Source organism: Pseudomonas sp. ATCC PTA-122608, from assembly GCF_001952855.1.
Classification (GTDB): Bacteria; Pseudomonadota; Gammaproteobacteria; order Pseudomonadales; family Pseudomonadaceae; genus Aquipseudomonas.
The window spans coordinates 115,344-170,311 of record NZ_LPNO01000004.1 but is presented as its reverse complement, the minus strand read 5'-3'; the positions used below and the strand labels follow the sequence as shown (position 1 = coordinate 170,311).

The 54,968-nt window shown below is 58.3% G+C and carries 61 protein-coding genes, 1 tRNA gene and 1 pseudogene (1 of these 63 only partly in view); 20 read left to right on the top strand and 43 right to left on the bottom strand.

What is annotated here, in order from left to right; genetic code table 11:
- Positions 1-75 precede the first annotated feature (75 nt).
- Complete coding sequence (locus tag AU074_RS06190; protein WP_076013973.1) at positions 76-1,125, top strand: LacI family DNA-binding transcriptional regulator; 1,050 nt, start codon at positions 76-78, stop codon at positions 1,123-1,125.
- On the opposite strand, the gene AU074_RS06185 is transcribed toward AU074_RS06190, so the two are convergent.
- Positions 1,105-3,096: a sigma-54-dependent Fis family transcriptional regulator gene (locus tag AU074_RS06185; protein WP_076013972.1), complete on the bottom strand. Its 1,992-nt coding sequence runs from the start codon at positions 3,094-3,096 to the stop codon at positions 1,105-1,107. The genes AU074_RS06190 and AU074_RS06185 overlap by 21 nt on opposite strands.
- 198 nt (positions 3,097-3,294) lie before the next feature.
- Here AU074_RS06185 and AU074_RS06180 point away from each other — a divergent pair, with 198 nt between their 5' ends.
- Genes AU074_RS06180 through AU074_RS06170 form a run of 3 tightly spaced genes read left to right on the top strand, consistent with a single transcriptional unit; the run spans position 3,295 to position 6,065 of the window.
- Positions 3,295-4,317, top strand: a complete 1,023-nt coding sequence (locus AU074_RS06180) for a Gfo/Idh/MocA family oxidoreductase (RefSeq protein WP_076013971.1) — start codon at positions 3,295-3,297, stop codon at positions 4,315-4,317.
- Positions 4,314-5,102 (top strand): TIM barrel protein, encoded by a 789-nt coding sequence (locus AU074_RS06175; RefSeq protein WP_076013970.1) that lies wholly within the window; start codon positions 4,314-4,316, stop codon positions 5,100-5,102. Before AU074_RS06180 ends, AU074_RS06175 begins: the two co-directional genes overlap by 4 nt.
- Before the next feature lie 36 nt (positions 5,103-5,138).
- A complete protein-coding gene (locus AU074_RS06170) occupies positions 5,139-6,065 on the top strand; it encodes a sugar ABC transporter substrate-binding protein (RefSeq protein ID WP_076013969.1) in 927 nt (308 codons plus the stop codon).
- 39 nt (positions 6,066-6,104) lie between these two features.
- On the opposite strand, the gene AU074_RS06165 is transcribed toward AU074_RS06170, so the two are convergent.
- The 3 genes from AU074_RS06165 to AU074_RS06155 form a co-directional block, all read right to left on the bottom strand.
- Positions 6,105-7,286 carry an MFS transporter gene (locus AU074_RS06165; protein WP_076013998.1) on the bottom strand — a complete coding sequence of 394 codons (1,182 nt, stop codon included), beginning with the start codon at positions 7,284-7,286 and terminating at the stop codon, positions 6,105-6,107.
- Between the two features lie 87 nt (positions 7,287-7,373).
- Complete coding sequence (locus AU074_RS06160) at positions 7,374-7,691, bottom strand: hypothetical protein (RefSeq protein WP_076013968.1); 318 nt, start codon at positions 7,689-7,691, stop codon at positions 7,374-7,376.
- A 304-nt stretch (positions 7,692-7,995) separates the two neighbouring features.
- Entirely contained in the window at positions 7,996-9,018 is a 1,023-nt protein-coding gene (locus AU074_RS06155) for an alpha/beta hydrolase (protein WP_076013967.1), read from the bottom strand.
- 279 nt (positions 9,019-9,297) lie between these two features.
- On the opposite strand from AU074_RS06155, the gene AU074_RS06150 reads away from it, so the two are divergent.
- Positions 9,298-9,729: a hypothetical protein gene (locus AU074_RS06150; protein WP_076013966.1), complete on the top strand. Its 432-nt coding sequence runs from the start codon at positions 9,298-9,300 to the stop codon at positions 9,727-9,729.
- A 118-nt stretch (positions 9,730-9,847) separates the two neighbouring features.
- Positions 9,848-10,243 (top strand): ASCH domain-containing protein, encoded by a 396-nt coding sequence (locus AU074_RS06145; protein ID WP_218191617.1) that lies wholly within the window; start codon positions 9,848-9,850, stop codon positions 10,241-10,243.
- A 139-nt stretch (positions 10,244-10,382) separates the two neighbouring features.
- On the opposite strand, the gene AU074_RS06140 is transcribed toward AU074_RS06145, so the two are convergent.
- The 4 genes from AU074_RS06140 to AU074_RS06125 all read right to left on the bottom strand — a co-directional run bounded on the left by AU074_RS06140 (position 10,383) and on the right by AU074_RS06125 (position 12,936).
- Positions 10,383-11,030 (bottom strand): hypothetical protein, encoded by a 648-nt coding sequence (locus tag AU074_RS06140; RefSeq protein ID WP_076013964.1) that lies wholly within the window; start codon positions 11,028-11,030, stop codon positions 10,383-10,385.
- Between the two features lie 176 nt (positions 11,031-11,206).
- A tRNA-Leu gene (locus tag AU074_RS06135) sits at positions 11,207-11,293 on the bottom strand.
- A gap of 354 nt (positions 11,294-11,647) precedes the next feature.
- The gene (locus AU074_RS06130) at positions 11,648-11,935 is read right to left on the bottom strand and encodes a helix-turn-helix domain-containing protein (protein ID WP_076013963.1); all 288 of its coding nucleotides are present in this window, start codon (positions 11,933-11,935) and stop codon (positions 11,648-11,650) included.
- Positions 11,936-12,327: 392 nt separating this feature from the next.
- Positions 12,328-12,936 (bottom strand): LysE family translocator, encoded by a 609-nt coding sequence (locus tag AU074_RS06125; protein WP_076013962.1) that lies wholly within the window; start codon positions 12,934-12,936, stop codon positions 12,328-12,330.
- 211 nt (positions 12,937-13,147) lie between these two features.
- On the opposite strand from AU074_RS06125, the gene AU074_RS06120 reads away from it, so the two are divergent.
- The 3 genes from AU074_RS06120 to AU074_RS06110 are packed head-to-tail and all read left to right on the top strand — an operon-like array spanning position 13,148 to position 16,855.
- Positions 13,148-14,287: a merozoite surface protein 3b gene (locus tag AU074_RS06120; RefSeq protein WP_076013961.1), complete on the top strand. Its 1,140-nt coding sequence runs from the start codon at positions 13,148-13,150 to the stop codon at positions 14,285-14,287.
- Positions 14,287-15,474 carry a DUF6384 family protein gene (locus AU074_RS06115; RefSeq protein ID WP_076013960.1) on the top strand — a complete coding sequence of 396 codons (1,188 nt, stop codon included), beginning with the start codon at positions 14,287-14,289 and terminating at the stop codon, positions 15,472-15,474. The genes AU074_RS06120 and AU074_RS06115 overlap by 1 nt, the downstream gene beginning before the upstream one ends.
- Before the next feature lie 4 nt (positions 15,475-15,478).
- A complete protein-coding gene (locus AU074_RS06110) occupies positions 15,479-16,855 on the top strand; it encodes a hypothetical protein (protein WP_076013959.1) in 1,377 nt (458 codons plus the stop codon).
- A 34-nt stretch (positions 16,856-16,889) separates the two neighbouring features.
- Here AU074_RS06110 and AU074_RS06105 read toward each other — a convergent pair whose 3' ends face one another.
- Both AU074_RS06105 and AU074_RS06100 read right to left on the bottom strand, forming a co-directional pair.
- Positions 16,890-17,213 (bottom strand): helix-turn-helix domain-containing protein, encoded by a 324-nt coding sequence (locus AU074_RS06105; protein ID WP_076013958.1) that lies wholly within the window; start codon positions 17,211-17,213, stop codon positions 16,890-16,892.
- Between the two features lie 80 nt (positions 17,214-17,293).
- Positions 17,294-17,812 (bottom strand): DUF1993 family protein, encoded by a 519-nt coding sequence (locus tag AU074_RS06100; protein ID WP_076013957.1) that lies wholly within the window; start codon positions 17,810-17,812, stop codon positions 17,294-17,296.
- Positions 17,813-17,957: 145 nt separating this feature from the next.
- Here AU074_RS06100 and AU074_RS06095 point away from each other — a divergent pair, with 145 nt between their 5' ends.
- The 3 genes from AU074_RS06095 to AU074_RS06085 all read left to right on the top strand — a co-directional run bounded on the left by AU074_RS06095 (position 17,958) and on the right by AU074_RS06085 (position 19,855).
- Positions 17,958-18,914: a glycoside hydrolase family 6 protein gene (locus AU074_RS06095; RefSeq protein ID WP_083676643.1), complete on the top strand. Its 957-nt coding sequence runs from the start codon at positions 17,958-17,960 to the stop codon at positions 18,912-18,914.
- A 95-nt stretch (positions 18,915-19,009) separates the two neighbouring features.
- Entirely contained in the window at positions 19,010-19,237 is a 228-nt protein-coding gene (locus tag AU074_RS06090; protein ID WP_076013956.1) for a hypothetical protein, read from the top strand.
- Between the two features lie 225 nt (positions 19,238-19,462).
- Complete coding sequence (locus AU074_RS06085) at positions 19,463-19,855, top strand: DUF1090 family protein (RefSeq protein ID WP_076013955.1); 393 nt, start codon at positions 19,463-19,465, stop codon at positions 19,853-19,855.
- 54 nt (positions 19,856-19,909) lie between these two features.
- Here the strand turns inward: AU074_RS06085 and AU074_RS06080 are convergent, their stop codons facing one another.
- Entirely contained in the window at positions 19,910-20,854 is a 945-nt protein-coding gene (locus AU074_RS06080) for a GlxA family transcriptional regulator (protein WP_076013954.1), read from the bottom strand.
- A gap of 185 nt (positions 20,855-21,039) precedes the next feature.
- Between AU074_RS06080 and AU074_RS06075 the strand changes: the two genes are divergently transcribed.
- The 3 genes from AU074_RS06075 (at position 21,040) to AU074_RS06065 (ending at position 24,430) form a co-directional block, all read left to right on the top strand.
- Entirely contained in the window at positions 21,040-21,972 is a 933-nt protein-coding gene (locus tag AU074_RS06075; RefSeq protein ID WP_256576851.1) for an alpha/beta fold hydrolase, read from the top strand.
- 376 nt (positions 21,973-22,348) lie between these two features.
- A complete protein-coding gene (locus tag AU074_RS06070; protein WP_083676641.1) occupies positions 22,349-22,654 on the top strand; it encodes a DUF6124 family protein in 306 nt (101 codons plus the stop codon).
- A gap of 651 nt (positions 22,655-23,305) precedes the next feature.
- The gene (locus tag AU074_RS06065) at positions 23,306-24,430 is read left to right on the top strand and encodes an HNH endonuclease (RefSeq protein ID WP_076013953.1); all 1,125 of its coding nucleotides are present in this window, start codon (positions 23,306-23,308) and stop codon (positions 24,428-24,430) included.
- Between the two features lie 1,217 nt (positions 24,431-25,647).
- Here the strand turns inward: AU074_RS06065 and AU074_RS06055 are convergent.
- Complete coding sequence (locus AU074_RS06055; RefSeq protein ID WP_076013951.1) at positions 25,648-25,902, bottom strand: DUF1652 domain-containing protein; 255 nt, start codon at positions 25,900-25,902, stop codon at positions 25,648-25,650.
- A gap of 226 nt (positions 25,903-26,128) precedes the next feature.
- On the opposite strand from AU074_RS06055, the gene AU074_RS06050 reads away from it, so the two are divergent.
- The gene (locus AU074_RS06050) at positions 26,129-26,338 is read left to right on the top strand and encodes a hypothetical protein (protein ID WP_076013950.1); all 210 of its coding nucleotides are present in this window, start codon (positions 26,129-26,131) and stop codon (positions 26,336-26,338) included.
- 25 nt (positions 26,339-26,363) lie between these two features.
- Here AU074_RS06050 and umuC read toward each other — a convergent pair whose 3' ends face one another.
- The 3 genes from umuC to AU074_RS06035 all read right to left on the bottom strand — a co-directional run bounded on the left by umuC (position 26,364) and on the right by AU074_RS06035 (position 28,365).
- Positions 26,364-27,641 carry a translesion error-prone DNA polymerase V subunit UmuC gene (umuC, locus tag AU074_RS06045; protein ID WP_076013949.1) on the bottom strand — a complete coding sequence of 426 codons (1,278 nt, stop codon included), beginning with the start codon at positions 27,639-27,641 and terminating at the stop codon, positions 26,364-26,366.
- On the bottom strand, positions 27,634-28,059 hold the full coding sequence (locus AU074_RS06040) for a LexA family transcriptional regulator (RefSeq protein WP_076013948.1): 426 nt from the start codon (positions 28,057-28,059) through the stop codon (positions 27,634-27,636). The genes umuC and AU074_RS06040 overlap by 8 nt, the downstream gene beginning before the upstream one ends.
- Before the next feature lie 96 nt (positions 28,060-28,155).
- Complete coding sequence (locus tag AU074_RS06035) at positions 28,156-28,365, bottom strand: hypothetical protein (protein WP_076013947.1); 210 nt, start codon at positions 28,363-28,365, stop codon at positions 28,156-28,158.
- Positions 28,366-28,448: 83 nt separating this feature from the next.
- Between AU074_RS06035 and AU074_RS06030 the strand changes: the two genes are divergently transcribed.
- Genes AU074_RS06030 through AU074_RS06015 form a run of 4 tightly spaced genes read left to right on the top strand, consistent with a single transcriptional unit; the run spans position 28,449 to position 31,615 of the window.
- The gene (locus tag AU074_RS06030; protein WP_076013946.1) at positions 28,449-29,132 is read left to right on the top strand and encodes an SOS response-associated peptidase; all 684 of its coding nucleotides are present in this window, start codon (positions 28,449-28,451) and stop codon (positions 29,130-29,132) included.
- Positions 29,133-29,187: 55 nt separating this feature from the next.
- Complete coding sequence (locus AU074_RS34250; protein WP_218191616.1) at positions 29,188-29,904, top strand: hypothetical protein; 717 nt, start codon at positions 29,188-29,190, stop codon at positions 29,902-29,904.
- 29 nt (positions 29,905-29,933) lie between these two features.
- Positions 29,934-30,809 carry a hypothetical protein gene (locus tag AU074_RS06020; protein ID WP_143503541.1) on the top strand — a complete coding sequence of 292 codons (876 nt, stop codon included), beginning with the start codon at positions 29,934-29,936 and terminating at the stop codon, positions 30,807-30,809.
- Entirely contained in the window at positions 30,806-31,615 is an 810-nt protein-coding gene (locus tag AU074_RS06015) for a hypothetical protein (protein ID WP_076013944.1), read from the top strand. Before AU074_RS06020 ends, AU074_RS06015 begins: the two co-directional genes overlap by 4 nt.
- 59 nt (positions 31,616-31,674) lie before the next feature.
- On the opposite strand, the gene AU074_RS06010 is transcribed toward AU074_RS06015, so the two are convergent.
- The 28 genes and pseudogenes from AU074_RS06010 to AU074_RS05880 all read right to left on the bottom strand — a co-directional run.
- Complete coding sequence (locus AU074_RS06010; protein ID WP_076013943.1) at positions 31,675-32,469, bottom strand: DNA adenine methylase; 795 nt, start codon at positions 32,467-32,469, stop codon at positions 31,675-31,677.
- A gap of 149 nt (positions 32,470-32,618) precedes the next feature.
- The gene (locus AU074_RS06005; protein ID WP_076013942.1) at positions 32,619-33,158 is read right to left on the bottom strand and encodes a lysis system i-spanin subunit Rz; all 540 of its coding nucleotides are present in this window, start codon (positions 33,156-33,158) and stop codon (positions 32,619-32,621) included.
- A complete protein-coding gene (locus tag AU074_RS06000) occupies positions 33,140-33,703 on the bottom strand; it encodes a glycoside hydrolase family 19 protein (RefSeq protein ID WP_076013941.1) in 564 nt (187 codons plus the stop codon). Before AU074_RS06000 ends, AU074_RS06005 begins: the two co-directional genes overlap by 19 nt.
- Positions 33,704-33,750: 47 nt before the next feature.
- Complete coding sequence (locus AU074_RS05995) at positions 33,751-34,797, bottom strand: phage late control D family protein (RefSeq protein ID WP_076013940.1); 1,047 nt, start codon at positions 34,795-34,797, stop codon at positions 33,751-33,753.
- A gap of 79 nt (positions 34,798-34,876) precedes the next feature.
- Complete coding sequence (locus AU074_RS05990; protein WP_076013939.1) at positions 34,877-35,083, bottom strand: tail protein X; 207 nt, start codon at positions 35,081-35,083, stop codon at positions 34,877-34,879.
- The gene (locus AU074_RS05985; protein ID WP_076013938.1) at positions 35,058-35,903 is read right to left on the bottom strand and encodes a phage tail protein; all 846 of its coding nucleotides are present in this window, start codon (positions 35,901-35,903) and stop codon (positions 35,058-35,060) included. Before AU074_RS05985 ends, AU074_RS05990 begins: the two co-directional genes overlap by 26 nt.
- Positions 35,904-35,913: 10 nt before the next feature.
- Positions 35,914-38,772 (bottom strand): phage tail tape measure protein, encoded by a 2,859-nt coding sequence (locus AU074_RS05980; RefSeq protein ID WP_076013937.1) that lies wholly within the window; start codon positions 38,770-38,772, stop codon positions 35,914-35,916.
- Positions 38,773-38,922: 150 nt separating this feature from the next.
- Complete coding sequence (locus AU074_RS34405; RefSeq protein WP_256576854.1) at positions 38,923-39,207, bottom strand: phage tail assembly protein; 285 nt, start codon at positions 39,205-39,207, stop codon at positions 38,923-38,925.
- Between the two features lie 39 nt (positions 39,208-39,246).
- A pseudogene (locus AU074_RS34400) lies at positions 39,247-39,522 on the bottom strand (phage tail assembly protein); the annotation flags it as partial.
- A gap of 13 nt (positions 39,523-39,535) precedes the next feature.
- Entirely contained in the window at positions 39,536-40,039 is a 504-nt protein-coding gene (locus AU074_RS05970) for a phage major tail tube protein (protein WP_076013935.1), read from the bottom strand.
- Positions 40,040-40,051: 12 nt separating this feature from the next.
- Positions 40,052-41,218: a phage tail sheath family protein gene (locus tag AU074_RS05965; protein WP_076013934.1), complete on the bottom strand. Its 1,167-nt coding sequence runs from the start codon at positions 41,216-41,218 to the stop codon at positions 40,052-40,054.
- Positions 41,219-41,367: 149 nt separating this feature from the next.
- Positions 41,368-41,967, bottom strand: coding sequence for a phage tail assembly chaperone (locus tag AU074_RS05960; protein WP_076013933.1), 600 nt, complete (start codon positions 41,965-41,967; stop codon positions 41,368-41,370).
- Positions 41,968-41,975: 8 nt separating this feature from the next.
- Positions 41,976-43,934: a phage tail protein gene (locus tag AU074_RS05955; protein ID WP_076013932.1), complete on the bottom strand. Its 1,959-nt coding sequence runs from the start codon at positions 43,932-43,934 to the stop codon at positions 41,976-41,978.
- Positions 43,931-44,536 carry a phage tail protein I gene (locus AU074_RS05950; RefSeq protein ID WP_076013931.1) on the bottom strand — a complete coding sequence of 202 codons (606 nt, stop codon included), beginning with the start codon at positions 44,534-44,536 and terminating at the stop codon, positions 43,931-43,933. The genes AU074_RS05955 and AU074_RS05950 overlap by 4 nt, the downstream gene beginning before the upstream one ends.
- A gap of 1 nt (position 44,537) precedes the next feature.
- Positions 44,538-45,419 (bottom strand): baseplate J/gp47 family protein, encoded by an 882-nt coding sequence (locus AU074_RS05945; protein WP_076013930.1) that lies wholly within the window; start codon positions 45,417-45,419, stop codon positions 44,538-44,540.
- Positions 45,416-45,742, bottom strand: coding sequence for a GPW/gp25 family protein (locus AU074_RS05940; protein ID WP_076013929.1), 327 nt, complete (start codon positions 45,740-45,742; stop codon positions 45,416-45,418). The genes AU074_RS05945 and AU074_RS05940 overlap by 4 nt, the downstream gene beginning before the upstream one ends.
- Before the next feature lie 4 nt (positions 45,743-45,746).
- Complete coding sequence (locus tag AU074_RS05935) at positions 45,747-46,022, bottom strand: hypothetical protein (protein WP_076013928.1); 276 nt, start codon at positions 46,020-46,022, stop codon at positions 45,747-45,749.
- A gap of 56 nt (positions 46,023-46,078) precedes the next feature.
- Complete coding sequence (locus AU074_RS05930; RefSeq protein WP_076013993.1) at positions 46,079-46,612, bottom strand: phage baseplate assembly protein V; 534 nt, start codon at positions 46,610-46,612, stop codon at positions 46,079-46,081.
- Between the two features lie 29 nt (positions 46,613-46,641).
- Positions 46,642-47,157 (bottom strand): hypothetical protein, encoded by a 516-nt coding sequence (locus tag AU074_RS05925; RefSeq protein WP_076013927.1) that lies wholly within the window; start codon positions 47,155-47,157, stop codon positions 46,642-46,644.
- A complete protein-coding gene (locus AU074_RS05920) occupies positions 47,157-47,816 on the bottom strand; it encodes a hypothetical protein (protein ID WP_076013926.1) in 660 nt (219 codons plus the stop codon). Before AU074_RS05920 ends, AU074_RS05925 begins: the two co-directional genes overlap by 1 nt.
- The gene (locus AU074_RS05915; protein WP_076013925.1) at positions 47,813-48,133 is read right to left on the bottom strand and encodes a hypothetical protein; all 321 of its coding nucleotides are present in this window, start codon (positions 48,131-48,133) and stop codon (positions 47,813-47,815) included. The genes AU074_RS05920 and AU074_RS05915 overlap by 4 nt, the downstream gene beginning before the upstream one ends.
- Positions 48,134-48,135: 2 nt before the next feature.
- Positions 48,136-49,131, bottom strand: coding sequence for a major capsid protein (locus AU074_RS05910; RefSeq protein ID WP_076013924.1), 996 nt, complete (start codon positions 49,129-49,131; stop codon positions 48,136-48,138).
- A gap of 63 nt (positions 49,132-49,194) precedes the next feature.
- Entirely contained in the window at positions 49,195-49,533 is a 339-nt protein-coding gene (locus AU074_RS05905) for a head decoration protein (RefSeq protein WP_076013923.1), read from the bottom strand.
- The gene (locus AU074_RS05900; protein ID WP_076013922.1) at positions 49,530-50,660 is read right to left on the bottom strand and encodes a head maturation protease, ClpP-related; all 1,131 of its coding nucleotides are present in this window, start codon (positions 50,658-50,660) and stop codon (positions 49,530-49,532) included. The genes AU074_RS05905 and AU074_RS05900 overlap by 4 nt, the downstream gene beginning before the upstream one ends.
- Positions 50,657-52,138 carry a phage portal protein gene (locus AU074_RS05895; protein WP_076013921.1) on the bottom strand — a complete coding sequence of 494 codons (1,482 nt, stop codon included), beginning with the start codon at positions 52,136-52,138 and terminating at the stop codon, positions 50,657-50,659. Before AU074_RS05895 ends, AU074_RS05900 begins: the two co-directional genes overlap by 4 nt.
- Positions 52,138-52,344: a phage head-tail joining protein gene (locus AU074_RS05890; RefSeq protein ID WP_032889620.1), complete on the bottom strand. Its 207-nt coding sequence runs from the start codon at positions 52,342-52,344 to the stop codon at positions 52,138-52,140. The genes AU074_RS05895 and AU074_RS05890 overlap by 1 nt, the downstream gene beginning before the upstream one ends.
- A 1-nt stretch (position 52,345) precedes the next feature.
- Positions 52,346-54,376: a phage terminase large subunit family protein gene (locus AU074_RS05885; RefSeq protein WP_076013920.1), complete on the bottom strand. Its 2,031-nt coding sequence runs from the start codon at positions 54,374-54,376 to the stop codon at positions 52,346-52,348.
- A gap of 3 nt (positions 54,377-54,379) precedes the next feature.
- Positions 54,380-54,968, bottom strand: partial view of a terminase small subunit gene (locus AU074_RS05880; protein WP_076013919.1) — the 3' portion only. It continues 14 nt past the right edge of the window; only the last 589 of its 603 coding nucleotides appear in the window; its start codon lies off the right edge, out of view — the gene reads right to left on this strand; its stop codon occupies positions 54,380-54,382.

Sequence of the window (54,968 nt, the reverse complement as noted above, 5' to 3'; positions counted from 1 at the left end):
ACATTCCCTATCAAGCTATCATCCAGCCCCATTGAAGCTTGATAGTTTTCTATCAAGACGCTCACGGGGCCCGCCATGAACGATAATAAACGCCCAACCATTGCCACCGTTGCCGCGCATGCCGGCTTGAGTGTCGCCACCGTAGACCGGGTGCTTAACGCAAGGGCGCCGGTCAACCCGGCCACCGCCGAGCAGGTATTCCAGGCCGCCGAAGCCGTCGGTTATTTTGCCGCCCGGCTGATCGGCCAGCGGATCCGTGAACGACGTCCCAGCTACCGCTTCGGCATTCTTTTGCTCGGTACCGCGCAGGCGTTCTATGGCAACGTCGCCGCCGCCATCTCCGAGGCGGCGCAGCGCCAGTCGGGCACCAACCTGAGCGTTCAATTCGACTACGTTTTTGACCGCTCCCCCACCGCCATCATTGCCCAGATAGAACAATTGGCGGTGCAGTGCGACGGCCTGGCGGTGGTCAGTTTTGCGCACCCACTGATCAATGCCGCCATTGCCCAGATCAGGGATGCGGGGGTGCCGGTGATCGCCTTGCTCTCGGACATTCATGAAGAGGCCCAAGAACCTTACGTCGGCCAGGACAATCATGAGGTCGGGCGCACGATGGGCTGGCTGGTGGCACACACCGCCAGCGCTCGCAAGGGCAGCATCGGTGTGCTGCTCGGTGGGCACCGTTTCCTGGGGCATCAGGCGCGGGTCGAGGGGTTGCGTAGTTACCTGGCGGAGCACGCCCCAGGGCTGCGATTGCTGGAAGCGGTGATCAACCTGGACAATTGCGACATCACCGAAGAAGCAACCCTGGAACTGTTGGCCCGCCATGAAGACTTACGCGCTTTGTGCGTGGTCGGCGGTGGCGGCGACGGCGTCATCAGCGCCCTGTCACAGCTGCCGAAACGGCCCTCACTGTGTTGCATTCTCCAAGAGTCAACCGAGCTGTCGCGCCAGGCCCTGGCCGAGGGTCTGATCAGCCTGATCATCGATTCCCAGCCGCGACTGCTGGGCACCGCCATCGTCGACTTGCTGATCGAGTTGCAGACATCGCCAGACTTCGATCCAGCCAGGCATCGCCACTACATTCCCTTGCAGATCATGACCTCAGAGAACGCCCGTCCCTGAGCGAAACGTATCGGCACTCAGTCCGAACCGGTTCATCTTGTTGTACAGCCCGCCACGGGACACGTTGAGTTGCTGCGCGGCCAGCCGTATGTTGCCGCGAGTGCCTTTGAGGGCGGCAATGATCGCGTTCATTTCATGGGCACCGAGATCCAGCGACGCACGAGGCTCGGGCACAGGTCCCGAAATAAACGTCTGCTGTCGCGTCTTGATTTCCAACGGCAGGTCACCCGGCAAAAGCTGTTCGCTCATCGCCAGGTTGGTCGCCCGCTCAATGGCGTTTTCCAGTTCGCGAACGTTGCCTGGCCAGTGATACGCCGACAGAATATCCAACGCCTCAGGCGAGATACCCTGCACCGATTTACGTAGCGAGCGGGCGCAACGGCTGAGGAAGTGGCGCGCCAGCAGCGGTATATCCTCGCGTCGCATCCGCAGCGGCGGCACTGTCAGATTCAATACGTTGAGCCGGTAGTAGAGGTCCTCGCGAAACGCGCCATCGGCCACCGCCTGGCTCAGGTTTCGATGGGTCGCGGCAATGATGCGCACATTCACCTGCCGGGACTGCTTCGCGCCGACTCGCGTCACCTCGCCTTCTTGCAAGACCCGCAACAGACTGACCTGAGCGTCGAATGACATGTCGCCGATTTCATCAAGGAAGATCGTGCCGCCATCGGCCAGTTCGAACTTGCCGGCCGACCCGCCGCGGGCCGATCCGGTGAAAGCGCCTTCAACGTGCCCGAACAACTCACTCTGCACCAGGTCGCGCGGAATGGCTCCGCAATTGACCGCCACAAACGGCCCATTGCACCGGTCACTGGCGTTGTGGATCGCCTGGGCAAACAGCTCCTTGCCGGTGCCGCTTTCCCCCAGGACCAACGTCGTCGAATCGCTGCGACTGGCGATCCTCCCCAGGTGCAACGCATCCTGAATCGCTCGGGAGCTGCCCTGAATCGTATCGAAGGTGTAGCTGGCCTGGGTGCCGATGATCCGCCGGGTAATTTCCCGGATGCGCCGGTTCTCGCGCAACGAAACAACCCGCCCCCCCTGCTCCAGCGGGCACACCGACACCAGGCAGGCCAGGTGACTGCGATCGTGCAGCTCGAAGGTGCAATCCAGGTCCCGCAGCCCCTCCCCGCCACGCAGCAGAATCTCATCGGTCAGTTCACTCTGCCCCAGACGCTGGAACGGACTGCCCAGCAGGTCCCGGCCTACTCGAAACAGTTGCCGGGCATAGCGGTTGAGCGCCTTGATGCAGCCGCGTTCATCAAGCACCACAAGGCCTTCGTTGAGCACTTCCAGCACGGTTTGCTGTTCTTCCAGCAACGCCTGGAGCGCCATCTGCCGCGAGACCGCTTCAGCCGCTGCCTGAACGGTGCCCAGGGTATGAAAGTGAAACCAGCCTGGCTCTGCGGTCAGCGTCAGCATCGCCAGGGTGCGGCTCAGGCCATCCCTGATGGGTGCGGCGGCGCAATGCATGCGCCGTTGGCGCAGGCCAAGCCCGAAATTCTCTTCGGCCAGCACGTACACCAACCGGTCTTCGGCCAACGCCAGCCCCGTGCAGTTGGTGCCCTGCACCGATTCCAGCAACCGGCTGCCCACGGGCGTGAGGTCCAGGCCGCAAAAATACAGGGTCGTGCCGTGAGCGTCCGTGAGGTTGATATGACCCCTGGGATTGTAGGCCAGCAATCCACGCATGACCTGCGCCGCCGCCGCGATCAACACACGATTGGCGGCCAGCGTCGCGGTGAGCTCATCAGGGGCGACAAACCGGTAGTCGCCGTCGGCAGGGTCGATGCCGGCGCTGACGCTGCGCTGCCATGAATCCCAGATCACCTGTCTCACCCCGGCAGGTCGATCAACAAGCCCCTTCAGGCACGCATCCCACGCCTGTTCCAGTTGAGCAATCGGTCCCTCGCTCAATTGCGCCGGGCCAAGTGCAGTGATGTAGTCGAGGTCTTGCTCGCTGAAGGCCATAGGCTGTGGGATCACGGGCTGCTCCTGTGTTCATATTTTTGACATGTCAGTATAGACATGTCATCTGAATGAACACTAATTTGAATAAACTCTCATTAATCTCTTACATATCAATGGTTTAAATATTGGCACAACCCTTGCTCCTAGTCTGTACCAGCAGAAGATCCCTGCGGTACAACAATAAAAAGGAGTCATTTCATGAGTACATCCAAGAACATCCGCCTCGGTCTCATCGGCGCCGGCCGCATGGGTAGCTTCCATGGCCTGACAGCCGCCCGGCATATCCCCGGTGCCTGCCTGGCCGCCATTGCCGACCCGACACCCGGCCAAGCTGCGCGCCTGGCGTCAGAGCTGGGCGTACAACGGGTCTACACCGATCCCCAGCAACTGCTCGATGACCCGGACATCGACGGCGTACTGATCGCCGCTCCGGCCCGCAGCCATGCCGAATTGGTGATCAGCGCCGCCCGCGCCGGCAAAGGGGTATTTTGCGAAAAGCCCATGGCCATTACCCTCGAAGAAGCCGACCGCGCCATCGCCGCCGCTGCCGATGCCCAGGTGACGCTTCAAGTGGGCTTCAACCGCCGCTTCGCCAAAAGTTTTCGCACGGCTCACCTGGATGTAGTCGCAGGCCGTATCGGAACGCCACAGTTGCTGCGCTCGCTGACACGGGATCCGGCACTGAACAATCCCGCCGCCTCACCGCAATGGGTGATTTTCCTCGAAACCCTGATCCATGACTTCGACACCCTGCGCTACCTGAACCCCGGCGCCGAAGCCGTCGATGTGTTTGTCATGGCCGATGCGTTGATTGCACCGGACTACAAAAGCAAAGGTTTCCTGGACACCGCGGTGGTCACGATCCGCTTCGACAACGGAGCCATCGCTACAGCTGAAGCGAACTTCCAGGCGGTGTACGGCTACGATGTTCGCGGGGAAGTGTTCGGCAGCGCGGGCATGCTGACCATGGGCGGCGTCCATGACTCTGATCTGGTTCGCTACGTTGCCGGCGGCATCCAGGCTGACACCCAGCGCCTGGACACCGACCTGCTGCGTGACGCCTACGTGGCCGAGCTCAACCACTTCGTGGGCTGCCTGCGCAGCGGCGAGAAGCCTCTCGCCAGCGGCGAAGATGCCCGCGCCGCACTGGCCATCGCCCGCGCGTGCATCGAGTCTTTCCAGCAAGGCAAAATCGTACGTGTGCAAGGCGGTCGCTCATGAGCTTCGTACCCTTCAAGCTGGCGGTCAGTGCCGAAATGGTCTTCCTCGACCTGCCCTTCACCGAGCGCGTCAAACGGATCCATGCGCTGGGGTTCAGCGCCGAAATCTGGGGCTGGACGACCAAGGACATCCCGGCACTGGCCGCCACCGGCGCAGACTTCACCTCAATGACGGGCTACATCTCGGGCAACCTGACCGACCCCGAGGAGATTGCGCAACTGCTCGACAGCGCCCGGGAATCCTTGGCCATCGCCGCCCAGCTCAATTGCCCAAGCCTCAACCTGCATGGCACCGGCCTGGGTGACCGGGGTTTGCCGGTCAAGCCGGTGGCTCGCACCACCGGGCGCATGTGGTTGAGCGCCTGCAAGACCCTGGAAAAAATCGCGCGCCTGGGCGAAGACGCCGGGCGGGTTTTCCTGCTGGAAAACCTCAACACCGAGGTGGACCATCCCGGCACCCCCTTCGCTCGCGCCGACGACACCCTGGCGCTGATCGAAGCAGTGGGCAGCCCCCATCTGAAGATGAACCTCGACCTCTATCACGCGCAGATCGGCGAAGGAAACCTGATCGAACTGATCCAGCGCGCCGGCAGCGCCATCGGTGAAATCCAGGTGGCGGACGTGCCTGGCCGCAAGGAGCCCGGCACGGGTGAGATCCACTATCCCGCCATTGCCAGCGCTTTGTACAACCTGGGATACACCGGTGTCGTGGGTCTTGAGGGCTGGGCCAGTGGCGACAGCGAGGCGGCACTGGCACGCTTCCGGCAAGCCTTCACCTTGTCTTGATGCCTTTCAACTCATAACAATAAAAGGAACACCATCATGCGTCGCAGCACATTGCTTTTCGCCACGCTGTTACTCCTCTTCAGCCAATGGGCCGCCGCCAGCTATCGCGTAGGCGTCAGCATTGCCAGGGTTGACGACAATTTCATGACCTACGTGCGCAGCGGCCTGGAAGATGCGGCCAAACAGGAGAATGTCCAGATCCAGTTCGAAGACGCCCAGGGCGACGTGGTGCGCCAGCTCAATCAGGTCCAGGGGTTTATCAATCAGAAAGTCGATGCGGTCATCGTCTTGCCGGTGGACACCGCCGCCACTGCCAACATGACCCGCGCCGCTGTCGAGGCGAATACGCCGCTGGTCTACGTCAACCGCCACCCGGACGAGCGCGTATTGCCCAAAGGCGTGGTGACGGTGGCGTCCAATGATATTGAGGCCGGGCAATTGCAGATGCGCTACCTCGCCGAGAAGCTCCAGGGCAAAGGGACGCTCGCAATTATCATGGGTGACCTGGCGCAAAACGCCACCCATGACCGTACCGAAGGGGTTAAACAGGTGCTCAAGGATTATCCCGATATCAAGATCGTGGAACAGCAATCGGCTGAATGGCAGCGCAGCAAAAGCATGGACCTGACCAGCAACTGGTTGCTGGCGGGGACTCACTTCGATGCCATCGTGGCCAACAACGACGAGATGGCCATTGGCGCTGCGATGGCGTTGCAGCAAGCGGGAAAAGCCAAAGGCGATATCGCCATCGTCGGCATCGACGGCTTGCCCGACGGGCTGGCCGCGATCAAGCGCGGGATGCTGGTTGCCTCAGTCTTTCAAGACCCCAAGGCCCAAGCCACTGCTGCCGTACAAGCAGCCATCAAAATGATCAAGGGCGAAGCGGTCGAGACGGATGTGTGGGTGCCGTTTCAGTTGATCAAACCGGAGCAGGTTGCCATGTTTGAACAGCACTACAAGTAGCCCCGACCGCCGCTGATCCCGACTGGGGATCAGCGGCGCTCACGAAAAAACCGGCTCTGCGCGGGCACGCAACCCCACGGTAATCATCAGGACAATAGCCGGAACAATCACCACGCTGGCCGACAGCATCGCCCCCTTGAACCCGGCCACGTCCAGCACGCTCCCTCCGACAATCACACCCAGCCCGATTGCACTGTTGAGCACGGCGGTATGGAGGGCGGTCGCCGGTACCATGTGATCTCCGGCGATCCTCAAGACCCACGTCTGCAGGCCGGTAAACAAAGCGGAAATGGCCACGCCCCAGATCACCAGTAACGTCACCACGGGCGCGAGTCCCAGTAGCGGACCGTAGATGCCCAAGGTCACCAATGCCAATGCCATCGCAACCAGCGCCAGCAAAATGAACGCCTTCAAGTAGCGATCAATAAACAGCGCACTCAGCAGGTTGCCCAGAAAACCTGCGGCGCCGAAAGCAAACAGCAATACAGCAATCCAATACGAAGTAATGCCGGGTACCTGGCCTATAAACGGTTCGACAAAGGTGTAGGCGCCAAAATGCGCGGCGGCGGTCAGGCCGGTGATGACGTAGGTGATCAAGAGGTCCTTGCGCCGCAGCACCACCGCAAACCCCAGACCTTTGGCCAGCGAGGGAATATGCATTGAAGGCAGCACCAGGGCGATCGCACCGGCGCAGGCGACACACATCACGGCCAGGCACATAAAGGCCGTGCGCCAACCATCGTATTGGCCTACCAGATTAATCAGCGGTACGCCCATGACCGTGGCGATCGTGATGCCGCCCAGCACAATCGAGGTGGCCAGTCCCACGCGGTGCGACGGCACAATATGCGCGGCGGTGGCTGCCACGATGGCCCAGAACACGCCATGGGCCAATGCGCCGACGGCGCGGGCACCGAGCAGAGAGGAAAATTCAGGGGACAACGCTGCCAGGCCGTTTGATAAGGCCAGTATCAACATCAACGCAATCAGCAGCGCCTTGCGGGGAACCCGGCGGTTCAACCAGTTGGATAACAAGCCGCTGGCCGCCCCGATCCACGCGTATAGGGTTACGGTCAGCCCGACGGTGGACGGGGCTTGATTCAGGTCGGCAGATAGTTGCGACAGCAAACCAATGGGGGCGAACTCGGAAGTCACCATGGTAAACGAGGCGATGCACAGCACACTGACTGCACACCATACCCGCAAGGCTGAGTTGATCACCGGCAATGTCCTTCCCTGTTCATGATCAAATCAAATCCAGCGGCGGTGAACTGGCCCGGCGTTTGATCACCGGGCCAGAGGGCTGAGTTAAAGCAATACAGTGGAAAGCATACCCAAGGCGCCGAGGACGAACCCGATAAGTGCGCCACGTCCTGGTGCTTCATGAAACAGAGACCAGACCACCACGGGCTCAAGCAGCAACAAAGAGGTGACTGAGACCACGGTGACGATCCAGATATCACCGACAGCCAGGTACCCCAGCCAATACGCACCCAGCAGGCAAAGCCCGGCAAAACACATAACCACAACGGGAAGGACGAACGCTTCCCATGAACCATTACCTGTTTGGGCAAGCTTGGCGGTTACCACCTCACTGTAGATTGCACAAAACTCACCGAGCACCATCAGCCCTAGAGCAGAAACTCCGAGTAGTTCTTTGGACATATCAAAAACTCCTTCGTATTCAACGCAATATTTTTCAGCTCCCAGCGAGCGATGCCGCTGCTCAGGAGCGTGTTGCAGTGATACGAAGCAGCCTTGAACAGGCCTGAATTACCGAAGTGCTTTTCCATGCTCATGTCCTTCAACGGGTGTGAGACTCAGCGCCCAAATAAGGGCGCTCGTTCCGATCATACGTTCCGTTAGCCATTGCGAACAACCCGGGCAACATTAGCAGGGGTATAGCGATCTCAAAGACGCTAAAGAAAGATCAACTACGGAGCTCCCGACTTTGTAGCCAGGCACTGATGGCCTCTACGAGTTCTGTCTTGCACTCCACCGGCAGCCAGTGCCCGCCAGACACGCTCGTAACGCTGAGATCTGCGCAGGCCGCACGCATTGGATCGCCCAGTTGATTGCCCTTGATGGTATTCATCTGGTCGTAATCGCCGTTCACAAACAGTACGGGCAATGACAGGCGTCCACCATCGGGCGCTCGGTGGGCGTACTCGATATTGGCATCGTCGTTCAGGTACCACGCGCAGGGTGCGCGGAAGCCCCGCTCTTCGAACGTCCGCACCAGTGCAGCAAAGTCCGCCTCGGGCCAGAGCGCGGGGTCTGGTTGGGAGGGTGGAGCCCGGTGCGCTTCGCCAAACCGCCCGCCTTTCCTGGTTACTTCGGCATTGGATGCAACCTTGCCGATGCTCGCGGGATCGCCTCGCCGATAAATCGACGCCAGCGACGCGGCTTTGTCCGCATCAAGATCAGCGACGGCGGACGCAAAGTGCGTGTTGTAGTAGCGGTAATAGTCCCATTGACCGTCTGGATACTGGTCCGCCGGATAAATCCCTCGGTCAACCAGCGGGACCAGCGTCGGCAACGCGTTCGTGAAAGGGAAATACGGGACCGAAATCAGCACCACGCCGCGGCTGCGCTGAGGTTCATGAGCGACCAATTCACCCGCCACAACGCTGCCCCAATCGTGGCCTACCCAGATTGCGGGCATTCCGCCGAGGTGGTCATGAAGTTCTGCCATGTCTGCCACGATGTTTTCAATCGTGTACGCATCGAGCGCGGCAGGCGCAGAGGAGCCACCATAACCGCGCATGTCGGGTGCGACGCAGTACCAGCCTTTAGCTGCGAACGCTTCCAGCTGCGCACGCCAGATCAAACTGAGCTCAGGCCAACCGTGCAGGAACATCATCAATGGGCCGTCGGCAGGCCCCTGCTCTACATAATGCGTCGTGTGACGGGGCGTGCTGAAAACCCGTGAAGTGAGCTTGGAAGTGGACATAGGATCTCCTCATGCTAGGCCGGCCGACATAAGCGTCATATCGGCAGAATCACCGCTGAATCTGCACCCTAGCGTAACGATCCCTATGATGCTTGCCAGCTTCCCGTCATTGTCAGTCCTGTACCTGCCATCTGCAGCCAGACCCAACACGGCATATCTTGTTACAACCATTCGCCTGCGGGCACTGCCCTTAGAGAACTTCAAACTTTCACTCTAGTCCTAATGCCAGGCGTGCTTTAAACCGTGAGCGCCTGCTGACAACCCATAGAGGTTCAAAAAATGAAAATGACACTACCCGCCCTAGTTCTGGGTGTCCTCATTTCGCAAGGCGCGATGGCAGCCGGAGATGGCACAGCCGCTCTTGGAGGCGGCGTTGGTGGTGCACTTGGCAATATCGTAGGTCAACAGCTCGGCGGCTCGACGGGCGCGGCAGTAGGCGCAGGCGTAGGTGGTGCTGCCGGCAGTGCTGTCGGCGCTCAAAGAGGCAACAGAGCGGAAGCCGCGATAGGTGGCGGTGTCGGATCGGCTGGCGGGTCACTCATTGGTAATCGCCTCGGCGGCGCCACGGGCTCGACGATCGGTGCAGGTCTCGGCGGCGCCGCGGGTGGCGCGCTAGGAAACAACCTGGCGGACGATGAGAGCAATCATCGATCTGATGGCAAGAAGCACAATGGCAAAAACAAGCATAAACACAAGAACAAGCATCGTTAGTTTCTGACGCTATTACATCGAAGCCCGGCCCAGCGCCGGGCTTCTTATTTCTGGCGAGCGCCCTACTCTGCTACGGTGACGCGCTCAGATCGCAATGGAAGCATCAAAGAAAGGGCTCATGGAAGACTCTGGCAATTACTCCCTTTTATGTGTGTTTTCTAAGGATTCGTGCATGCAAACGTTGCGGATTGTGCCTCGACTTTTCCCTGAGTTGCTCAAAGGCAGCAAGAGGTCAACGATCCGCATGGGCGAACTGCATATAGAGCCAGGCTATTTGCGCTACGAATGTGAGGACGACCCGAGCAAGACAACCGTCGTGTGGGTTACTCGTTGCACGTACATGCCTTTAAACGAAGCCGCTGCTTTCTGCGGTATGCAGGACGAATGGCCACCAAGGGTGATGCTCGAGGGGATGCGGGAGCACTATCCCCTCATTCAGCTATCGGACACGGTTCAGGTGGTTGAGCATGAAACACCTGAGCAGACAAAGATTCGGATTGCCTCAGGCTCTTGAGAGCGTGCTTCCAAGCAATAGCGCCAAGATCTTCAATGCCCGCTCGCTCTTGCCGAGATGGATAGCCAAAAACGAAAAAGCCCAGCAATCGCGCTGGGCTTAGATATGGCAACCAAGTAAAAAATATGAGCTGTGCTACTTAGCCCTTGCAAAGCTTCTGGGGCGACTCCGTGCCCGTGAGTTTTTTCGGCCATGCAATCGGTAGATTAGGAATAGACATAAGCTCGACTACGCCAAACACGCACATAATCACCGCATTTCCATCCGCGTTGGGCGCGCTGCCGAGGCCCACCAGAACCTCGTAGTCTTTTCCGGGCTCCAGTTTGAATACTTTCGCCTGGCCTGGGCACACAGCGTAAGTGCTGCCGTAGCTGCCGGCCGACGCACCTAATGTCGCAACCTGAAAGGGTGCATCTGTTTTAACGCGGTACTCAGCCACAATCTCGGTGTACAAGCCTTCGGCCATCCGAACGGCTCCGATGTACTGCTGAAGCTTGGGTGAAACCCTTCCCGGCATTCCAAGATCGGCCGGCTTAAGTGGGTACTGAGGGTAGTTAATGCTCGGCTGTCCATCCTCTGAGAAGCGACCAGCTACAGCCATTTTGTGGCGAGTATCCGGGGCACAGCTGCCAGTGACACTGTCGCCAAACACATTGGAATTGGTGATCACACGAACTCGGGCCGTATTGTCGGCCTGAGGTGGATCGACATAGGGAACAGAGGGGATCCCGCCACAACCAGCAAGGGCGATGGACGAAACAAAGAGCAGCAACCAGGTATTACGCATCTACTACATCCTTGAGTTTACCTAAGATCCATCGTGTACGAACCAGACTAAAAACACTCAGTAAAAAGCCTGACTGGGCATCCGCCAACTAAGTGAGTTGCGGAGCAACAGTTGAAATTGCGGAGCGGAAACAAAAAAGGACCTGCCTGATAAATCACGCAAGTCCTTGAATATTGTGGTGCCCGAAGCCGGAATCGAACCGGCACGCCCTTACGAGCGGGGGATTTTAAGTCCCATGCGTCTACCAGTTTCGCCATTCGGGCGGTAGCGCTATACAGCGAGCCAAGCAGCTTGAACAGCCCTTGAGCGTTGCAGCAGGCTAGGGAATATATAGATCCAGCCCCCTCGATGCAAGGTCGAGCGCGGGCTTTTTCAAACAAACAAGCTGCACCCCGGCAAACAAAAAAGCTCGCCAGATCAGTGATCTACAGATTTCGGCCGCGGTGGTGGGCAATAGCAGCGCAGGCCGCTTCGGCCCCCACCGCACGCGTCCCCAGGTGCATCAGGAAAAATAAGTCATTACCGCAATGACCACTGAAACCCAAACCAGGGTCATCAAAAACGACAGCGCAGCCAACGTTTTGCCCATTTGCCTACTCGCCCCGATGCAAACCGCTTCAGTGAATCAACTCTTTTGCCTTCTCCAGGCACTCCGTGGCGCTGTCCAGTGCTTCGGCCGCTTTGGCTGAATCGGCGTTGCCATTTTCCGCCCGGTTGCCGGTGATGACAAACAACACGTCGACACCGACCTTGGCAATGGCCGCCAGGTAATCTGCCCGTGGAAAACGCACACCGTTTTCATAACGCCCCTGAGCATTGGTCTCAACGCCTCCGACCTTGCCCAGCGCCGCTTGAGAATAGCCAAGCCTGGCACGTTCTGCCTTTAACCTCGCCCCAATGCTCATGAAAAACCTCCTGTGTGGGATGGTGAATACGATACTCCGCACAAAAGGTTAGTTCCTTGACCGAACTGACCCGCTATTTATTGCCTGATCCCCGAAAACCAGCATCCCCCTGTTCTCCGGCACCTGCGACGTTAGGGAGCATCTGATACGCTTTTTTCTTGTGCATCTGACCCTGTATCGAAACCCGTCCTGCCCTGACAATACACCCACTCCCGACACGCCCGTGGAGCCCGGCAGGAACCGTCCTGCCGGCCCGTTCATTTCGGAGGCCTTATGGCTAAGATGGCATTTTTCCTGTTCGGTTTTCTTGCGCTGACCATCGCGATTGGTCTGCTTGCCACCATCTCACCGGTCTAGGATCCACACCCCACCGCCTGCGTTCAGAGGTAGTGTCAGCCGGCAAAAAACATCGGATACAAAGACAGCACCAACAATCCCGCCATCGACCAGTTGAACAGCCGCAACCAGCGCGGCTCGCGCAACACATTGCGCAAGCCGCTACCGCAGCCGGCCCACACACAAACGCTGGGCAGGTTCACCAGGGCAAACACCGCAGCAATCAACAGCACGTTGGTGACATAACCGTCGGCAGGCGTGTAGGTGGTGATCGCGCCCAACGCCATGACCCAGGCCTTGGGGTTGACCCACTGAAACGCCGCAGCGCCGAGAAAGGTCATGGGTTTGCGCTTGTCATCAGTGTCATCAGACATCGCGCTGGAGGTTGCAATCTTCCACGCCAGGTACAGCAAATACGCCGCCCCCACATAGCGCAATACGGTGTAAGCCCACGGCAACGCCTTGAACACTTCCCCCAGGCCCAAGCCCACGGCGATCACCAACAACATGAAGCCAATGCTGATGCCCAATGCATGGGGAATCGAGCGGACAAAACCGAAGTTCACCCCGGACGCCAGCAACATGGTGTTATTCGGGCCAGGGGTGATCGAGGAGACAAAGGCGAACAGCGCAAAGGCTGACAACAGGCTTGAAGACATAAGCATGGCGCGACATCCGAACGAGTACTGTGGCCGTGACAGTAGAACGTTGCGCCAGCCTGCGCCCCGTACAGCTACAGGCAGATACAGGCATACACTTCGTCAGGCCTGCCAACAAGCGCCTTCCCACCAAACTGCCATTGGTTTGCCTTCATTGATCGGTATACTTGTGCACCTGTCTGCACCCTGTGCTGAACACATCCTGAAAGGACACTCGATGAGCAACTACCTCGACCGCGCGCTGACTGGCCTGCGGACCCTGGGCATCAATCTTCTGCAGCCGGTTCCAGATGCACCGGTCCTGGTATTGCTGGACCGCGTGGCCCAGTACGACACCGCCAAAGTCACCGCTATCGCTGCCGTGCTGCAACAGTCGACCACCTTCAACAGCGTGGTTCGCGAACAGATCGCCGGCATGGATATCTCCACACGCTTCATGGACATCACCCAAAGCTTCACCTCGATCCGCGAAGACGCGGCCGCCATGGCCGGCTGGATGGATGACGGACGTCTGGATACGCTGGAGAAACTCAAGCTGAGCTGGATGAACCTGCGTCGTGGCTCGATCCCCAGCCGCTTCAGCGAGATCCGTGAAAAATACCTGCAGGTGTGCAAGTCGGCCAATGACCAGATCGCCCGGGAAACCGTGATCCTGGAGGCCTACCTGGACTTCCGCATGGCCATGAAAGCCGCCGAGGTCGATGCCCAGCAAGTGCTCGCCACGGCCGGCCAGGTGCTGGAGCAGCGGACCCAGGCCTTGAACGAGGCCAACGCCCAAGTCACGGCTGCCGAAACCCTGGCGCCGGCCGAGCGCGCGGCCCTGGAGCTGCGCCGCGACGAAGCTGTACGCGCCCTGCAGGACGAAGACAAGCGCTATCAGATCGTCAAGGACATCGCCGATGACCTCAAGGTCGGCTACAACACGGCCGAAATGGTCTTCGCCCGGATCAACCAGGTGCATGTGATCAAGGAGCGCCAGTACCAGCGCATGGTCTCGTTTTTCTCCACCAACGAAGTGGTGTTAACCGGCCTCGCCGTGTCGTTCACCAGCAACAGCGGCCTGGCCGAAGCCACCAACACGCTGAATGCCACCACCGACGGCATCAGCAAGGGCCTTGAAGCCCTGGGCAGCACCGGCAACACGCAACTGGAAGCGGCGGTCCAGGCCAGCTACGGCACCACGATCAAGGTCGACTCGGTGCGCGCCCTGGCCGATGCCACCCTGAGTTTCCAGACGGACATGCACGGCCTCACGGAAACCTACCGCGCTGAATCCAGCAACGCGTCCCGTGACATCGCCGAAGCCGTCGAAGAGGCCAAACGCAAGTTCGCCGCATTGCTGACCAAGGCCGCTTGATGAGCGACATTCTCCTCTCCGAGCAACTGGGCGCGATGGCGCTGGTGGATCAACTGCGCCACCAGCAGATGGCCGTGGAAAAGGACCTGAGCCTGCCCCAACGCCGTGCCGAAGTGGCGGCGCGCATCCGTGAGTATTACCAGAACAACGGCATCAAGTTTAGCGAAGCGCAGATCGACCAAGGCGTGCGCGAATTCTTTTCCAAACGCCTGGTGTTCGAGGCCCCGGAACTGAGTGCGCTTGACCGTTTCTGGAGCAAGGTACTGCTCAAGCGCCATCGCGGGATACTTGTCATTCAGCTCATCGCGGTCACCTTGCTGGTGGTGCACTGCAGCCGTGTGATGGTCGCCAGGCACGAAATCCAAGAGGCTCAACGAGCGGCCATCGCCGTTGAGACGAACGTGGCACAGAAACAGTCAGACATCGCCAACCTGAAGGCTCGCCTGAGCGCCGTGCAACAGGATCCGGCCTATCTTGAGGGCAGCGATCTGTTCAGTGCCCTGCCCCGCCTGAGCACCAAGGCCGAACATGCCCTGGCCATGGTCGATACCTCGGGGGTCGATTACGCCAACGAACAGATTGGCGTGCTGGAAGCGTTTTTGGCCAAGGTCAAGGCGGTCCAGCCGATGACCGACCAGCTCAACGAGTTGACCCGCAAGGTCGCCGATATTCACCTGCCCGCCTCCGACAGCAAAGCGACGCTTGGCATGCAGGCCGAATTGGTCATGATCAAAGACCTCATCGGGAAATTCGAGATCGAAAAAGCCGGCGGCCAACTCAGGGCACTGCGTGCCAACACCGAACTGATCCCCAAGGAGGTATCCATCCGGGTTGTCGACCGGCCCGGCACACCGTCTGGTGTCGAGCGCTGCTACGACAAGGCGCTGTGTAATTCCAATCCTGGTTCGACCCAGGGCAAGAGCTGGTATTTGGTTGTCGAAGCCGTCGACCTGTCGGACAGGCCGGTGCTGCTGCCCACCGTCAGCACTGAGACCGGCACCGGCGCCTGGGCCAGCCAGTTCGCTGTGCGGGTGCCGCAGGCCGAATACCTGAAGGTCAAGGCCGACAAACTCGACGACGGCCACCTGACCCACCGCGTGATCGGCCGCAAGCCGGCCGGCAGGATGGAAGTCACCTATTTGAGCCAACGGACCACCGACCCGCTCGAAACGATATTGGAGTGGTGAAGACATGACGCCTGACACCCTGATCGGTATCACCGAACGTAACTCCCGCAACGCCGAGCTGATGATTCGCACGGCCGAGCGACAACTGTCTGAACTGCTCGGCGAGCAACTGGCGCTGGAGCAGGATCTGACCCTGCGCCTGGGCCACATCGCCGCCCTGCACCTGCAACTGGGCGACACGCAGAACGAGCAAGTCGCCTCCGCCCTGAAAATGCGCCAACAGTCTCAGGACTTGCTCCACCGGGAGCTGCGTGAGGCAGAGCACGACGTGGCCCGTGCGCTGGCAGACAAGGAAAAGCTGCAAGCACGAGCCGACTCTCTTGACCAACAAGCCCGGCTATCTCTGGAGCTGAACGCGGACTATGCGCGACAGGTCGAGCAACTGGACCTGGCCCAAGCCGCCCACCGCGAACACATCAGCGGTTATGAGGAACTGCGCCAGGAGTGCGCGCTGAAACGCCGCGGCTATGATACGAACCTGGTCTACGTCTACCTGCGCGGGCACGCTTTCGGCACCGACCAATACCGGCGAAATCGACTGAACCGCTGGATGGACAACTGGCTGGCCACCAAGGTGAATTACCTCGCCAACCGCAAAAACGAGCTTAGCCTGATCGCCCTTGATGAGCGAAACGAAGCCTTGCAGGCCGAACGCAGCGATCTGATCAGCAACCTGAGCACAAGTGTCGATGCGCAACTGACTCAGGCACGAGACCAACTCGGGCAGGCCTCAATACAACCCGAGCTCGACGCCCTGCAACAGGTGATCGACAACGCCAAGCGCCAGGCTAATGCTATCCAGGAAAAACTCGGTAGCTACTTGCGCAACGAAGACCCGCAGTACCAGCGTGCTCGGCAGTTGCTCACTGACCAATTGAAAACCCGCAGCATCGGCGAATTGATTGACCTCGCCAGCCAGACTCCGGACGCGGCTGACGACCTGATCGTGGAGCGACTGCAAACTTCGCATCTGCGCTTGGTAATGGTGTTACAGAAGTTGGCGGAGGCCGAGGATGCAATCAAGCTGTACAAGAGCGACTACCAGCGCGCCAAAGACCTGGAGCGTAGAGTTCGCACCGATGACTTTACCGGTCGCGATGTTTACTTTGACCTGTCGACAGACTTCGAGCGGCTGGTAGCCGGCTACATGACGCAGGACGTGACACTTGGGCAAGTGGTGGATGTGCTTAGCCGGGGCCTTAAAATCGTGCGCCGCAGCCAAGTAGCCGCCGGCGCGACGCGGGGCTATGTCAGCGCATCGATCAGCCCTATCAGCTACGGCGTCATCACCGTCGACAGCAACAGCAATAACAACACGGTCAGCTTTTCGTCGTCAGGCAGTACAGGCGGCGGCAACTTCAGGACGACCGACAGCTTCTAGCCTGGCGCAAAGCAAATCCGGGACTTCCTCGTTGCTAGCTGTCAGACAACGAGGAAGTGATCTGCGCAATCGCATCCTGATCCATCCCGTCCAGCGTGCGGTAGTGGTTGATGATCAACGTTTCCTTGTCGCTGAGCGTGTCCAGATTGATAACCGCCCGCTCCCCCGTCAGCACATAAAGTATGTCCACGCCTTTGCGCCGGATGGCTATCAGGTAATCGGACTTGGGTAGTCGAGCACCGCTCTCGTAATGCACCTGGGCATTCGCAGCGACACCGCCAATCGCGCCGAACTCCTGTTGGGAGAGCCCCAGGACCTTGCGTTCTTCTTTCAGGCGGGTGCCGAGCCGATCGTCCATGGTGGGTACCTCAATAAGCGCGTTTAACACCCACCATACGCTTATGTGCAGAACCGGGGTCCATTCATTCGGGTGGCTGCTTATTGCGCGCGCACGAAGGCGAACATATGCGGCACGTAATCGGCCTTGCCGAGCGGCACACCGTTATGGCGAAGGATGTTGTAGGCGGTCATCAGGTGGAAATAGAACTGGGGAATGGCCCAATTGACCGCGTATTCGTGGGCAGTCATGTCGAAAACAGTGCCGTCGGGAAGCGCTATCGAGATAGTACGCTCGCTGCTGTCGATGAGTTCGCGATCTGCCGAGGCGAGGGCTTGCAGAGTTTGCTCGATCAACCCACGCGCCTCGCTGAGGGTCGCGGGTGTGCTCAGGACCGGCAGCGGTTGATGGGTGAGACGCTGGACCGATTCCTGGGCCTGGGTGCACGCAAACCGGATCTGCGTTGCGAGGGTGTGCATGTCCGGCGCCAGCCGCGCGTCCAGCAGGTTTTGCGAGTCATAGGCCAACTCGCTGGCGTGCGCTTCGCCTTTGGACAAAAGCCCCTGGAGCGACCGCAACATCTGCGCAAAGCAGGGGACGGTGATTGCATAAATCGACATCGTTCTTCCTTGACTGGATGCTGAGCGCGGGAGCATGCCATGGCTACGGCCTACGCGGCTACCCGGCAAGCTTCATACAGCTTCACGTGACGTCGGCGGCGAGCCGACTTACCTTGGCCACCCGCCCCTCTTACTGGTGTAGAGCGTGCTAAAGATCGCCACCCTTGCCGCCGGCTTTATCGGCCTGTCGATGTTGCCTGCTGCCCAGGCGAGCGATGGGTTCTACGTCAACCCGCAGTCAACCGCCGCACAGTGGGTCCAGCAGCACCCCGATACGCCTGCCACCGCAAGGATCCGCTCAACCATTGCCGAGGTGCCCAGTGCCCTGTGGCTGACCCGCACCAGCCAGGCTGCGGGCACGCTCCCGGATCGAGTCAATCGTTACGTATCGGCCGCTGCCGGCGCGGATAAAACGCCGATCCTGGTGGCCTACAACTTGCCCCATCGCGACTGCAGCGGCGGCGCGTCTGCAGGCGGTGCGCCGAATGCAACAGCATACCGGGCCTGGGTAGACCAACTGATCAACGGTATTGGAGACAAATCTGCGGTGGTCATTCTGGAACCGGATGCGCTGGCCGATATGCAGTGCCTGGACAAGGACAAGCGCTCCGAGCGGCTGCAGCTGATCAATTACGCCGTCTCGGGGCTCAAGCAGCGCTCGCCCCATACGGATGTATATCTGGACGCCGGCAATCCAGGCTGGAAATCCCCAGGCGCCATGGCTGAGGCGTTGAATGCAGCCGGTGTGAAAGAGGCCCGCGGGTTTGCCCTGAATATCGCCAACTTCTACACCCTCGCCCAGGTGCGCAGTTACGGTGACGCGATCAATGCCAGGCTGTTAAGCGAGTACACCTATACAAAAGCCATCGCGGTAGACACCAGCCGCAACGGCAACGGCGCAACGCCTGGTGACTGGTGCAACCCCACGGGTCGCAGGATCGGTATGACACCCCAAGTGCTTTCACCGCAGTTGGTTGCCCTATGGATCAAACTTCCGGGCAACTCGGACGGGGCGTCTTCAACAAAAACCGATTGTCACGGCGGCCCGGCGGCAGGCACGTTCAGCCCCGAACTGGCGATGCGCCTGATTGATGGGAACTAAGAGCGCCCCTTGCATCGCGCTGCCCCATTGCTCAGGATGGCCCTCTTGAGCTCAACACCGGCAAGGAAGCATCACGTTACCGAGGCCGAACGAACATGACGCTCCCTGAAGACAACCCGTTGAAGATCGAGGGATGTCCGCGCCAGGCGAATCGCTGGTTCTGGCTTACGCTTGGGTTTTTGATGGTTTTTTTAACGATTACCTCGATGATTTTCCTGAGTGCAACTCCACCTGAATGGATGTTTGTTGCGCTCAACTTTGGCTGGGCAATCGTTGCTTTGACGCTGCTGGTGCGGCTATCGGGTGTGCACTGCGCCAAGTGAGGTAGCTGCCTCATTTTGCATCCTTTCAAGTAAACACCGCTGTAACACCCATCAACGTCTAAGAAACAACGTGAAACAACTCACACTTATGGAGCTCCGCTGTTGAAGGTCAAAAATTGACCAAATATATTTCGCTTCACCCGAGCGCTCACCTCTATATGGATATTGTTCTGCGCTTGCTCGGGCTTCCGGAACTGCGCAGGCAATAAAACATTGAGGTTTGCCATGCGCCTTTCCAAACTCGCACCCGCCGCCGCCCTGTTCAGCCTGTTTACCCTCACCGCCCAAGCCGCCGACCTGTCAGCCCTCACGGGCGCCCTGTCATCTGCCCTGGGCGGCGCCAGCGCCAGCAACAGCAACAGCAACAGCACCGTCAACGCCAATAACGCCTCCTGCCAGCAACAGATCCGCGACCTGCAGACGAATATCAACGCGGCCAATGCCAAGGGCGATACCTTGCGCGCGACCGCGTTCCAGGCGGCACTGACACAAACCAACAAAAGTTGCAGCAACAACACTTACAACGCTCAGGCGCAAGTGAGCACCAACCCCCAACACCAGCAAACCGTGAACAAGGCTGCGGATGCGATCAACGCGATTGGCGGCTTGTTCAAATAGGTTGGAATGCCCTGTGAGAAAGGCCCGTGATTGCGGGCCATTTTTCTGCCAAGCCTATCGTTGATAAGCCTTTCGGTACGTTGTTGGGCTCACGCCCACGATCGAGAAAAAGTGCTGACGTAACGACAGGCTTGTACCAAACCCGCAGGAGCCCGCGATCGTCTCAATGCTATGGTCGGTTGTTTCGAGCTGCAGTTGGGCTGCCTTGATTCGCTCGTTCGTAAGCCACTTCCCAAACGTCGAGCCGGTGAGTTGCTTGAAGTGCCGGGTGAAACTACGCCGACTCATCGCCAGCCTCGTCGCGACTTGATCGATTGACAAAGGTTGGCCCAGGTTTGCCCGAAGCCAATCCAGCAACTGGCCGAGGCGCTGGTCGCTTGCGCCTTGCGGAACAGGCTGACTGATGAACTGAGCCTGGCCGCCGTCGCGATGTGGGGAAACAAGCAGCTGTCGCGCCAATGCGTTGGCAACTCCCCGCCCATAAATGCGCCTGACGATATGGATGCAGCAATCGAGGCCCGCGGCCACGCCCGCCGAGGTCAGGATTTGCTCAACCTCGACATAGAGCACTTTGGGGTCTACTTCGATGCGAGGGAAATCTCGCGCCAGATGCGCCGCCCAAGCCCAGTGCGTGGTTGCCCGCTTGTCGCTCAGCAGACCTGCATGAGCGAGTACGAACGCCCCCAGACACAGGCCGACGACCAGTGCGCCTCTTGCATGAGCGGCCTGAAGCGTTTCGAGAAGTGCAGCCGGCGGCGTTTCAGCGACGTCCCTCCAGCTTGGGACAATCACGATATCGGCCCCGGCCACCTGATCCAGACCATGCTCGCAATGGATGGCGAAACCGGCGTTGGTAACCAGCACGCCCTCCTCGCCTGCACAGACCACCAGATCGAACCAAGGCGAATCCCCCACTCTGCGATCTTTACCAAACACCAGGCAGGGCACGGACAGGTGAAAGGGGCTGATGCGGTTAAACGCGATGACTGCAACGCTCACACTTTTTTTCACGGAGGCTGGCCTGATCAAGATTGGCCCGATTCTAATGAAAAATGGTCATTGGGCCAATGGTGCCCATTCTCGGATACGTCCACTCTGATCCCAGCTGCATTTCGCCGGGAAATGCGCAAATCAGAGCCCAGGCCTCAATGAACATCGCGACCTTTTGCACCCTAGGAGCACTTATGACGACGCTCTCGATGACCGAACCGACATACGCTGCCGAACCGGTGCCCACCATCCCCTATACCACCGCGTCCACTGGCTATCACTGGACCAGCGTGGAAGGCGTGAAGGTTTTCTATCGTGAGGCCGGCCCCAAAGGCGCGCCGAGCCTTGTGCTGCTCCATGGCTACCCTTCTTCGTCGCGCATGTGGGACTCGTTGATACCGCTGCTTGCTGATCGGTATCACGTGATCGCACCCGACTACCCTGGGTTCGGCAGAAGCGACGCACCCTCTGTGGCGACCTACGCCTACACGTTTGACCATCTGGCCGACACCATGAGCAAGCTGCTCACGCAATTGCGCATCGATGAGTACGCCCTGTTCATGCAGGACTACGGCGGCCCGATAGGCTTCCGGATGATCCTCAATGCGCCGCAAAAACTGCACGGCATCATCATCCAAAATGCCAACGCCTATAACGAAGGCCTGGGAGCCAAGTGGGCGAACATTGCCAAGTATTGGAAGGCTCCTTCCGAACACCCCGAGCAAGTCGATGCGTTCATCGGATACGAAGGCACGAAGCAGCGCCACTTGGGCACCAGCCCTCATCCCGAGCGTTACAACCCTGATGCCTGGGAAGACGAATTTGCCGCATTGTCCCGCCCGGGCCAGCGGGCGATACAGTCGGCGTTATTGCTGGACTACCAAAACAACGTCGCCTCTTACCCAAAATGGCAGCAATGGTTGAAAGACAATCAGCCGCCCATGCTGGTCATGTGGGGGAAATACGACCCGTCGTTCATTCTGCCAGGGGCCATGCGTTACAAGGATGATGTGCCGGGTGCAGAGGTTCATGTTCTGGATGCGGGGCATTTCGCACTGGATGAGAAAACTGAACAGATTGCCAGCCTGACGCGACTGTTTATGGCGCGCATTACCAGCGGTAAATAGTCAGTGCCGACACTTTTCCAAGCCCAATAAAAATCGCGTCCACTGTTTAAAATCTTCTCGGTTTTTTAAGGGCCAGCAAGGCAAATCGCTTTAACTTGCGGGACGTTTCCTAGAGAATCTTTCGGCCTTGTGCCCGCTGGAATCACTGGCTAGTCTTCGCTCCGTCGCTGCACATCAGCGATCGGGGGTGAGAATCCGGAACCAGTAGGCGCCAAGCGCCACTACCGTCTGTAGCATGCTCTATGGCGGCTGTGTGCGGGCAGACTTCGGTCTGGCCGGAGTCCTACTGTCCGGTATTCTCACCCTGCACATAGCTGCCACCTTTTGTCGAGTGAGACCGACACCAGGATGGCTCCCCCTCAGTAGGAGCTTATGCATGGACAAAATCGTTCCAGACCCACCTCGTACCACCCGGGACCGCGAAGCCTTTGATCGCGCCTTAAGTCACCACCTCCGACCCGATCCCGCCTCCCACCCAATATTTACTGTTCACCAAGACGTCAGCTTTGAAGACGCAATCGCCCAAATCTCTGAATTGCTACGCTGTGCAGCCGCAACGGCTGAGGGTTCTGTGCAGGGATCACCTGGAGAAAACCGCGACATGGCGCGTTCCACCGTGCACCTGATCGACATGGCCAGAACCTTGGCGGATCAGGCGCTGGATTGTTTGAAACCGCACTAACGCAGTATTGGGGCTGATCTATTTAAACGCTCAAATAAAACAGCCCCGTTTATCCTTCAGCCCGATCAAGAAAGAGCTGTGAAGGCCCAAACAAAGCGCTGAGCCCAGGCTCGTCCTGACACACACTTTCCCGCTCCCAATAAAAAACCCCATAGACGTTAATCTACGGGGTTTCTAAGAGTGGAGGCCGAGGTCGGAATCGAGCCGGAGTAGGCGGATTTGCAATCCACAAATATTCATTTATTTATCAGTGTTTTACGAGATATTCAATTCCGCTTCGTCAATATTTACACAGCGCTGGAGCCCTTTGAAATCAGGCGATTCTATTTTAGTTGCGGAACTGATTCTCTACGCCTGGTCGCGTGCGGTCGAGCCCCCTAGCTCGTCACGCAAGACTTTATTGCGCAGGCCCGTGGAAAGGGATTTGAACCCCTTCGCGTGTTCGTAAGGACCGCTCAGGGCCATTGAATCCAGCAATATTCTTGATGCCCCACGGCTTGCATCGAGCTAAAGCGGCCTCGAATTCGCCCTAATTTTGCCCTAACTCGCGCTCGTTTCATTGCGTTTTCTCAAACGCCTCCGAGATCCGGCTTGCCCTTATCTCTTCGTGATATTGTTCAAAGAAGCGCGAATATCTATTCGAGAAAAGCCATGGACAACACTAGCTACTGTGCCCTCTGCGAAAAGCAAATTGACAGTTCCAACAATTCTCGTGAGCACATCATTCCTCACTCTATCGGTGGCCGACGCAAGATTCGATCGTTCATTTGTATCGATTGCAATAGCAGTTCGGGCGATAGCTGGGACGCAGAGATTTGGCAGCAGTTTTCCCAACTTGCGATGATGCATGGTGTTGATCGAGAACGAGGAGCTCCGCCGAGTATCAAGATTCAGACTATCGACGGGAAAAGTTATCTCCTGCTGCCAGACGGCACCATGACAATCCCCAATTCCACTTATCGAACCGAGCCAGGCGAGAAAGGCCTGAAAATAAAGATATCGGCAAGAGATAAGCCAACCGCTCACAAAATGGTCAAGCAGTTAGCTAGGAAAAACTCGAAGGTGGACGTGGATTCGTTTTTGAGCGGAATGACAGCAACAGAGACCCCCCTTGAGTCACCAGTGACTTTTTCTGCTCAATTTGGCGGAGAGCTAGCCGGCCGCTCAATGGTCAAAACTGCGGTTGCATTAGCAGCAGCTGCTGGAGTGAGTCCTAAGTCTTGCGATACGGCGAATCAGTACTTGAAGGGGGCTACAGTAACGCCACCCTACGCTCATTTCTATTTGCGCGACTTAGTAGCCAATCGACCTTCGACTCATGCCTTTAACTGTGTAAGCGTTGTCGGCCTACCCGATAGGCGAAAACTATTAGGCTATGTTGAGTATTTTTCAATGTCGCGGATCGTCATTATCCTGAGTGAGCAATATGATGGGCCCGCTTTACATACCACCTACGCTTTTAATCCCGCTAGAGCTTCCGAACTCGCACTTGGGGTGAACCTCAATCTATCCGACCATGAGCTAGAGCTAATCCGGTCCAATCAAGCACTGACAGATGAAACCTATGCTGCAGCCCTCAATGAAGGATTCGGCCTCATCTATAAGCGCAGTCAATCTCGACTGATAGAACGAGAAGCAAGCAATGCTTTCGAGCATGCGTGTCAGTCAATGGGCATTCCGAGAGACAGCATCATTCCACCCGAACGAGCTCAAGAGTTCTCCAGTCTCGTTGCCAATCATTTCGTATCGAAAATCGCGCACCTGATTCGTCGCTAGTCATATCTCCGTTATCACCTTCCCAAGCCGATAACGAGAGTTCGACTCCCTTCACCTGCTCCGTTCTTTTCAAGGCCTCCAGCCTACCCCACCGCCACAAGGTGTCTGTTTGTAATAACATACGTGGTGCTCTATTCGTGATCGGTGAAAACGCTAGGCACATCAAGCAGGGCTTGGCGAAGCTACGAACCAATCGCCTCTGACAAAGCAAACCCCGATTGTGTAGGGGTATGTAGGGGATATTGGGGGGAAAGCCCGTGGTGGCTGGCCCTAACGCCCACCAGCATACGATTGCATAAATGCATAACTGGCATTGGATGGCATAGATTGGCGTACGGTTTGCCCCATTTTTGCCCCAACACTATCGACCACTACAGAGAGGCCAAAGCCTGCCCTCACCAGCACAAGGATCTACAAGCACCATGTACGACGTTTCTGCGATGGAGTCGGAACTCCAGAATTCGATGGCTGTAGTTAAGAGGAAAATAAGAACCACATTTGCTGCCGCATTCAAAAACGTTTACTGCAGCGATTTAGTGCCCGACCAGTTTTCAGACCAATCCCCCCCTATTGACTTGGTCTCCCTCGTCAGCATTGCAGATCTTAAACATGTGTTTAGGGGCGCGGGCTTCTACGTCATCCTTTCAGATCGTGCCATAGACGGAAACATCTGCAGTCTACAGCGAGGGACACTTCGTGCGATCTACCGCGGCGAATGCGGAGGAGTACGAAGGCGTGTTCAAAGCCACTTATTCAACGCACAGTACAACGCGGACTACAAAGAGCGCTCCTCCAATTACCTTGCCAAGCCGAAGAACGAAGGAAAGTCTTTCTATGAGCCTCACTGGCCTCATTGCTTGAAGCTTGTTAAAGGTGGGCCGAGTGGGGTCAACATTGATGAGGCACCTCACAGCGGCCACAGGTGGTTTGTACTTGTGCATCGAATGGAGGGCAGCTCCCAACCGTTACGGCAGATTGCGGAGCTCGCATTCGACGACGCTTTCGGGCATCCGGCTGGAAGTCGCGACGTGCGATAACTGGAGTGACGTAACGAGCGATATAGATAGGGATTCGAACCCCCACCTACGCACCTACAGGCCGCTTAAGGCCCATGAAAACAATGCTTTCCACCTTCGCCCTTGTCGTTAGGCGGCGCACAGCGGCCCCGATACTGCCATAATTATGCCCTAAAACGGACTGCCGTTAACCTCGGCTTTTCAGGCTTGGCCAACTTCCTTCAGCGCGGCATCCCCTTGAAGCCTGACCTCTTCTTTTATCTCCGCAATGAGCCTGGCGATCGCGCGGCTTGATCGCAACGTTTTTGGATCAACCCCGGCGACCGTCAACAATTCCTGCTGAGTCACGGGGTCGATCAGCTGAATGTTGAGTGAGTCATACCTGATCGAGCACACGCACCTGGTGGGAAGGAACGCCTTCTCAATTATATGGCGTAACTCTAAGGTAGAGATCATCACGTGACCCTTTAAAACCAATGGATAGAGGCCTTTCGGCGCGGCGATGTGGCTTAGGGAACCTAAATGTAAAAACGTTCAAGTTAGTAAATGTTAGTTTGATTTTTGAGACGTGGTTCACGCATCGTAGCCGCCCTGACAGCCGCCCGTCGCATGGCCATGGAGCTTAGAAGGTAAAGCAGAGTTCGCCTACTGCTACGCTGTTCACTCCACCAGAGGAACGCCAATGCCCAATTCAGACCTACTCCCTTCCCTGCTCTCCAAGATGTACGAAAACCAGTTGGCCCTTGAGGCTTCCATCATGGAGCTATCGAACTGGGTCGAGCAGCGTGGCGCCGCCGATGTAGCCGAGAACGTGCGCGGCGCTCTGCACACCATCGATGAGAACGAGGAGTTCATCAAGCTGACTCTGGCGGTCCTTATGTCGCCCGAGTGATGTTGATCTGGCGCTGAGCGCATCACTACTTGCAAGCAACTGACCACAGCTGATCGAGCTTCGTGGTGTAGCTCTGGCTCATCATTTCCCGGCGCATCCGCCAGTCGGGGTTCGTCGGCACACTAGCCGACCGCAGCGTTCCCCTTCCCCACCTGTCATTGATCTGGTCCACCACGGTCATCACTCTGGTGGCCTCGGCTGGCTGAGACACCGCGAATAGATCGTCCGTGTATTCGCCTGGCTGGCACAGGTTGAGCAACATCACCTCGGCCTTGCTGTATTTGAAGCCTGGGCGGTAGATGTGGTCGAGCGCATCGACGGCAGCTTTGGTCAGCAGCCGCACGTCGTCGGTCGGGTACGGCATGTCCACCACTACCCCATTGGCATACTTGGCTTCTTCGGGGTTAAACATGCCTGTGCGGATGCAGACGCGGACCTTTTTGCAGAGCGAGTTCTGCGCCCGGAGCTTTTCCGAGGCTCGCATCATGTAGGTGGCCACCGCCTCCTTGATCGGCGCCAGCTCGGTCAGGCGCATCCCGAACATCCGGCTACAGCAGATTTCCTGCTTGGGTGGGTCGGGCTCGTCCAGTTCCAGGCATGAGGTGCCGGCCAGTTCGCGGGCGGTCTTCTCGATTACCACACTGAATTTTTTGCGGAGCGTCCAGGGGTCTGCCCTGGCCAGATCCATCGCTGTACTGATGCCCATCGTATCCAGGTGAAGTTTCATCTTCCGGCCGACACCCCACACCTCCGAAACGTCGGTGTTGCGCAATACCCAGTCACGCTTTACCGGATCGGTGATATTCACCACGCCGCCGGTCTGGGCCTGCAGGCGCTTTGCTGTGTGGTTGGCCAGCTTGGCCAGGGTCTTTGTATGGGCGATTCCGACGCCCACCGGAATGCCGGTGCACTGAAAGACACGTGCGCGGATCTGGCGCCCGAGGACATCCAGGCCGGCAATACCGGTCAGGTCGGCGAAGGCCTCATCAATGCTGTAGATCTCGACGGCGGGCACCAGGCTCTCGATCACTGTCATGACCCGCTCACTCATGTCCCCGTACAGGGCGTAATTTGAGGAGAACGGGACAATGCCGTGCTGCTTGAGCTTGTGCTTGATCTGGAAATACGGCTCGCCCATCTTGATGAAAGGCTTAGCGTCGTAGCTTCGGGCGATCACACAGCCGTCGTTGTTGCTGAGCACCACGATGGGCACCTTCGCCAAGTCGGGCCGGAATACACGCTCGCAGCTTGCATAGAAGCTGTTGCAGTCGATCAGCGCAAAGACGGGTGGCGACTCAGACATGGCTGCGTACGGTACTGGTGATCACGCCCCAGATCGACAGTTCGTCGCCCTCCAAAATGTATCGCGCCGGGTATCTCGGGTTCTCCGACAGAAGGATCACCTCTTTCCCGCGCTTACACAGGCGCTTGCAGATAGGGTCATTATTCAGCAGCGCCACGACTACGTGCCCGTGGGCCGGCTCAATAGATCGGTCCACGACCGCCAGGTCACCCTCAAAAATACCCGCGCCCTGCATGCTTTCGCCAGTAATGGCGATCAGATAGACGTGCGGAGCCCTGATATTTAAGACCTCATCCAGTGAGATGTGCTGCTCGATGTGATCGGCAGCCGGCGATGGGAAGCCGGCGGGTACCCGAAAAGAGCAAAAGGGCAGCTTCGTGCCACCCTCGGCAATAGGACCTAAAATTGAGAAGCTCATGACGCAGCCTTTTACAGATACTGTACGAATGTACAGTTAATAACGCGGACGGATTGCGGTCAATTTGATGTAAGAGATATCTGACAAGCGGGCGCGTCAGCCCAACTCATCTGAGTACGCGGCGACGGCCTCTTCGGTCAGTTCCCGCCATTCACCGATGTCGATTACGCCGCGCTCTTTCATGTCGTCAGCCAGCGCCAGGCGCCTCTCGTAAAGCTCCTCCGGTGTGGCTGAGTTGAAGTCCGGATCGTTGCGCAGGGAAAACCACGCCTCCATTGCGTTGATCTGATCGATGTTGATTGTCATGACGAATACCCGGGGCCAGTGTCTACAGTGTAGAGATTGACCTGGTCCCAGCTGTTCATTGGGGCCGACGAGCGGAGATGATTATGTGTGGAAGGATTTCCCAATACAGCGGCATTCACGACTTCGTTGCAGCGCTGAGCATGCCCAATGCCCTGGCGAACTCCGCCGGTGACTTGCCGCTCGAGCGGTACAACGTCGCCCCGACAACCCAAGTCGCCCTGCTCCACCTGCAGGGTGATTTGCTGCACGCGGACCTAGTGCGCTGGGGATGGCGCCCGCACTGGGCCAAAGATCGTGCCGCGCCGATCAATGCCCGCGTAGAGAAGGTGGCCCACGGCCCGTTCTTCCGCGCAATCTGGCCGCACCGGGCAATCACGCCCATCGACAACTGGTTTGAGTGGGTGGACGAAGGCGGACCGAAGAAGCAGCCCTACCTAATCCGCCGGCGGGATGGCGCGCCCGTGCTGTGCGCAGCCATTGGCCAACCACCAGACAGCAATGAAGGCCCGGGCGAGCATGACGGATTCGTGATTATCACCGCCGACAGCGCCGGCGGCATGGTGGACATCCACGACCGGCGGCCGGTTACGCTATCGCCGGAATTGGCTCGCGAATGGCTGGACCCGGCCACGCCCATGGAACGCGCCGAACAGATGGTGATGCTGCAGGGCGAGGCAACCGAGGTGTTCGAGTGGTTCAAAGTTGACCCGGCTATTGGTAATGTACGAAATCATGGGCCTGAATTGATCAAACGATTAGAAACTTAGCTACCTTCGATTTGGCCTACACTGCTCTCTAGCGTTCAACAGTTAGGCATTCCCAATGGAACTCACTGAGCAGCAGATCCTTGAGCAATATTACTTTGAGATGTTCGTTCAACATTACCCTGTACCTAATGGCGCAATCGAATATTCAGACAAACCTGATGTACTCGTAAAAAAAGGTGCCAGAAAACTAGGTATCGAAATAGCTCATCTTTACAAACTTGATGGCAAAGATATCAAAAGCGAGCAAAAGCAAAACGTAATCCGCCGCGAAGTTATTGCACTGGCCGAGCGGCTTTACCTATCGAACGGCAACCGAAAACTTGAAATCTCTTTTGATTTCGATCCCAATTTCCCAATTGAGCGTAAAAGCCTAAAAAAGGCCGCTAACATACTAGCTGCCATTGTTCAGGAAATTTCATCAGAATTCGAAGGGCACTCAAGCTACAAAGCTTTTGAAGCTATGCCAGAGCTACGTTTTTTATATCACAATGGAAAAGAGTACCCAGCTAGTAATTGGCGACTTCAGCAGGGCTTTGATGTCCCGACGTTATCGATCAAACGAGTAAAGTCACTGGTAGCTCAGAAAATCGAAAAACTCAAAAACTACCAGCTATGTGATGCCTATTGGCTGCTTATCATTGTTGAGTTTTGGGACCCCTCTCAAGATCAAGATATTAATTGGCCAAAAGGGGAAAGTATTGGTCCGACGCCCTTCGAGCGAATCTTGATCTATAAACCCGCATTCGAGCAAGTGACCGAAGTGATAAAATAAAATCCGAAAACCAAGGCTGGTAAAAATAAGTGAACTTGGTAATTGATAGTAATCAAATGCAGCACCCTAAGTTACGAGAGTTTCTAAAGAACCCAAAGAACCGTGCAGTGCTTACCGACTTTTCTGCGATGGAGGCATATAAAGGCGATACACTTAATAGCATTTTCAAATCCATGAGTGTAGTTTCTGATTTCCCAAACCAAGTTATAATTCTCAAAGGTTCGGCAAAAATATGCGGCATGAGCGGAAGACAGAAAGGGCTACAACGTAGGCTTATAGATGAAACACAAACCTGCGAATTCCCCAAATTTGCCCATAATCTTCGCGAAGCTGAGTCAGGAAACATACATCTTCGCCGACAACTTCTTGATCTCGGTAAGTCGGCAACTGAACACCTTGAGAAAACAATGCTGATAGACGCAGAGCAAATGCGCGAAGCATTTACGATACTAGGCAATGAGTACACCAAAGAAGAACGGGCAGTCCTCCGTGAGCAACGTATGTACACGTCCTCAATGGTAGACCGGTTAGCCAAAACACTCCTTGTAATCACAGACCAGATATTTACAGATACGCCTATCGTCAGAAAACGCCCCTCATTCCAAGAATTGCCAAACACTTTAATTTTCAGAGTCTCATTGGCCTGCTACGTCATGGCCATTACACGCTCAGCGCAGGGCGGCATGCGCAACATGAGACCAGACAGGCTTCGCAATGATCTAGTTGACATGATTTTTGTCGCGTATGGCACATACTTTGACGGGATCATGTCTGATGATGAAAACGTGAACCTTATGTTTAAAGAAACATGTCTTATGCTTGCAGGACTCTTCAATGCGGAGATCCCTGCGATTAACCGGTTAATAAACGGTAATACATACCATATCAATAAGGCACTTCAATGAACTTCAGCACACTCCCCCTTGAATTCCTTGACGACCTATCATCTTCAATATTAAAAAGTACAAACCCAGAGTTTGTACGAGAAAAACTTAGCCTTATACTCGATCACTACCAAGTCCTAAACTATGAATTCAACTACGACAGCGCGTTCTGGCGAGCAAGAAAATGCATTGATGAAAATGGTTTTTATAATATATCCGAGCTTGGAAGCCCACCCAAAGAGCTTACACGAGCAGGAAGACTTAACGAAATCAACGACCCAATTTTATATACCTCAATCAATCAGTATTCTACGCTAGATGAAATAAGCGCAGAAGAAGGCGACTACATACATATTGTCGCCTACAAGCAGATACCCGACCACGCTTTCTGCTGCGGCACAATCGGAGAAATAACCCACATAAATAGGTGGGGTAGCGGCCTTACTTCTGAAACCGTAGGAAAACTATTAAACGAATTCATGAGTAATATGCCTCATGAATTCGGTAAAAGCTTTGTATTCACTGACGCATTCCTATCCTCTCTATTAAAGGACAAAAATGCAAAGGATACGAACTATATGCACTCTAGAATTTTAGCCAACTTAGTTTTTAGCCGAAACCCACAATTAGATGCGATCGCCTATAGCGGCGTAGCATTGGAGTCTTCTCGTAACTATGCAATAAAGCCTAATTCCGCTAACCGCTTATTACAAGTGGAAGCAAGTCTAGTATTAAAAATCACAAAAAAATACAAGTACGGAATGTATGACTTTCAAATTCTTAAAAACGCAGAAGGGGTAGAGTTTGATGGCAGATTTATATGGTGAGATTTAAGGCGTGTTATACCATATTGAGCGCGAGGCAGTAAGCTCGCGCTGCGCGTGGATTAGAACAATCCTCCAAATGCAGAAGGCTCCCAGTTCATAATCACCAGCTCGCCACTCACCTCAGCCTTTCCCTGACGCTGATTGGTATTGCAATAGCGGATATCGAGCGTCTCAAAGCTAAAGCCGTCAAACACCCGCCGGATGTCTGGGTGATCGTTGATGCTTACCATGACCTTCCCTTTGCAGCGCCGCATGAAGTCAGCCATGCGCTCGTAATTCTCGAAGGGAAAGTCCACGCCATAACCGGCCGTCTGCCAGTAAGGTGGATCCATGTAGTGGAAGGTATGGGCACGGTCGTACCGTTCAGCGCAGTCAAGCCAAGGGAGATTTTCGACATAAGTACCGGACAGTCGCTGCCAGGCGGCCGAGAGGTTTTCCTCGATCCGCAGCAGGTTGATAGCCGGGCCTGTGGTCGCGGTACCAAACGTCTGCCCCGTCACCTTGCCGGCAAAGGCATGGTGCTGCAGGTAGAAAAATCGTGCGGCGCGTTGGATGTCGGTGAGGGTCTCAGGGCGGGTCATCTTCTGCCACTCGAACACCTGGCGGGAGCTGAGCGCCCATTTGAACTGGCGCACGAATTCTTCCAGGTGGTTTTGCACGACGCGGTACAGAGTCACCAGATCGCCATTGATGTCGTTGAGGACCTCAACCGGCGCCGCCTGGGGGCGCATGAAGTAGAGCGCGGCGCCGCCGGCAAAGACTTCAACGTAGCAATCGTGCGGCGGGAAGAGTGGGATGAGGCGGTCGGCCAGGCGGCGTTTGCCGCCCATCCAAGGGATGATGGGTGTGGACATATAAAAGCAAGACCTTTGCTGTATGGATAAACAGTGCTAGGCTCGCTCCGCTTTGTGCACGAAGCAGGAGCCTTGGCTGGACTTGCAGGGACATTCTGCGGGGAAGGTGGCCGGGTAGGATGTTGACGCATTCTGTCCGGCCGCTCCTTTTACTTCGGTGTAGAGACTTCTTTTGCGTAGGCCTGACAGGCCCGCAGGGCGATCAATCCTTGGTCGCCGGTATCGGTGATTCCGATAATTCGTTGAGCATGCGCTGGGTCAAGTCGGGCTCTTGTGGTGCCATGAACCACGCGGCCGGTGGCGGCGGTTGGCACTGAACAACTGCTGATGGAGTCGGTGGCGGCGAGTACGACTGACAGCCGCAGATCAGCAGTAGCCAGGCGATCACGCAGACGAGCCTGCTTCGTTTGCTCATCGGTCAATTCCTTATGGTAGGTTTCATCTTTGTTCTGCAGGCGCTGTTCCAGGGCAAAGCGCCTGTCCTGCTCTTTGCGCTGCAGGGCGGCAGCGGCTTGGGATAACTCGTTGAGGGTGTCCGCTTGCAACCGGGATTGGCGCTCCAGCACACGGCCATAACGCCAGTCCTGGACAGTCCAGGCCAACGCCGCAGATCCGGCGACCACCATCAACAACAGCACGCCGGCGGCAGCGATACGGAACTGCACAGGGATCAGGTCGAAGAGACGCATAACACCGCCCTCGCCCTGGCCCACAGCTGCAGCCGATCCTCCAGGCCGTTGAGGCCACCATTGATCCGGCGGGTGATAGTGTTGAACTGCTCCTGATCCGCGAGGGCATTCAACCCGTTCACCGACCAGAACCACGCTGCCGACTCGGCCGCCCATTGAGGCAGTTCGAGCAATTCCGGCGTGCGTAGCAATCGCTCATCGCCGAACAGTGCCAAGCTGCAGCGAAGGTAGTTATCGTGGCCGGTGATTTGTATCAGCCCGCGACCAAGATAGCGTTGGCCATCCCCATCTGCTGCAGGTGTGTTGCCCAGATTCGCGGCCAGTTTTCCAGTGTCGTACTTGCTCAGGTACTGATCGCCGCCCAGCTCGCGGACGTACAGCAGTTGCCCTGACTCGTGACCGACCTGCGCCAGGAACGCGGCTTGGCGCTTCGGCGTATTGATCTGTCGATTCGTCATTGCTGTGTTCAGAGCAGATACAAAAACGCCCGCTTGGCGGCGGGCGTTCGGCATGATGCGTTGCAGCTGTTGTTCGGTGACGGACATAAAAACTCCAGACATAAAAAACCGCACTAAAGCGGCGATGGGGTGCTTTAAGGCGCGTTCACATTCACGACCTTGAGAGGTGGCTTAGCCTTCTTTTTCTTGCCCTTGGATTTACCTTTCTTGCCGGCATTGCACTCAACAGTGGTCGACCAGCCGGATTGGGTGAACACCTGCTCCACCGAGTCCGCCAAATACTCACCATCAAGGCCGACCTTGAAGCCCTGGGCGTCGATCAGGCGTTCGGCAAAAACATCTGTCCGGCCAGGCATCTCGAAACGCACGTCGGCGGTCGAGCGATTGAACGCCGCTAACCGAGCTTTTGCGGCGGCCTCGGCGGCGGTCTTGTTCGGGTAGATATGCCGGTCGGTATGCACCGCCGGCAATCCATCCGGTGCGTCGTCGTTATCAACGGTGACGACTGCCAACTTGCCGTCCTTCTTATTCTGATGCTTGGTCGCCACGGCCTTGTGCGAGTTGCGATCCCCAAGGCTGAATTGCCATCGGCTGAGATCGCTACGGGTTAGAGTAATCGCGCCGAACGCCTTGCCGCTGGCTGTCTGGCCAGCCTGACGCGGCATCACCAACAGCTTGCCGTCGGCCACCTTGGCCGTGCAGTCGTATTGCTTGGCCAGGCGCGTGATGAAATTAAAATCGGACTCGTTGAGCTGGTCCACCCGGGCGACTTTGGTAGCCACCGGGCACACCGCTTGCCAACCATTGCGAGCCGCGATATCGGCCACGATCTTCGACAGCGGCACATCCTCCCAGCTTCCGCTACGGATGGTCTTGCCACTGCCGCGCATGTCGCTGGCCTTGCCCTTAATCACTATCGTATCCGGCGGCCCCGACACTTCGACCGTATCCACCGCGTAACGCCCCAAGCGCACTAAGGACGTTTCGGCATAGCCCAGGTAGATCTCGATAGAGCTGCCACGCCGAGGCAGCACCACCTGGCCGTCCCGGTCATCAATGCGCAACTCAAACTCGTCGGACTCCATCCCGGGCTTGTCAGAGGTGCGAAGCAACAACAACCGGTCATTGATTTTGGCCGTAACATCGGCTCCATCAGCCACGATTCTAAACATAGGGGTCATGGAATTTTTCCAAAAAAAAGCCCGCGCGTGGCGGGTCAAAAACAAATGGTTGTTACGACGGCGTCGGTAGCGCCCGAGGTCAATCCCACAAGCTGACGCCCTCCCCGGTCGGTCTGGGCAGATCCGGCAGGTAGATCACCACACCGGCTCGGTAGGGCTGGGGCTCATCCGCCAGCCCCTGATTGGCGTCCAGCACCGCCTCGGTGCTGCCGTTCAGATGGCCATAAACGTTATGGCAAATGACATCGAGCATGTCCCCATCAGACGTTCTGCATGTCGTCGCCATAGCGCACAAACTCCAGACTGAACCCTTGTTTACGCGGAATCCCGCCGTGCAATAGCGCGCCCTGTTCCTCGTTGATGCTTTTCAGGCACCAGGTGCCAATCACATCGCCATAGCCCGTGGTCAGGCTCAACGGCTGAAGCCTAGCCCCGATGCTGCGCAACGTGTCGAGTTGCTTAAGCCCGCCCTTGAAGCCCGGGTAAATCGTCCCTTTGAGCGTTAACTTTTCGTCTCCCATGCCTACGGCCTGCTGTGCCGGGCGGCGCGACAGTCGCTCTTGTGAGGCCCAACGGAATTCGGTCGAGCGGCTAAGCTCATCGAAGGCCGCGGTGTCTAGGTTGAAGTAATAGGGCTGCTCCTTGGGATCACGCGGCTGGATGATCAGCAAATGCGGGAACGGCTTTACCGCTTCCGGCGCCGGGGTGGCATCCGTGGCAAACGCACTGGTAGGCACGATGTTGGCCAGCGACGGGCTGACGTTTCCGGCTATCTTGTTGATCGCCGTTGCAGCCTTGCCCGCCTGTTCCTTCAGCGCACCCATTCGCTCCTGCACCTCGGCGGCCGCCCGCGTTGCACGGCCGTACACGGCTACTACCTGGCCGACCTTGGACTGTGCTGCATCCACGCCACGCATTACCCGCTGTAGCTTGGCGCCGACACTCGGCCCCACGAACGGGATATTTTCCAGCTCGGACGCGGCGCCGGTTAATTCCGAAATGGCGCTGTTGACCGGCCCCAGCATGCCGTCAGCACTGCGCCGCCCAGCCTCCCCAGCTTCGACCAGGTACTTGAGGCCCGACAGCAATTGTTCCATGTAAGCCATGGACGCCTCCTTACAGGTGCGGTTCGTCGTATAGCTTCGCAGCGTTTTGTTTCGCCGCATCCGCCATCATTAACCGCATATGCGGCATGAGATCCTGCGCCAAGCGTTGTGGATCTTTCACATCCCCTTGCACCGTTACCGGCATGCTCAGCGAGTACTCAAACTTTTGATCCACATTCGCCGGGACAGGCTTCTCAGGCTCTTTGGGCTGAATTGCCACGGCCGCCGATTTGGCCGGCGCAGACACGGCCAGGGAGCGCGCTGCATCCCCCGGCGCGGGCACCTGAGTTGCCGGCGCCATCAGCAGCGCACCCGTACCGTTCGCGCCACTATATGACTTGCCCATGGTGGCCAGAGTTGGAATAGCTGGCCCCGGCCGGGGCGCCATCAGCAATGGCGTTACCGGCGGGTCGGGCTTTTCGTCATCCCCGCCAAACCACGACTTACCCGCAGCGCCGCCCAGGGCAGAACCACCCATGCTGCCGAAGTAAGCGCCCACCAGCCCGCCAATAGCGGTACCGATGATCGGCACCACTGAACCAATAGCGGCCCCTGCCGCAGCGCCCGCCATAGTGCCGGCGAGGTTGCCAGCGGCCGCACCATAACCCTCGGCCTGCTCGTCCTTAGTTTTGGCGTTTTCGTAGGTGTCGAAGGCCATGGCGCCCGCCTCCATCAGCGAGCCCCCGGGGATCATCTTGGCGGCTTTGCCGATCTTACCGACCGCTTGCACTACCCCGCCCAGCCGGGCCATCGCACCGTTAGGCACCGGTACCGGTGGAATCGGCGGGCGTGGGATTGGCACTGGCGGACGTGGACCCGGTACCGGCGGACGTGGTACTGGCGGCCGACGACGTGAGGGATTACGCCTTGAACCCCGACCGCGCCGGCGTGCTTCGCCTGGCCCTCCAGAGCCCCCACCCATTGCACTCGCGTTAACGACGAAAACCTTCTTAACGCCGTCTTCACCTGCCTTCGAGTCACCACTTGCGCCGCCGTCGTCGTCGCCAGACACAGCGTCTTTAGCTAGCGAAACCACCTTAAGGCCAGTCGCGACAAGGTCGAATTTTCCAGGCTTCTTGTCGCTATCGCCATCCGCTTCGTCGTCGCCATCGGCAGGCTGGCCCTTAAAGGCCGCTACCGCCTTGAGCCCGGTCTCGACCAACGACAGCGCTTTGCCGGCCTTGCCTTTGGGCTCAGCATCATCGCCGCCACTCTTGCCATCCTCGGCATTGGTCACAAAGACTTTTTGCACTTCGCCGGACTTGCCGCCCAACGAGCCCCGCGCCACATTGAGCAATCCTTTGGCGATTTTGAACGAGCTAAGCAGTCCTTTTAGCGCGATCAACCCACCGCCAACTGCCGCAATACCCGTCACCACCCCTGGCGCGCTATCAGACAGCGAGGTAATGCCCTTGGTTACTCGGGTCAGCGTTTCGGCCACGGTGTCCGTGACGGGGCGCAGAGCATCCCCCACGCTACGCATGGCGTCATCCATCGACTGGGCCATTTCGGCCCACTTCTGCGACGACGCTTCACGCCTCTCGCTGAGGTTTTTGTCGAGGATGCCGGTAGCATCGCGCGAATCGTTTTTGAGCTGGCTGTACAGCGCCTTGTTCTGCATGTAGGCAGAAAGCGCGGCCTTGACCTGCATGTCAGCGAACAGGTCGCCAGTGCGCAAGGACTCCTCCAGCGAGGCCATCATGGCCTTAGCTTTCTCTGGGTCGGATTCCTTGCTGATTTTCGCCGTTGCCTCGGCCATTGCCGCCGCGCGCTTAGGATCGGTGGCTTGGATGTACTTCTGAGCCAACGCCATGCTGGTTTCCAGCGTCGACATACCGTTCTGCAAACCGGTTTGCATCGAGCCCTTGTAGTCGATACCGGCCTTGCCATACGCCTTGACGGTTTCGCCTGAGCCGATTTTGCCCATCCAGTTTTTGAGGTTGTTGGCCGCCTCATCAGCGCCGCCGGCAGACTTCATCTGTACTTGCAGCATGGCACCCAACTGTGTCACCGCATCCATGCCAGTGATGCCCAGGCTGCCCATGTTCGCCAACAATTCAGGAAACCATTTAGCCATGTCGGCCGCTTCAAAGCTGCCCGCTTGCCCTTGATAGGCAATTGCCTCCAGCGCCTGCTGCATCTCCTTGGGGTCGGTAATCTTGGCGTTTTGCCCCAGGGCGTTGATCATCTTCGCCGTGTCGACACCGTTCGACCCTTGGCCCACGACAAACTTGGCCGCGACCGGCGCATATTCCAGCGCCTTGCTCAACTCCATGCCGGCGCCGACCAACTGGTTAACCACGTCGGCGACGTCATTGCGCGCCATGCCGGTGCCGCGCGAGGTGTCAATAATCTTGCGCGACATCTCCTTTTCTTGAGGTTTGTTGGCAATGCCGGCCTTGATCGCGATGTCACGAACAATGGCGCCAAAGTCCGCGCTGACCTTCGTCGGAACGGCCAGCACACCGACACCCACGACAGCGGCGCCGACAGCGCTTTTCATGCCAGCTTTACCGGCATCGAGCTGCTGATGCCCCTTGGCTTTAAGCTCGGCTTTGTTGGCCGCTTGCCCCATAGACCGATAGGCCTTCTCCAAACGGCCAACCTCGATCCCCTGCTTTTTTAAACTGTCGAGGTTGGAGTTCAACCGGCCCAGCAGCTTTGAAGCCCCTGCTGAGCCGCTGTCGTGGGCTTTCTTCCACTCATCCCGCAGGCGAATCGTGTCACCGATAGCACTTTGCAGAACGCGCGACTTTTTGCCTTCCGCCTCAAGGCGCTTGATTCGCCCCGTAACGTCCTTGAATGCAGCGCCGACCGTCGAACTGACGGCGCCGCCAATCACTAGCCCGAGGGCGAGTTTGTTAGCCATGTCTTGGCCCCCATTTGCGCAGCCTTATCGACGGCAGCTCAATCCGTGAGCCACCACACCATCTCAGCAAACGGCATTGACTGAATCTCGGCAGCGGAAAATCCTGTTTCCGCCGCCAGACGTTTCGCGGCCATTTTTATAACGCCAGGATCAAAGCCCGTCGTCTTGGTCCATACGAAAATAGCCGGCCTGCAAACGGTTAAAATCCACCAACTTCAGGCCCTCCAGATCCGCGACAGGCGCACCGGACAGCGCGGCAAACAACACCAGCTCGCGCTGCTCGTCATCACCAGCCGCGTCACGATTAGCTGCGCGCACATCGCCCACTGTCGGGGAGCGCAGAGCCAATTTATCAACCAACACCCCGTTGATTTCGTTCGGGCAAGAAAGCGTAACCAAGGCCTGATCGGTGGTGACAGACAGCCACGGTGGCATCACCGCCGTGTAGTCAGTATCAGGTACCAGGTGCGAATAAGCGGCCTGAACACGGCGATAGTCCGCAAGTTTGAGGCCTTCAAGATCCTTAACGCCCACATCGGCCAAGCCAGCGAACAGCATCAGCTCACGCTGTTCCTCGTCGCCATTGGACGCCTTATCGGCTGCCCGCACTTCGCGCACCGCCGGGGCACGCAAGGTAAATGTCTCGACCAGCACGCCGTTGGCATTGCTTGGCCGCGTGAGCGTAACGACCGCAGCGAGCGCGCTGAGCGACAACCAGGCCGGTACTTTCTTAGCAGTTGCTTGATTCATCTGGGTCTATCCCTTACATGCCGAGCGCGTTGCGCACTTCGAGGAGTTGGTCTTTGCCGTCGATCACCTGCACGCCGGCGACCATGTCGATTTCGTACATGAGGCGCCCGTCGATTTCGAGCTTGTAGTAAGCGACCGCGATGGCGTATTTAATCTCGGCCGGATCACCGGCTTTCCAGTCGCCCAGGTCGACCTCTTTGAGTCGACCGCGCAAGGTTGCGACAACGGCCGTCACAGCCCCTTTCTGCCCCTTGAAGGCGCCCCGGAACGTCGCGTTAAAAGCGCTGCCATCGGCCAGGCCGAAGTACTTCAGCGACTCACGGCGCACGCCTTTGGTAACAAAGGACGCCTCCATTTTTTCCAGGCCTTGGTCCATCTCAATGGCGCCGGCCATGCCGCCAGCGCGATATTCATCGGTCTTGGTAGTCAGCTTTGGCAGCGTCAGGCTAGGCACGTCGCCGGCGAAGTTCACGCCGTCGACAAACAGGTTGGTGTTAAACAAAGTTTGAGGAATCATTGACGGTGCCCCTTAGGCTGCTTCAAGAACTTCGGTCATCCACTGATCGGTGACTTCGAAAAGGAAATTCGGGTTTTCGGCCGGCGGTACGTCGGTGAAACGGATGCGCCAATAAACCTTGCCCTGGGCAATTTGGCTGGCCGTGTTCAGCTCGGTGTCCGGGAAAACTTCGAAGTTGATAATTGCGCCCTGGGCTTTCAGGTCGCGCATGAAGGCTTCCAGGCCGTCCGTCACATCCTTGACGTAGGTCTTGGTGATTGAGCGGTCTACCGCCCACTTGTGGCCGGCCTGCACCGCATCCATGAGGATGAACAGCGTACGAACACGGGTAACGAAGGCCCACTTGGGATCACTCGACAAGGTGCGGTTACCCCATAGGCGATAGCCGTCATCGCGGATGATCGTTGCGATATTGGCGTTGTTTAGCAGGTTGGCCCGGCACGTCGCGTCACCGTCCAGATACTCCACAGCCCGGGTCGTGCCGGTGATGCCGGTAAATTCCTTGTTCGACGGCGAGGCCCAGAAGCCGTACTCCGCATCTGTCCAGGCAAACAAGCCAGCGGCCCAGGCTGAACCCGGGGCGTCCACGGTCTTGCTGAGGTCGGTGTCCCAGTACTGAACACCGGGGTCAACCATGAACAGGTTACGGCTGCCGAAGTTATCGGCGTAAAGCATGGCGGCCTCGTCCGTAGTGCCAGGACCGTCGAGAATGCCGATAGCCCGGAGCTTCTGCGCCAGGCTATCGAGCGCGGTGGCAACCGCCTGAGTGGCTGTATGACCCGGCGCAATCAACAGTCGCGGCTGCGCGTTGAACAGGCTTTTGCCATCGAGCAAAGCTTGCAGGCCGGTGCGCTGACCCGACGCCAAAACACCGCCGATAATCGCCGAGGTTTGCAGCGCGGAGTCTTCCAGCTTCGGCACGCCGATAGCGACGATTACCGCCTTGGTCTTGGTATAGATCGCCTTACAAGCCTTAGTGATCGCCGAGTCAGCGCCAAAAGCGGCGATGGCTTCGCGCTCGGTGGTGATCAACTTCAACTCGCCGGCCTTGGCAGTACCGCCGCCGAGGACGCCCGGGGCGAAGGTGTCGCACAGCCCAATGATCGACGACGACGGCAGCGAGATGGTGCGTGCGCCGGTATCAACCGAAGTCGTGGTGACGCCGTGAAAGAAACTCATAAAGGTCAATCTCCAGAATTGGAAAAGCCCCGCACAAGCGAGGCTTTCAAGGTTTAACAGGGATAAAAACACCCCAACATAGCTGGGTATTTTTCGGCTTGGGCGAGCGCGGGGGCCTGTAAGTTGAATGGATACCGGTACTGGCGAGGTTACTGCGACTGGTCGGCAATCCACTCGGGTACGCCGGGGCGTTCATCTGATGCTGGGAACGCGGAGGCCTGCGGCCAATCGCGAAGCGCTTGGATGTACACGAGTAGTTCATGAAACTGGATCGCCGAGAGCGTTGGTGCTACACCGATTTCCTGTTGGTCGCGGTGACGCTCCCGAAGCCATTTGACCGCTTCGATTTCGGTATCTCGCCACAGACGCTCTGCCATGATCAAGCCCGCTTGGCGCAAGTTGTCGTCGAGCACCCACTCGGCAGTGTCCCAGCGATAACCCATTCCCGGATAGGGTATTGCGGTCACACTTTCGGGGAGCGTTCCCAGCTCCTGCCACTGCGTCGCCTGACCTGTGTCTGTCTGATAGACAATGCCCCGATGATCAGGAACCAGACTCCAGACCAGATTGCTGTCAGCTACATGCACAGCTGCAAAACCCGGTTCCGCATCGGGTGGGGGCTCAGCAAATGCCATAGCAGGGATTAACCAGTGTCCCTCCTCAAGTGGATCTGGGTCGGCATGGCAAGGCCCGAGATATTCGCCGGTAAGGGGGTGGGCCTGGTACACCACCAGCGTGGATTCATTCATGGATCACCTCAGTATTTGATGCACATAAGTCGCGCGGTGCTGCGTGGGCGGGCCTCGCTTCCGCCGGAGGACGAGGTCGAATACTGAACCTGACCTGGGCTCACCCCTGCGATACCGGTTGCACTGAGGCCATAGTTGGTACTGTGGACAGCGCCATACAGGTGGCTGTGGTCCTTGTTTTGGGAGTCTTGCCAGCTACCTACCGCCCGGCCTGGATCAATTCCCCGGCCATCGTCAGCACCTCGAATAAATTCGCCACGGCTGTCGGGAAGGTTGAACGTCGTGCTGCCGTCGCCCGCGCCATAGGTTGTGCCGATTGCAGCGAACAGATTTGCATACGCAGTACGCGAAACCGCCGAGCCGTTTTCCTTGAGGAACCCTACAGGAACGCTTGGCCCGGCAAAGGCGATGGTAGTTCCCGGCGGTAGGATGTTATTCGGGTCAAGGTTCCCGGTGTGCCATAGCTTACGAGTGTTGCCCCATACGCCATTAGAACGGCCACCACGAACGTAGATATCAGGTTCGACCAACCCTTGCCGAAAGCCGATCTGACCGGCGTACCCTGAGTTGCCATATGGAATGTTGACCAGACCGACGTTGTTGGCAAAGCCGGTGCCGCCATCGCCGTAATAATAAAAACCGCCTGGTAAGCCAACCGTATCGATTCCCATCATTGGCGCAGCAGTAGCGCCCAAACCGTACTGACCAATCGACAGTGCATCAGTGATGCTGTAGCCCGCGAGCGTGGTTGCTTTAGCCGCTTTTCCATTTAGCGCGGTCAAGATAGTGGTGGAAAAATTCGGATCATTTCCCAGAGCCGTAGCCAGCTCTTTGAGCGTGTCGAGCGCACCCGGTGCTCCGTCCATTACCGCTGTGATCGCGTCTTGGACAGACTTTTGCACAAAGGCAGTGTTAGCCAGCAAAGAGTTGTTGGACCCGTTGGGGGCGGTTGGACATCCCGGTGCACCAGTGAAAACAGGGCTAGCAAGCGGAGCTTTGAGGTTAAGCGCGCTATCTATCTGGCCCATCGTGTAGGCGTTGGTGATGCCATAGCCAGCCAGGGTAGTAGCCTTGTTCGCCTTGGTGGTCGGGTCAAAGTTGCCGGTGTGAAATAGCTCGCGAGTCGCTGTCCATACGTTGGCCGATTTACCGCCGCGCACTAAAATTCTTGGTTCTGTGTTGCCTTGCTCGAAACCAATTTGGCCGGCATACGTGTTGGCGCCATAGGGGATGTTTACCAGACCTACGTTATTTCCGAAGGTGGTCCCGCCAGCGCCATAGTAGTAAAAACCACCAGGCAGGCCGATGGTATCGACCCCCATCACCGGTGCACTCGTCGCCCCCAAACCATACTGACCAATCGCCAGCGCATTGGTAATGCCGAACCCCTCTAAAGTGCTTGGATTACGACCAGACACAACTACGCCACGCTTGTCCGTCGTGACTTGAAACCAAGTGCCAGGCGTTTTATTCGGCGGTAGGACCGCTTCGATGGAAAGGTCCACGTACTCGCGAGTGGCCAGGACAATCGCAGGATCGATCTTCAACACCACGTTGGTGATGCTGGAAACAATGAAGTTCATACGCACGATCTGCGTGCGGCCGGAGCCTTGAGCCAGCAGCGGCTTGAAGCTCGGCGCGCAGTTAGCTACTGCCACTAAATCGCCGTCGGAATCGTAAAGGCCAATCTCGCGCACCCACCAGCCACCTACATCGGCGGGGATTACCTGCTCGGCGACCAATACCGAGGGATTGGCGGGATCGATTTTGAGCTGATTGAGTGGCGCGCGGCGGCGCTCGTTGATCAGTTTGGTTTGCAGGCGACTGGGAACGGGGTCTGTGCCGCTCGCATCGCCGACACCTAAGTGTGTGAGTTTCCACGGAACGCCCAAGGCGTTTGCATTGGCCTGCTTGGCTTCACCGACAGCGGTGAGGATGGCAAAAAACTGCGAGTTGGAATCGATCATGGGTACACGTCCAGGGTATCAATGGTGTGTTCGCGGGCAACGGCTCCGAGATAGCCGGTGACTTCAATGTGGCGTTGCATTGGCGGATAGACGCTGATTTCATCGCCTTCATAAACCGTCACGCCTACGCCTAATAGGCCTTGGGTTTCCAGGCTGATTGCTAGACCCGTCAGGTGGCGAGTGACCGGCCTGGCGTCGTCGATCAGGCGTTCAAGTTCCTGATACATTTCCTCGGTGATACCGGTATCGAGGACACCGACCGTCAGCGCGAAAGTGCCCGGCACGCCCTCCGGATCGGTGTTGAACCACTCGATAATTTCAATCAGGTAGCCCAGGGGCTCGACCACCCGGCGCAGCGCGCCGATGGTCCCTTTGTGGGCATGGATGTAGTAAGAGGCCTTAATGGCTCCGCGCTTGACCGCCTCGGTCCATCGGTAGTCCCAGCGATCCACCGACCATGCCCACGCCAGATGCGGTAGCAAATGCACCGGACAGGTATCGGCGTTGTAGAGGTCGCGCAGCGGGACAATCGTCTTCTCGAAAAACGCGGCCTCTATGGCCCGTTCCAGTTGCGAGCTATTGATCGGCAGTAGGCTTTTCATATCAGACCGCCAGATTCACGGTGTAGCCCGTACAGAACGCCGCCTGCGCCTTGGTGGGCACCAAGTCCTGCCAGCCTGTCAGCTCCACCCGAGAAACGCCGGCAACGTGCAACTGAGCGTCTACAGCGGACCGGGCGACCTCGACGCCCAGCCGTTTGCGCGGATTGATCCAGGCCGCCAATCGACTTTTCGCCTCGGCCAAACTGGCATCCGCTTCGGGGCCGGCGCTGGCCATGTGCAGAATCGCGTTAACTCGGTAGCGGATCACTTGCGCGCTCTGCACTGTCACCCGATCCCCTACCGGCCGCACGTCGTCGTCATTCAGCGCGGTGGCCACAGTCGTCAGCAGCTCCGGCGACGCCTCGCCTTCCCCATCCAAACCCAGCACCGTTACCGTAACGAAACACGGGGCCGGGCTTTCGGCCGTGGCATCTGCCACCAACCCCGAGGCGTTGCGTGCGTGCAGGATGTAGCTGTTACGCGGACCTGCCGTGGTCAATCCTTCATAGGCCAACTGGATACGCTCGCGAAACGGATCGTCGTCCTCCTTGGCCTCCGGCACCGGTGGCACCGCCAGCAGATCCTCGGCTTGAATGACCAGCCGCTTCAGATTGACGTTGGCCCCCAAGTGATCGAGGTCACCGCCTATGGCGTGTGCCAGTAACAGTGCTTTGCCAGCGTCATTGACCCGCGCACGGTTGCCGACCTTGATGTAAGCGCCGAGCTCAAGCACCTTAGTCACCGGATCGCTTTCAAGCGCGGCGGTCCAGTTGCCGCCCATGTACCCGCGAAAGACGCCCAGCCCTTCCTGATAAACCTCTTCGAAGTCCAGAGGCTCCAACACGCTCGGCGCCGGCAACGACGACAAATCAACGATACTCATACGCCCACCTCCAACATGACGCTGTCGCCCAGGTACTCACCGGCGATTTTCAGGTTGATTTGCCCGCCGATAACGGAAATGACGCGCACCTGATCCAGCTTCAAACGCGGCTCCCAGCGCCCCAAGGCCCTAGCAACTTCTGCCTGTACGGAGCTTTTCCAGCCCTCATTAACGGGCAAGTCAACAAACCGGCGCAGCTTGCTGCCGTAATCCATACGGTGCCGACGACTGCCCAACGGCGTGCTCAAGATGTCTGTAACGGACTGGCGTAAATGCGCGACGCCGGAAATAGGCAGGCCTGTATGGCGGTCCATTCCGATCATTTAATTACTCCAGCAATTGCTCCAGATCTGGATGCGCTTTCAAGAAGGCATATTGATCATCGTCGCCAGCCGTAACGCGACTAGCAACGACAGCAAGCTGGCCGCCGCTCGGCATGATCAAGGTGCGAGAGGTGAAAACCTTATCGCGAAAAATACGTAAGGTTGCGTCAGACGCAACCGGGCCAGCCGTTGCGGGAAACCCCACCGGTGCTGGTTTCACTCCCGGTACTGCAATGGCTTCGCTGACGGCAGCATCACCCTCAGTCTTAGACTTACTCATAAGGCACACTCCAGATATGAAAAAGCCCACACTGGGTGGGCTGTTGTAAGTTGAAATTAATGCGTGTGGTGGTTGCTGTTGCCACCGGCATCAATGATCGCGCCGGCACTTGTGATGCCTTTCGTGACGTGTAACGCGCCATCGATGGTCACCGCCGCTTTCAGGTTGATGTTGCCGGTGGTCACGTTCACGGCGCTGTCCGTGATGACCGCCTCAGTGCTGGCGACTTTGATGGTCACCGTGCCGCTGGGCAGAGTGATGCTGTAGCTCTTGGCTTGCCAGTCGTAGATCAGTGAACCGCCGTCATCAAAGCGCCAGACTTCCACATGATCGCGGTTATCCGGCGGGGGGCCGGCATTACCATACAACCCGGGAATGAAGGTGCCTTGTGCCACGTCACCGCTAGCGCTGACCAACGTCCCCTGCTCGCCCATAGACGGCGCCCGCCAGTGCCTGGCCTTCCCGGCTGCGATACTGTGCCAACGCACCCAAGCGCTAACCCATTCGCCATCCGACACCCGGCACATGGGTGGAGAGGCAGCCAGATCGAGCGCCACCACATAACAAGCCTTGACCAGGCCCGCGAGCATGCGGTCATGTTGGGCGCTGGCGTAGCCGCTCAAACGTCCTCCGCTGGCACAAAGTCCTCTTTGGCATTGTTGTTAAATCCGAATATCAGCATGCCCGGTGGCTGATCAGGCCAAGGCCACTCTTCAGGGCCGACGTACACCTGCTGCGTCCATTCCACCAGCCAGACGGTGTAACCATCCAACACCGGCTGAGTCCAGTCCTGCACGGCCTGAACGAACTCAGCCGGTTCGACTTCAAGCCCCCAGGTCTGCGCCCGAAGTATGACGGCGAGCTGAGTAACGAGTTGCACCGCCTGCTGCTGATGCATGGGCTGGATTGGGTCAACAATGATGCGCGCTTCAAATTTGCACACCAACGTAGTTTCGCCCGTGCCGATATCGACACCGGGCTCAATCTCGGCCAGCTCCAGAAACACCGCCGGCAACGCAATGCGGTCCTGGATGTCGGGCCAGGCCCTCACGGTCTGAACTCCTGGCAGATGCCTCACCAGGTGGTGCTCGACCGCTTGGTATAGCTGATCCAAGCTGAAAGGTTCGTCAGCCATTACCCGTTCCTCTTGAGGTACTTCTGCAGCTCAAAGTTGAGTTCCTGCTTTAGGATCTCCAGCAAGCGTTCATCGGCCTTTTGTACCCAGCTTTCAAAGTGCGGACGGGCTTGCTCCAGAGACACTTTGGCCTTGGCCAGCGGAAAGCGGCTGCCGTTTTCCGCAACCCACCCTGAACTTGGCCCTCGACCGGGTGACACCGTGCTATCGGGATAATCGTCTGCGTTGAAATGCTTGCTCGCAGTACGAATCCAGATGTCTGCTTTGTTGCCGTAGACCTTTTTTAGGAACGCGCCCTGGTACCGCCGCCCGGCCACCGAAACACCACTGCCGGTCTGCCGCGCTCGTCCGATTCGGCTGGACTCAATGGCGTTTAAACCAAACCACAGCTTGCCGCTCGCAGATCCGCCAGACACGGGGTAACTGCGCAACCGCTGACGCACCGCCGCAACAGCAATGCGCTCCTGGCGACTGACTGCCCGGGCGATGTGCGTGCGCAACCACCCCAGAGTCTTGTTTATCGCTCGACGTTGCGCCGTAGCCGCTGCCTTGGGCACCAACTTGGCGAAGTCCTGAAACGCCTGGAGGTCTGCGGCCGAGGACTGGATAGAGATCATCCCGCCGCCAGCGGAGGGCTTGTAGTAGCTACCGACACTCATGGGCGTAACCTCAAGATCAGGGCCACCAGACCGTCGCCGCTCGGCTCCAACTGCAGCAGGTCGTAATCGCCGCCGCCATCCAAGGCAGGGAGATCGATGCTGACCAACAGCCCACGCACAAGGCCCTCCGAATCGCTGACGCGAATTTCAAACCGAGGCTCGCGCAAGCCGGTATTCAGCTTGCCGAGCTTGGGCTGTAACCAGGGTGCAGCGAACATGCCGAGCACTGGTTGTTCGCGACCCTCGATCCGTGCGGTATCGCCCAGTGTTTCGAACACCACCGCGTCGACTTCGGCGACCAGGTCGCGAAAGCTCACGGTCAGAGCTCCAGCAGGATCTGCGCCAGGGGCCGCGTGCACAGGTGCAGCGGGTTTGACTGAGCTTCACCGGCCACGCCCTTGTTGAACGGCAGCGGCTCGATCTTGCTGTAGTACGGGATGCCCTGGGTATTGACCGTTTCCATATAGTCGGCCGGTGCAAAGGACGAGATATACAGATCCGGGACGCCTTCAGGAATCAGCAGCGCCTTGTCGTCATGGACAAAAGAAACTCCCGCCACCTTGCCGCGATAGCGCTCCCAGACGATCCCGCCGAACTCGAAACTCTCACGGGCATCGCCACGCAGGGACGCGGCCTGCATGGTGTTGAGGTAGGTCTCTTTGACCGACTTGTGGACGATCAGCTTGTTCCAGAAATTTTTGCCGCAGAAGGCGCGGGAGCCGGTGCTGGTGATGCTGCCCAGAGCTTCCTCTTGCATATCGAGCGCTTCACCGGCACGGATACGCAGCTCAGTGTCCGGGTTGCCCAAGCCCATCGGCAGCTTCTTACGAACCACGCCGAACGTCTTGTAGATATCCAGCAGCGAGGTCTTGCCGTCAGCATCCAGGATTTGTCCATTCAGGGCGCCCATGCGCTGGAATTCATGAGTGGCATCCAACTGACGCCGGGCCTTCGCCAAGCGCTTGTTGACCACATCCTGCACAGACTGCAACTCTGTGCGCGAGCCAAAAGCTCGGATGCCCTGGATCTCATCCGCCTTGATGGCAAAGCGTTCGGGCAGGTGCACAGTGTTGAAGGGAATCATCTGACGCTTGGTCCCGCCGACAACCAGGCCCGAGGTGCCACGCTCACCGGCTGGCACCAGCGCCAGGGTGTCGCCATCCTTCTCGATCTGCACGGTCAGGGTGCTGATGCCCTCTTCACGGAACAGGCCCAGGCTGCTGATGCGTCCTGGAAGATATTCCTGCTCATTAATTGCAGCGGTCAGCGAGGAAACACTGAACGCGTCATCTTCAAAAATGGCGATATCGGCCATGGGGGTACTCTCCAAAAACGAAAAATCCCGCGCTCGGCGGGTTGGATAAACGGGGTGAGCGTCTTAGCGGACGATCACGAAATGGGTAGCCAGAGCCTTTTCGGCGGCGGGGTCGAGGCCGGTCAAATGCGCTTCGCTGACCTCGGCCAGCCGCACGATGGCGCGACCGCGACGTGGTACATCCGATTCGCCCAGCGGCCCGTAGAGGATCGCGATGGCGTTTTCGGTGCCGTCCTCGGCGGTCGACTGATACGGAGCAAACTCGCTGGTGAGGGTGACCAGCCCCAGGATCTGACCCGGTTCCAAGGCGGCACCGGCGGCGACATTGATCGCTTCGCGGGAAATATTGCCGGCGCCCTCAGACAGCAGGAACTCGCCTGCGTGCATCGATTCAATTTTCATGCTCTTGCTCCTTTCGAGTTACCGTTCTGCGCCGCCTGACGGGTGGCCCAGATTGAGTGAGTGTCGACCTGCTTGGCCTTGACCGTTAGGGCTGGATCCTCGTCCAGCGGCAGGCTGTTATTGATTTCAAAGCCGCCGCCACTGCCGACCAGCTTGTCGAAGAGACGAGCACGAACTGCAGCTTCATCCAGGCCCGCCGTGATAAATTCGCCGGCCAGCTCTGGCAACCGTGCCGCGACACAGAGGCCGTGCAAGGCTTTTGCATTGGATAGTGCTGCCTGGATCACCGCTTCGCTTTCCAGCCTCGTCGCAGCGAGTATCGGGTCCACCAGGTTGCTGATGCCGGCCGCTGCACATCCCTGGGTGACCATCAGCGCCAACTTGGCCGCGTCCAGCACAGGGGCAGGATCTGGATCAGGCGGTTCGGCTTCAGGCTCTTCCTCCAACTGGGCGAGCAGTTCAGGCGGCGCATGATGGAAGCGCTGCAACACGCTGCCCTGGCCGAGACAGGCGCTGACCTTGAGGCCGTCGCCGACTTCATCCGCCAGACCCAGCGCCACCGCCTCATTGGCCGTGAGCCAGGTTTCAGCGTTGACCATGCGCCGCAGCTCGGCTTCGTCGATGTCCGGCGCCTTCGCCTTGTAAGCCGCGATGATCGCTTCCAGGGTTTGGTCCAGCACGTCCGCGACACGGCGGAAGTCTTCGGCATCACCACCGGCGTAGGTGTATGGGTTGTGGATCATCAGCATGGCATTTGCCGCGATCACCACTCGGTGAGCGCCGCACACCGCGACACTGGCCGCGCTCGCCGCCAGGGCATCAATGCGACCCGTGCAACGCTCGCCCAGGCGCGACAGTGCGTTGTGGATCGCCAGGCCGTCGAACAGGTCTCCGCCGATGCTGTTGAACGCAACGATCACTGGCGACACGCCGTCATCCATGGCGCGCAGATCTTGCACGAACTGATTGGCGGTGACGCCCCAGGCACCGATCTCGCCATACACGAAGATTTCGATGTTGCGTTGCTCGGCTTCGCCACTGGCCTGGAGGGTGTACCAGCTGTTATCGGCGACCTTTACCTGCTTGCCCGCCTTGTCATAAACGCGGGGCTTGGCTTTTTTACTCATGGTTGTTCCTTGTCATCAATCGGCTCGATGGCGTCAAGCGTGGTGTAGTTGAGGCCGAGGTCCGTGGACCTGGCGAGGTCGGCAGCGTTTTCAGCGTCGATGGTTTCGGCGTCGTAGCCGTTGCGCAGACACATCTCACTGCGAGAACCAAAGCCCGCCTGCACTTCCATCCGCCGCGCCTGTACGTCCTGCACCGGCTGGATATAGGCCCAGCCTTGTGGCACCCAGCGCGTGCGCAGATATTCACGGCGACGTTGCGCGTAGTCATCCAGCACCAGGGCGCCGGACAGAACCGCCATGTCCATCCAGGCGGCCCGCACAGGGCGACACAACTGATGCACATACACGCCGAATTGCAGCTGCTCCAAGCGCCGACGAAACTCGTTGAGCACCACCCGCAGCGCCCGATCGTTGACCTCGCGCATGTCGCCAGTGAGTATTTCGTATGGCGTGCCCGACCCCGCCGCCGCTGCCATCAGCTGCTGACGCATGAAGTCCGGATAGTTGTTGCCGGCGTCCGGTGGCTTGGAGAACTCCACCTCTTCACCTGGCCCCAGCTCCTGCATGGTGCCGGGCTCCAGGGCCACCATCGGTGTGAAACCGTCGCGGTCAACGTTCAATGGCATGCCCGTAACGGGATCGCGAGGCTGCTGCGTTGCCTCCGGTGCCGGGCGCTTGATGAAGCCCGCGAACAGGTTCGCCACCTCCTGCCGGAACAGCACCGCGTCGTCGTAGTTGTCGAGACTGCGCAGGCGCTTCAACACTGGCGCCAGACGCGGCACGCCGCGCAACTGCCCAGGCTCCATCGGTTCAAAGATGTGCAACACCTGCGCCGCCGGCACACGCACCAATTGGTTGTAACCGACGTTCAGCGACGATGAATCGCGTGGGTGCGACAAGTACATCCAGTACGCCACCCGCTTGCCGGCTGGGTTGAACTCGATCCCGGCGCGGATCACATTGCCGTTTTTGGACGTCTCGAACTTATCGTGCGGGACGAATTCAGGCGCCAGCGCCTGTAGCTGCAGTGGCACCGCCAAACCCTCGCTCAGGCTGCGCGGCCGTAACCGCACAAAGCACTCGCCCGCCGTTTCCACCGTGCGAGCTACCAGGGCCTGCATGCCGTAGAAGTCGGTCAGTTCATCGGCATCCGCTTCATCCACCCAGTCATCCCATAGCTGCTGCTGCAGTTTGCGCAACTCTGCGTCTTCGGTAGTCGGCCTGGGCGTGATGCCGGTGCCGATCAGGTTGCTGACGCGCTTGTCGATGACGTTGAACGCGTACGGATCATTGCGCACCGCCGCCCGCGAACGTGCCCGCAGGTTGCGCAGGGCCGGGGTGTTGATGCTGTTGATGCCGTTGTCGGTGGCCTCCCAACTGGCCGAACGTCGGCCCTCACCGGCGCCTTCGTAACTGGCCTTGATGTTCGACGGCAGCAAGAATCCGTTACGGGTCAGCGTCGGATAATGTCGGGCCATTAGATTCCCTTGCCTCCGTGGGTAAGTCGGATCACGCGGGAGCGCGGCCCGGCGGCTTGACTCAGCGACGTACGAATCTCGTCGCGAGCCTTGAGCAGTTCGTCGATGGAGCGGTACTCCACAGTGCGGTCGCTGTAGCGCACGGTCTTTTCACCGCGTGCAATGGCGCGCTCGATGGCTTCGAGGTGCTTCGGGGTAAACGACATATCAGCGTCTCTTCAGGTAACCGCTGGTGGAGCTGCGGCGTTGAGGGGGTGCTGCGGGTCGCGGTTGGGCGACAGGTGCAGCAGGTGGCGGTGCGGGTAGCGACTGACGCGCCGCAACTGGTGCCGGTGCCGGTGTTTCGTCAGCGTCGACGCGCTCGCCTTGCACGGGCTTGACGCCCAACACATCGTCAAACAAACCGGACTGAGCCAGCGCCTGTCGCACCCGCTCCCAGTCGTGCTCCTGGTACCGGTTGATGCCGAGGTAATGCGCCATCGCCAGGCAATACACCATCAGGTCGAGCGCCTCGTTGCGCTCAGCCTTACCCTTGACCCACTCGATACGCTTGTAGCCTTTGACGTACCGGGCGACCTTGCGCTCAGCGACGCACTGGGCGAAGAACTCGTCCGGCAGGTCGTTGGCAAAGTGCAGCGAACCAGGGCCGTCCTCGAAGGCATAGCGGTTGTAGATCCAGTCCTTCGCGGTGTCGGTACCGACAAACCACAGCTCGGCGCCGCCTCGTTCGGTCTGGCCCTTCCAAGTCACGTCGACCATGGATGGCCGCTGAGCAATCACCGGCTTGCCAGGCTTGCTCGCACCCTTGATGGCGAAGATATTGCGCCAGCGCCGCACACGGCAGAACTGGTACACCTCGTCGGTGTGGTGACCGCCGGAGTCGACGCCCGTCGCCAGGATCGCCAAGCCGACACCGCATGGATGCCGGTATCGAACCTTGAGCTTTTCGTCCAACACCGCCCAGGTGCGTTCATCGGCAGGGTCGCCCCAGATCACCTGGTGGTCGACCACCCAACGCTCCATGCCGACGCCGAAGCCCATTACCATCAGTTCCAGGCGGTTGGCCTGGACGTCGACGGCGCCGGTCAGCATCAGCACGCCCACCGGCATGCTGCCGAGGGTGTAGGTCTCCAGCCGCGCCCGAGCGACCAGCACTTCTGCCTTGGTTTGCTCTTGCGCGCTGTCCCAGACCTTGGCGAGGCGGGTGTTGTAGAACACCTGCATCAGGCCCATGTCACCCTTGGCCTGGGCCTTCTTGGCGTCCTCGAACTCCTCGGCAAGCGACGGCCAGTCCTTCCAGCCAATCGGCGAATAGAGCGCGTTCAGGTGGAAACCCACCGTCTTGCCATCGCCGCTGCCGTGGGCACGCCACTCACCACGAGCGAGCATATCGGTCTTGTGATGCTCCTCGATCAGCACATCACATTCAGGCGCGTCGCACTGGTAGTGAGCCGTACTGTAGTCCTTGCTGTAGAGCAGCCTCTCCCACTCCAGCACCTGCATATGCCCGCAGGTGGGGCATGGCACGTAGTAGTAACGCTGGTCGCTGGACTCGAACAAGTCCGAGATCCGCGAGGCGCCCTTGATCGTCGGCGAGCTGGAGAAGTAAATCTTGGCGTTGCGGCCAAAGTTGGTAGCACGCGTTTCCGCCAGCACGATGGGGTCACCTTCCTGGCCGACGTCGTTCTCCCAGCGGTCAACCTCGTCGCCGTAGATGTAGCGTGCCGACAGCTCGGACAGGTTGGCCGCAGAGCCCGCAGTCGTGACGTACAAGGCGCCGCCCTCGAACTCCTTGGTGTCCATGGTGTTGCGGGCATCCCGCGAGCGGCTGGCCGCTACCCGCTGTGCCAGCTCCGGGGTTGCCTTGATCGTTTTGCTGATCCGCCCAGAAACGCGCTTGGACAGGCTCAGGCTGGGTAACAGCGCCAAGATGTTGGACGGTGCCATGTGGATCAGCCCGCCCATCCAGTTCAAGGCGATCTGCGTTTTCATCAACTGCGAAGCCACCATGGTGACCACTCGCCGGCAAGGGTGGGCCGGTGACAGGCAACGCATCGGCTCGCGGGCATACGGCGTCCGGTCGGTTCGGTACTGGCCCGGTTCAGGGGCGCCGGTATCACGCGGGATGCGCATGTATTCGTCGGCCCACTCGTCAATCCAGAGGTCTGGATCGGGTCGCAGACCACGGAAATACGCCTCACGGTACACACGGTCCCCGTCAGGAAATTCCGTGGTCATAGGTCAGCTCGCTGTCATTGCTCGTTCAAGGTCGGACGAGGACATGCGCTCAGCCTCTTCCAGTGATTTACGGAGTGTCGCCGTCAGGTGTTTTTCAATGTCCCAGGGGTCGGTCATCACTGCCAACTTGTGGGACAGCTGGGGCAGTAGGCCGAACAACTGGTCCCGCAGATGGCGACCGGCGTTGTAAGCACCCAGCTCGACGGCATCCCTAGCGACCAGGGAGCCCTGCGCCTTGTGCAGCTCGATCTCGGCCAGCTGCGCCAGGTTGTGTTCGCGCATGGCACGAGCCTTTTGGAAGTCGTGTCCCTTGGCGCCGACAGCAAAAGGCTGCTGCGGCGCAGCCGTGTTAGTCGGCTCGACCGAGGGGGACAGTTGACTGTAAACGTCACGCTGGATCCGGTCCTGTTGGTGGCGAGCAGCGACGGCGGCCTTGCTGGGGTCGGCGGTGTCGAGAATCAGCGCTTCAGTTGCCAGCACGTCCACCATCTTGCCGTCCGGCGACAGCACCAGGCGGTTGTTGCCTTTGAGCCAGGTGATGTAACTCGGCGTCCTGCCGATGCGAACCGCGAAAGCGCTTTTAGACAGGAAC

What these genes read in the sequence shown, in the direction of transcription:
- AU074_RS06055 (WP_076013951.1), bottom strand. Translation starts at nt 25,902, where the DNA reads ATGATCTCTACCTTAGAGTTACGCCATATAATTGAGAAGGCGTTCCTT.
- AU074_RS06185 (WP_076013972.1), bottom strand. Translation starts at nt 3,096, where the DNA reads ATGGCCTTCAGCGAGCAAGACCTCGACTACATCACTGCACTTGGCCCG.
- AU074_RS06050 (WP_076013950.1), top strand. Translation starts at nt 26,129, where the DNA reads ATGCCCAATTCAGACCTACTCCCTTCCCTGCTCTCCAAGATGTACGAA.
- AU074_RS05960 (WP_076013933.1), bottom strand. Translation starts at nt 41,967, where the DNA reads ATGAATGAATCCACGCTGGTGGTGTACCAGGCCCACCCCCTTACCGGC.
- AU074_RS05945 (WP_076013930.1), bottom strand. Translation starts at nt 45,419, where the DNA reads ATGAGTATCGTTGATTTGTCGTCGTTGCCGGCGCCGAGCGTGTTGGAG.
- umuC (WP_076013949.1), bottom strand. Translation starts at nt 27,641, where the DNA reads ATGTCTGAGTCGCCACCCGTCTTTGCGCTGATCGACTGCAACAGCTTC.
- AU074_RS05925 (WP_076013927.1), bottom strand. Translation starts at nt 47,157, where the DNA reads ATGGCTGACGAACCTTTCAGCTTGGATCAGCTATACCAAGCGGTCGAG.
- AU074_RS05985 (WP_076013938.1), bottom strand. Translation starts at nt 35,903, where the DNA reads ATGGCTTACATGGAACAATTGCTGTCGGGCCTCAAGTACCTGGTCGAA.
- AU074_RS05905 (WP_076013923.1), bottom strand. Translation starts at nt 49,533, where the DNA reads ATGAAAATTGAATCGATGCACGCAGGCGAGTTCCTGCTGTCTGAGGGC.
- AU074_RS05940 (WP_076013929.1), bottom strand. Translation starts at nt 45,742, where the DNA reads ATGATCGGAATGGACCGCCATACAGGCCTGCCTATTTCCGGCGTCGCG.
- AU074_RS05990 (WP_076013939.1), bottom strand. Translation starts at nt 35,083, where the DNA reads ATGGCGACGACATGCAGAACGTCTGATGGGGACATGCTCGATGTCATT.
- AU074_RS05900 (WP_076013922.1), bottom strand. Translation starts at nt 50,660, where the DNA reads ATGAGTAAAAAAGCCAAGCCCCGCGTTTATGACAAGGCGGGCAAGCAG.
- AU074_RS06160 (WP_076013968.1), bottom strand. Translation starts at nt 7,691, where the DNA reads ATGGTGCTCGGTGAGTTTTGTGCAATCTACAGTGAGGTGGTAACCGCC.
- AU074_RS06105 (WP_076013958.1), bottom strand. Translation starts at nt 17,213, where the DNA reads ATGGACGATCGGCTCGGCACCCGCCTGAAAGAAGAACGCAAGGTCCTG.
- AU074_RS05935 (WP_076013928.1), bottom strand. Translation starts at nt 46,022, where the DNA reads ATGAGTAAGTCTAAGACTGAGGGTGATGCTGCCGTCAGCGAAGCCATT.
- AU074_RS06015 (WP_076013944.1), top strand. Translation starts at nt 30,806, where the DNA reads ATGAACTTCAGCACACTCCCCCTTGAATTCCTTGACGACCTATCATCT.
- AU074_RS06145 (WP_218191617.1), top strand. Translation starts at nt 9,848, where the DNA reads ATGGAAGACTCTGGCAATTACTCCCTTTTATGTGTGTTTTCTAAGGAT.
- AU074_RS34250 (WP_218191616.1), top strand. Translation starts at nt 29,188, where the DNA reads ATGGAACTCACTGAGCAGCAGATCCTTGAGCAATATTACTTTGAGATG.
- AU074_RS06100 (WP_076013957.1), bottom strand. Translation starts at nt 17,812, where the DNA reads ATGTCGATTTATGCAATCACCGTCCCCTGCTTTGCGCAGATGTTGCGG.
- AU074_RS06005 (WP_076013942.1), bottom strand. Translation starts at nt 33,158, where the DNA reads ATGCGTCTCTTCGACCTGATCCCTGTGCAGTTCCGTATCGCTGCCGCC.
- AU074_RS06175 (WP_076013970.1), top strand. Translation starts at nt 4,314, where the DNA reads ATGAGCTTCGTACCCTTCAAGCTGGCGGTCAGTGCCGAAATGGTCTTC.
- AU074_RS06150 (WP_076013966.1), top strand. Translation starts at nt 9,298, where the DNA reads ATGAAAATGACACTACCCGCCCTAGTTCTGGGTGTCCTCATTTCGCAA.
- AU074_RS05955 (WP_076013932.1), bottom strand. Translation starts at nt 43,934, where the DNA reads ATGATCGATTCCAACTCGCAGTTTTTTGCCATCCTCACCGCTGTCGGT.
- AU074_RS06090 (WP_076013956.1), top strand. Translation starts at nt 19,010, where the DNA reads ATGACGCTCCCTGAAGACAACCCGTTGAAGATCGAGGGATGTCCGCGC.
- AU074_RS05885 (WP_076013920.1), bottom strand. Translation starts at nt 54,376, where the DNA reads ATGACCACGGAATTTCCTGACGGGGACCGTGTGTACCGTGAGGCGTAT.
- AU074_RS06040 (WP_076013948.1), bottom strand. Translation starts at nt 28,059, where the DNA reads ATGAGCTTCTCAATTTTAGGTCCTATTGCCGAGGGTGGCACGAAGCTG.
- AU074_RS06030 (WP_076013946.1), top strand. Translation starts at nt 28,449, where the DNA reads ATGTGTGGAAGGATTTCCCAATACAGCGGCATTCACGACTTCGTTGCA.
- AU074_RS06035 (WP_076013947.1), bottom strand. Translation starts at nt 28,365, where the DNA reads ATGACAATCAACATCGATCAGATCAACGCAATGGAGGCGTGGTTTTCC.
- AU074_RS06010 (WP_076013943.1), bottom strand. Translation starts at nt 32,469, where the DNA reads ATGTCCACACCCATCATCCCTTGGATGGGCGGCAAACGCCGCCTGGCC.
- AU074_RS06070 (WP_083676641.1), top strand. Translation starts at nt 22,349, where the DNA reads ATGGACAAAATCGTTCCAGACCCACCTCGTACCACCCGGGACCGCGAA.
- AU074_RS05980 (WP_076013937.1), bottom strand. Translation starts at nt 38,772, where the DNA reads ATGGCTAACAAACTCGCCCTCGGGCTAGTGATTGGCGGCGCCGTCAGT.
- AU074_RS05995 (WP_076013940.1), bottom strand. Translation starts at nt 34,797, where the DNA reads ATGACCCCTATGTTTAGAATCGTGGCTGATGGAGCCGATGTTACGGCC.
- AU074_RS05920 (WP_076013926.1), bottom strand. Translation starts at nt 47,816, where the DNA reads ATGAGTGTCGGTAGCTACTACAAGCCCTCCGCTGGCGGCGGGATGATC.
- AU074_RS06075 (WP_256576851.1), top strand. Translation starts at nt 21,040, where the DNA reads ATGACGACGCTCTCGATGACCGAACCGACATACGCTGCCGAACCGGTG.
- AU074_RS34405 (WP_256576854.1), bottom strand. Translation starts at nt 39,207, where the DNA reads ATGCCACCGTGGCTGTCTGTCACCACCGATCAGGCCTTGGTTACGCTT.
- AU074_RS05910 (WP_076013924.1), bottom strand. Translation starts at nt 49,131, where the DNA reads ATGGCCGATATCGCCATTTTTGAAGATGACGCGTTCAGTGTTTCCTCG.
- AU074_RS06140 (WP_076013964.1), bottom strand. Translation starts at nt 11,030, where the DNA reads ATGCGTAATACCTGGTTGCTGCTCTTTGTTTCGTCCATCGCCCTTGCT.
- AU074_RS06000 (WP_076013941.1), bottom strand. Translation starts at nt 33,703, where the DNA reads ATGTCCGTCACCGAACAACAGCTGCAACGCATCATGCCGAACGCCCGC.
- AU074_RS06130 (WP_076013963.1), bottom strand. Translation starts at nt 11,935, where the DNA reads ATGAGCATTGGGGCGAGGTTAAAGGCAGAACGTGCCAGGCTTGGCTAT.
- AU074_RS06085 (WP_076013955.1), top strand. Translation starts at nt 19,463, where the DNA reads ATGCGCCTTTCCAAACTCGCACCCGCCGCCGCCCTGTTCAGCCTGTTT.
- AU074_RS06125 (WP_076013962.1), bottom strand. Translation starts at nt 12,936, where the DNA reads ATGCTTATGTCTTCAAGCCTGTTGTCAGCCTTTGCGCTGTTCGCCTTT.
- AU074_RS05970 (WP_076013935.1), bottom strand. Translation starts at nt 40,039, where the DNA reads ATGATTCCTCAAACTTTGTTTAACACCAACCTGTTTGTCGACGGCGTG.
- AU074_RS06180 (WP_076013971.1), top strand. Translation starts at nt 3,295, where the DNA reads ATGAGTACATCCAAGAACATCCGCCTCGGTCTCATCGGCGCCGGCCGC.
- AU074_RS06065 (WP_076013953.1), top strand. Translation starts at nt 23,306, where the DNA reads ATGGACAACACTAGCTACTGTGCCCTCTGCGAAAAGCAAATTGACAGT.
- AU074_RS06170 (WP_076013969.1), top strand. Translation starts at nt 5,139, where the DNA reads ATGCGTCGCAGCACATTGCTTTTCGCCACGCTGTTACTCCTCTTCAGC.
- AU074_RS05895 (WP_076013921.1), bottom strand. Translation starts at nt 52,138, where the DNA reads ATGGCCCGACATTATCCGACGCTGACCCGTAACGGATTCTTGCTGCCG.
- AU074_RS05965 (WP_076013934.1), bottom strand. Translation starts at nt 41,218, where the DNA reads ATGAGTTTCTTTCACGGCGTCACCACGACTTCGGTTGATACCGGCGCA.
- AU074_RS05930 (WP_076013993.1), bottom strand. Translation starts at nt 46,612, where the DNA reads ATGCTCGCGGGCCTGGTCAAGGCTTGTTATGTGGTGGCGCTCGATCTG.
- AU074_RS06110 (WP_076013959.1), top strand. Translation starts at nt 15,479, where the DNA reads ATGACGCCTGACACCCTGATCGGTATCACCGAACGTAACTCCCGCAAC.
- AU074_RS06155 (WP_076013967.1), bottom strand. Translation starts at nt 9,018, where the DNA reads ATGTCCACTTCCAAGCTCACTTCACGGGTTTTCAGCACGCCCCGTCAC.
- AU074_RS05890 (WP_032889620.1), bottom strand. Translation starts at nt 52,344, where the DNA reads ATGTCGTTTACCCCGAAGCACCTCGAAGCCATCGAGCGCGCCATTGCA.
- AU074_RS06115 (WP_076013960.1), top strand. Translation starts at nt 14,287, where the DNA reads ATGAGCGACATTCTCCTCTCCGAGCAACTGGGCGCGATGGCGCTGGTG.
- AU074_RS06120 (WP_076013961.1), top strand. Translation starts at nt 13,148, where the DNA reads ATGAGCAACTACCTCGACCGCGCGCTGACTGGCCTGCGGACCCTGGGC.
- AU074_RS06190 (WP_076013973.1), top strand. Translation starts at nt 76, where the DNA reads ATGAACGATAATAAACGCCCAACCATTGCCACCGTTGCCGCGCATGCC.
- AU074_RS05950 (WP_076013931.1), bottom strand. Translation starts at nt 44,536, where the DNA reads ATGAAAAGCCTACTGCCGATCAATAGCTCGCAACTGGAACGGGCCATA.